Source organism: Pseudarthrobacter sulfonivorans (genome assembly GCF_024391045.1).
Taxonomy (GTDB): domain Bacteria; phylum Actinomycetota; class Actinomycetes; order Actinomycetales; family Micrococcaceae; genus Arthrobacter; species Arthrobacter sulfonivorans_B.
This window is the reverse complement of record NZ_JANFCZ010000030.1, coordinates 1-47,636: the sequence shown is the minus strand read 5'-3', so window position 1 is coordinate 47,636 and position 47,636 is coordinate 1. Positions and strand designations below refer to the sequence as shown.

Sequence of the window (47,636 nt, the reverse complement as noted above, 5' to 3'; positions counted from 1 at the left end):
GGTTTGGCACCCACTGGAGTCGAAGATATATTCACAAGTGCATAAGTCTGTTGAGAACGTATATTCGATAGAACCCGGCATCTACTCTAAAATTGAGACGTGATCAAGGCAGGCTCCGCGGAGGACTTGGACCGGATGATGGCGCGCACCGAAGCCGACCGGGTCCGTCCGATGGATGACACCTCCCCGATCCGGGACTTCCCGAAGTACAACCGGCCCCTGGTACAGGTCGGCAGCATCTTTGGCAAGGCCCTGGGCTGGTCAGGCAGCTACGGACTGATCGAGCGGCTGGATGCTTCCGAGAAATATCACCTGGCCTGGGCACAGCCAGACAGCATCAAGCGCGTGGCGCACGAACTATGGAAGGGTAGCCGTGGACTCTAGTTCGGCATCATACGATTCAGACATGTCGGATCGTGCTGTTAGGCTCCGGTCATGAGTCGATGTACAGCACCCCGCCAGGGGCACAGATCAGCAGCAGCAAGGGCCAACTGCCCCTCGTGCGGAGGCAGGGGCTACGGCTACTCCGCCCCTTCCTACTACACGCCCCAGCCGAGCTACTCACGGAGTAGCAGCGGCGGAGGATCCGGCAGCAGTGCCGGATCGGGCGTCAAAAGGACGCGTCCGCGGTGGTCACCAAGTACCTCGACCGTTTCCTACACTCCGGCCGAAGTTCAGGCCCTCACGCCGGCCAGGCGTGCGGTCGAAGCCCGTGCCGGCCGACCTGAGCTGCGGGACGTTTTCCTTTGCCACGCATGGGATGACCGGCGCCGCGTCGCTGCGGAACTGAATGATCTGATTGAGGCCGCAGGTGCCTCAGTCTGGTTCAGCGAGAAGGACATCGTGCTTGGCCAGCCGTTCCTTCGGGAAATTGACAAGGGGTTGGCGAAGTCCCGGACCGGCATCGTTCTCGTCACCCCGGCCCTGCTCAAGCGCATTGACGGCGGCGGTGTGTCCGATAAGGAACTCTCAGCACTCCTGGCGCGTGACATGCTGATCCCCGTCGTGCACGGCACGACGTACGAAGAACTCCGTGATGTGAGCCCCTTGCTGGGATCCCGGAACGGCCTGGACACAACGGTCGATTCGCTGGAGGTTGTCGCCGCGAAAATCGTAGAGCTGGTCACAGTGGAGGATGAGGTCGTAACGGTGTAGCGGGTGCGGAGCACTCATAGGTGAAATGCGGGGTGCCTCTATGTTTTTCGTCAAGCGGCTGAGGGTGTCCGTGGTGCGTAGAAAGTGCCGTCTCTGAGCATGGCGTAGAGGGTGTCGCGGCGGCGGGCGAGGGCGATGAGGGCCTGGTTGTGTCGTTTGCCCTCGGCCCGTTTCCGGTCGTAGTAGTCCCTCGAGATGTATAGTCTGAGTAGAAATATGTGTGATGAGATGGGTTTTGAACTCCCGCCTATACCACCGTCAGCCCCGGCAATTCAGTAAGGACTGAGATGGAAATCCAGGAACGGCAGCTCCGTAAACGCCTCAAAGAAGACTTCGAACCACACATAGTCATGACAGATGTAAAAAACCATCAGGAAGACGAGCAAGCGAAGTTTCGTACTTCCCGTGCGCTGGCCGCGCTCACTGTAGCTGATAGGGCTAAAACTACCGCCGAAGACTCATGCGCGTCCGTTGTTGACGAGTCCGGCGACGCCGGAATAGATGCGATATATGTATCTCAAATGCGCGGTGAGATTTACCTGGTACAAGCGAAAACATCCGCAGGATCCCCGAGCCCCACCGAAGTTATGAAGTTTGCCAACGGCATCAAACGTTTTCTAGATTGTGATTGGCAGGCTCTAGGTCCGAAAGCCAGAGGGCGTGCTTCCGAGTTTGAGGACGCGCTTGAAAGCAGCAAAGTCATTGCAGTCTTTTCGCATCTCGGTGTTCAGAAGCCGAATGATGACGCCAAGGCTGAAACTGATCGGCTAGTTGCGGAAGTCAACGCCAATGGGGAGATTTTGGAGTTTTCCTATGAAGGACTCCGTGAAAACTTTGAACGCAGGAACACGGCGCTGAATCTCGGTGCCCCCGACCACGAAGTTGAATTTGAACGATGGGTGACGATGGGTGACTATCGATCGGAGATCATGGGGATCGTTGCTGCAGACCAGCTTGCCGAACTGGTGGACACGTTTAGCGAGCGTCTCTTCGACAAAAACATTCGGTCAATTCTAAAAGCGACTGAAACGAACGAGACGCTGCATGAGACATTAAGTTCGGAGCCATCGAAGTTTTGGTACTACAACAACGGAATTACAATCGTCGCGGAATCGATCAGCTGCGGTCGAATTAACCCACGTGCCACCGATGAGCGGTTCAGGTTGAAAGGCTTAAGTATCGTCAACGGCGCGCAGACATCTGGTGCACTTGCTCGTGCGAAAAGAAGCGGCATTGCGCTAGAGGATGTCAGGGTTACCGTTCGCGTAATTTCGACAGCGGGGCACGATGCTGACTTCGGAAAACAAGTGACGCGCAAAACTAATACTCAAAACCAAGTCACAAACCGGGAGTTCGTTGCGCTGGATCCGTACCAGCTAGAACTGAGCGAGATATTGCATGCCGAGGGAATTCTTTATACTTTCCGTAGTGGCCAGTCACTTGAAAGTGAAGAGCATAAATTTGCGTTTGATCTCGAGGAAGCTACGCGCGCGCTGGCTTGCCTCTCAAGCATTGACAACGCAACACGTGCCAAGCGTGAATTGGGTCGAATGTGGCTCGACATAAAAGCGAACCCGTATCTCGAGTTGTTCCCACGAAACCTTGAGCCCGCAAATATGTACAACGCAGTGCGTTTTTGGCGCAGTTTTGGAATGGCACTCGACAATTTCAGCAAAACCCTTGAAAAGCGTGGGGCGAACATAGCGAAGAACTCCTTGTACATGGCCTGTGCGTTGTTTATGCAGACGGCGCGATCAAAAGGCGTAGCTTTCTCGAATTTTGAATGGGATGTCGAGGGATGGATTTCGGACAACACCCCAGATATTGAGCGCCTTGTGGGCCTCATCGTCGATACGCACGAGGTAGAGAACTCAAGTGGACATGCGATGGCGTTCTTCAAGAATCAGCAAAAGATGGCTCTATTTTCCAGACGCGTTGGACTAGAATTCCGCGCAGTTAGCGCGGCCACTTTACCTAGCGCCTGAGGGTTCCGCCCAGACTGTTGGGCAGTGGCATTCGCTGCGGCTGCATAGTCTCGGCGGGCACCCTGAAGACAGCGCTTGCAATGCCCGTCGGGGTTCCGTGGTTTCATAAGCGTCTGCTATGACAGCTTTAAAAAGGTTACCGCTGATGCATGGACAAATACCGCGAATCTCAGCTGCGGCTGGTTGCGTTTGCGGCCAGCGTGAAGATCAGGCAAGCCAAGCTCGACAAGGCAATGCGGGGTAGCCGTACTCGCTGTAGAGCAGAACCAGAAGGCCTTAGATCCAATGGGGGCCAGCTCCCGTGGGCCAATCAGGGTGCCGGCTGGGCCCTGGTGGAAGACTTAGTTGGGGGAGAATTTGAAGGCGATTGCAGGCACTGTTTTGGTTTTGATGGTCCTCGCAGGGGTGTGGGTCGGCACCGCGTGCTGTACCCAGTCCTTCCCCTACTGCCACGTCTGAGGATATTTCCCTTCCGGACGTCGGGGGAAAGACTCTAGCTAACGCTGTGATTACCCTCAGCTCCGCGGACGTGGACGGGAAATACACGTCAGTCGGTTCAGGGGACTTCGACAGCAACTTTGTGGTCTCATCAGAGCCCAGCCCCTGGCAGCACGGTGACCAGAAAAGACTTGGTCTTTCTCCAGTTGAAACCCAACCCGGCTAATCCGCCCAAGCCCTCACCGACGACCACGCCTTCCGCGATACCCAAGCCGACGATCACAGCGTCGCCTCCTCCGCCCCCACCGCCGCCGGCACCGAAACAGGGCCACGTGACGTACGTCGTCGAGGCAGACGGACCGATCGGTACCATCATTTACACGAACTTCGTCGGGAGCAAGAAGGGCCAGGAACAGTCATCGGACGAAGTCTGGGGGCCGGTGGAGAAGTCCCATGACTTCTATGCCCTCGGGTTTGAATCCAGTAACGAGTTCTGGTCGCCCGGCGTCATCGCCCAGGCCGGAGCAGGCACGAGCAGCATCACCTGCCACATTCTGCGGGACGGCCGGGAAATTTCCAAGCAGACATCAACTGGCCAATACTCGGTCTTTACGTGCAACGTTGGCGGCTAAGGGCCTCGCAAAATCGAGCTCACTTATCCGACGCCGCCTCATCAGAAGTTGCAGGCGGCGAGGGGGCACGAGAGCTGTCTGTCAAGGCGCACAGTCGGGCGAGCACACGGCGCACCACACCGGGCGACTGGGCGCTGTGATTACCCCGGGGGCCCGGCATGAATGCGCAGCTACACCGGCCAACTACGTGCAGCCAGTCAGGATCAGGACGAGCGGGTCACCGGGGTTTTATGTACCCACCCAGGACGCGATCCATGGCTCGGGGTCTCGCCCCTCAGGGTGGCGGCACCGCCACTCATCCCAGAGCCTTCCGATGAAGGTTGTGTTTTGAGGCAACGAACGCTGAAGGTTGTGTCTTATATACCTATTCTGGACAATAGTCAAGACTGCTGCTTGGATTCTCGTGGGATCTGTGGTTAGCTCTCCCCATTGACCCTGCACCACAGAGAGGTGGTAAACCGATGGGCACCATGGAAGGACACACACAGCTGGCGGCGGTTCGGCCAGACATGCTGGCCGCGTGGAGTTACCAGTCAGATATCCCGGGGCGATTAAGCCGATACCAACAGGCGGGGGGACTTGCGGCGGCGGCCAAGGCCTCTGCTCGAACCCGCGACGGACATTGTCGGACCTCGTGTGTACGGTGCCCGCATGACCGGTGAATCAGTAGATCCGCGACAGCGCCAGGCAGTGGGCGCGCTGCGCGACGCCGTGAACCGGATGCTACGAGCGGGAGACTCTCACCGGCCGTCTCCGAGTCGCCGAGGAGGAGAGCAGTTCTCTCACGCAGGACCTCACAACCTCAGACGGCCGAGTCGCGGAACTCGAAGCCGAAACTGGAGCGGGTTCAAACCGACGCCGAGCAAGCGGCTGCCCCACGCTGCTGAACTGTCCGCCGAGCGGTCACGCGCTGAGGCAAATAGAAGCAACACGTCCCGCGGCGGGCAGCTGGCGGCGCTGACCTGGGCTTCATCGACGATAGGAGTGCGGCATGGCAACTGACATCGAAGGCGGTGTCGCGCGCATTGAGGCTGCCCTCAACACGCCGACCCTGAAGCTGCTCGACCGTAAATCCGCCGTCATCGCCATGCCACTGCTGTCGGCTGTCTTCCCCGACGATTCCCAGCCCGTTCCGGTCGAACAGCTGCACACCCGGGTCGAAGCCCTGCTGGACGAGCTGCGCGCGGGCGGGTACACAGTGCCGTCAACGGGTGGCAAGGCCCTCGCCATGCAGTGGGTGCGTGAGCGGTGGCTGTACCGGGACCCAGGGCGCGGGCAGGAAACCTACCAGCTCACCGGCGACGCCAGGCAGGCCCTGGACTATGTGATCCGGGCGAGCCGGACCCAGCTCAACGTCTCTGTGTCGCGCATCGAAACCATGCGGCGGGTCATCTCGGACGCCGCCCAGGCAGCCAACCCGGACCGCGAGGAGCGCAAGCGCCGGCTCGCCGAAGAGATCGAGATCCTGCAGGAAGAGTACGACCACCTGGCCGCCGGCGGCGAGCTACGGGAATCCTCGGAGGCGGAGCTGTCCGAGCAGTTCTCCAACGTGCTCCGCGAGCTCGACGGCCTGCCGTCCGACTTCCGCCGGGTCGAGGAGGCCGTGCGGGAGATGCACCGGGGCATCACCAAGCGGTTCCGTGAAGAAGAGCGCCCCGTCGGGGAAGTGGTCGACGATTACCTGGCGCAGGCGACCAGCCTGCTGACCGGCACGGCGGAAGGCAGGGCTTTTGCCGGCGCGCTGGAGCTCCTGCGCAAACCTGACTGGCTGACCAGGCTACGCTCCGACCTGGAAGCCATCCTGGCCCACCCCGGGGCCGGCCGACTCCTTGCCGATGAACAGCGCCAGATGCGCACGGCAGTGGAGATCATCCGCCGCGGCATCGCCGACGTCCTGGACCAGCGCCAGCGCCTCACTGCCACCCTCCGGGAACACATCGAGAACTACGACCACATCCGCAACCGCGAGCTCGACATGGTCCTGCGCGGCATCGACCGGGAAATGCGGGCCTGGATGCAGTCGGCACGCGCCCGCGACCACGTCGGTGTTCAGTTGATCCCGCCGGGCCTGGACATCGCGGCCCTGCGCTTCAAGACGTACGACCCGGACAGCCAGCGCGCTCCTGAACCGCTCGCGGACGTCTCGGATGAGGCGCCGGCGGCGCTGTCCCTGGAGGACATCCGCAGGCAGGGCGGCCCGTCACTGGATCAGCTGCGCCGCCGGATTGAGGAAAAAGCCGCCAACGGGGAGCTTGAGTCCGCAGCGGAACTGTTCAACTCCCTGCCCGGGGACCTCCGCCGGCCGGTCGAGATCCTCGGGCTCCTGCACCTTTTCACCGGGCTCGGGGCCGTTACCGATCCCGACCAGCGCGAGGCTGTGACGGCAGTACGGCCTGACGGCAGCACGCGCACATTCCTGATGCCGTCCGCCACGATCCAACCCGCAGGGGATGCGAAGGACACTGATACCGAAGGAGCACGCCAATGACGGACGTCGCCGAGATCGACGAAGACTCCGTGGACCCCCTGGACTTCCTGTCCGAGGACCCGCCGGCCGGGGACGAGGACGGCGCGGAGAGCTCGCTGTCCATGTTCGAGAGCGATGCTTCGACCCTGTTCCCGGACCAGCGCAGATGCCTCCATGCGCTCCTGAAGCACCGTTACCTCTCGGCGGAGCGTCACCCCGACCACTGGCAGGTTCTCCTGGCCAACGAGGACGTGATCCGGGGCCGCCTCAACGAGCTGTTCTTCGAGCTCTTCATCGACCGGGGCCACCAGATCGTGTTCAAACGGCAGGCGGTGTCGGAGACGGGTGATTCGCTTCCGTCGCTGCTGCGGGACGTGTCCCACACGAAAGAGGAGACCATCATGATGGTCTACCTGCGGCAGAGGCTCTTCTCCCAGCGTCAGGAGGGCGAGGACTTCGTCTTTGTGGACCGTCAGACGCTGCTCGATGAAGTGGCCGACCAGCGCCCCGAGCACACGACCCACCGCGCCATGGACCAGAAACGCACGCTGAAGGCGATTGACGGGCTGGCCACGGCCGGCCTGCTCCTGAAGACCGCCGACCCCGACAGGTTCCGGATCTCTCCCATCATCGAGATCCTCATGCCGGTCGAGAAGCTGCGCACTCTGTGGACGTGGCTCGTGGAGCAGAACGGCACCGCGCCGGAGCGTGACAGCCCCAGCGACGGCACCGACTACGACGGAGTTGAAGAAGACGATGAACCTGACCTGCTGACCGACCTCGGGAAAGACAAGGCATGACCCTCGAACTGGAAATACCCGACCTGCAGGTAGCCGCGGCGGAGCACGCCCAATGGCGGGTCGAGGCCCTCCAGATGGTGAACTGGGGCGGCTTCCACGGCCGCACCGAGGTGCGGTTTTCACCAGGATCCACGCTGTTGTCCGGAGCGAGCGGCACCGGGAAGTCAACGGTCCTGGATGCCTACATCGCCCTGATGATGCCCTCCAACACTCCGTTCAACGGGGCATCCAACGACGCCGGGGGCCGGGCACGGTCGGCGGAGCAGCGGAACCTGCTGACCTACCTCCGCGGCAAGATGGACGCCAACCGGGTCGACGGCTCCGACGAGATGCTCGACCTGGTGCTGCGCGGTGCCGGCATGACGCCGGTCTGGGGTGCCCTGGCCGCGACCTTCGTCAACGATCAGGGCCGGCGCTATACGGCGATGCGAATCTACTTCGTCAAGGCCGGCGCGTCCGTCAACGGCGACGTCATCACGACCTTCGCCGCCTACGAGGGCTATTTCGACACGTCCAAGCTCGCGCCGCTGGCCGCCAGCCGCTTCGACAAGCGGGCACTGAAGGCAGCCGTACCGGGGCTGGCGACGTTCAACACCTTCTGGGAATTTGAAGGAACCCTGCACACCCGCCTCGGCATCGGCGGCGCCGACGGCGGCCGCAAAGCCATGCGGCTTCTCGCACGTCTCCAGGCCGGGATGGAGGTCAAACGGGTGGACGGGCTGTACAAGACGATGGTGCTGGAGGAACCCGTTACGTACCAGGCCGCCGACCAGGCGATTCTGCATTTCGCCAATCTGGAGGCGTCGTACTCGAAGATGGTGGATGAAGCCAACAAGGTCAAGGTCCTGCAGCGCCTTCCCGCCCTCCAGACGGAGCTGGCGGATGCCGAAGCAAGGGAACTGCTGATCCGCCACTTCGGCGCCGACGACGATGGACCCTCATCGTTCCGCCTGTGGAAGCTCCGCGCCGAACGCGGCCTTCTTGACGACGCGGTGCTGGCGAACCGCCGCGACCACGCCGCGGCCAGCCGCGCCTTCGCCCAGGCACAGTCCGACGAATCCGAGTACGGGGCGCGCCTTGTACAGATTGCCCGGGACAAGGACGCCAATGGCGGTAGCGCGATCGAGGAACGCCGCCTCAAGATTGCGGACCTTGAGAGCAGCCGCGACGCGGTCTACCAGGCGAATCTCAAGTTCCAGATGAAGACCGAGGCCATCAACCTCGTTGTGCCCGAGACGGCCGGGCAGTTCGCCGAGGCGCAATCCGCCGCCGCCGACTTCCTGTCCGGTTTCGGTGCCCGCGAAAGTGCATTGGACGAGCAGGAAGGGCGTGCCCGTGAGGTCCTGGCTCCGCTCACGGCCCGTCGCACGGACCTCATGGAGGAGGCGGCATCCCTCACAGGCAGAACCGGGATGGTCCCGCGGGGGCTGCACAACGCCCGGCTGCGGATGGCAGAGGCGGCGGGCCTGGATCCGATGCGTGATCTGCCGTTCGTCGCGGAGCTCATTGATCTCCTGCCGGGGGAGGAGACCTGGCGCAAAGCGATCGAAACGACGCTCGGCGGCCTCGCCCGGACGGTGCTGGTCGACCGTCACACCCGTGACCGGCTGTCTGAAGCCATCGACGGAGTTACGATCAGGCCGCGCATCCAGTACCAGGCAGTGACCCTGGCCGAGCACGAGGATTGGCGCGGAGACCCCACCCGGATCTCGGGCAAGCTCGCGTTCCTGGACTCGCCGTTCTCACGCTGGGTTCAGGACCGGGTAGCGGGCAGCGGCATCGACCACCTGTGCGTGGCCGACGCGGCAGCACTGGCCGGCGCCGGGCCGCGGGTGACTAAGTCCGGGCAGACCCGTTCGGGGGACCGGGGCGCCCATGGAGAATCAGGTGAGGGCAACATCATCGGGTTTTCCAACGAACGCCGACTCAAGGACATCGCGGAGCTGCTGGCCGAGCTGGAGCCGGAGATCGTCGAGACCAACGTCCGAGTCCGGGACGTACTGGAGAGCCGGGCCGACCTGCGGCGGCAGCGGGACGCTCACCTGTTCGTCCAGGACAGCAACTGGGCCGCCATCGACCACCTTGGTATCGACCGGCAGATCGCAGAGCTTGAGGACGCCATCCGCGGGCTGCGGACCACCAACGCGATCCTCGATGCGCTTGAAGCCGAGGGTGAGCGCATCAGGCCCCTTCACAGGCAGGCGAACCGGGACAGGGTGCTGGCAGAACGTGATCTGGAGAAGCTGCAGCCCGACTGGAGCTCCCTTGTGACGCGGCAGGACACCGTGCAGGCCGCGGCGGACGACATTGTCGACCGGCAGACGGCCACGGTTACCGAGGCCCAGCAGGAGTACCTGGACGAGCTGTTCACCAGCAACTGGGAGGCCACGAGCCTGAAGTCATTCGAGCAGAGCATCACAGCCCTGCGCAGGCGGCTCAGGGAGGAATCCGAGGCTGCCCGGCGCAACGCAAAGAGTGCGACCAACGCGATGGTGACCATGTTCGAGGCGTACAAGAGCAACTGGACCGAGAACAATCTGGGCACCACCGCCGACTCGGCCGACGGCTACCGCGAGATCCTCGACCGGATCCAGTCCGAGGGGCTCTATGAACGCCGCAACAAGTGGCGGCGTGAACTAGCTGCGTGGTCCAGCGATGACCTGCTGCGGCTCAACGACGCCTTCGACACCGCCCTGGCAGACATCGAGGACCGTCTCCTGCCGATCAACAGGATTTTGGAAACGCTGCCGTTCGGGAACAAAGGCGGCGTGCTTCAGATCAGCCTCCGCCGGCTTCAGAGCGAAGACCTCGGCAAGTTCCGCCGCGGCCTGCGGGAGTTGTCCTCGGGCCTGGCCCTGGAGCTCACCGAAGACCAGATCGAGGCGAGGTTCAAGAAGCTGAGCGAGTTCATGGCCCGCATCCGCATCCCGGAGGGCCACACCAAATCCTCGACGTCCCAGCGCGACCGCTACCTCGATGTGCGCCAGCACGTCGTCATCACCGCGGCGTGCCTGGACAAGGACACCCGCCGCGAGATCGCCACCTACGACTGGCTGGTTGACAAGTCCGGCGGCGAAACCCAGGAACTGGTGGCCTTCGTCGTCGGGTCGGCCCTGCGCTATCAGCTGGGGGACGAGACCCGCTCCCGGCCCACGTTCGCTCCGGTGTTCCTCGACGAGGGGTTCGTGAAGGCGGACAGCGAGTTCGCGGGCCGGTCCGTCCGGGCCTGGCAGAACCTGGGGTTTCAGCTCATCATCGGCGCCCCGCTGGACAAGGTCACGGCGCTTGAGCCGCACATGGACCTGCTCCTGACCGTCACCAAAAACGCGCGGGGGTACTCGTACATCAGCGATCTCCCCGACGACCCTGGAGCCGGGGGCGGAGCATGAAGACAACGCAGGCCGTAACCGAAGACATCCGCCGTCGGCTGAGCGGGAAGTGGCATAGCCATCTCGTCGGGGACGAGGCTGCGTTTCCGCATGCCTTCGCCCTGGGCCGGCCGGCGGCAGCAGACCTTCGGGCCGACTACTCCGCGGTGCACGCACAGACGGTGCAATTGCAGGACTGGGCAAAGGCACACGAGGTAGTCCTCGACTACGAGAACCGCACAGCAAAAGGCGGGACAACGCAGTTGGTTCCCACCCACGCGCGGGTGGTATCCATCGACCATGCCGCGGCCCTCGCAGCCGGAGACTGGGCCGACAGGCTCGCCCGTGCCCGCCTGCGGCTCGGCGTCCTGCGTGATAAGTATCCGCCCTTGGACGACGTCGGGAAGACGCTCCGTACCCTCGACGCATACGGGGAGGTCGATTTCGGGCTGCTCCTGTCTGTCGCTGACTGGTACCGGGGGGACCCTGGCCGCGCCAACCTCGGTGTGACCCCGCGCCAGGTCCCGATCCCGGGCGTCCATGCGAAGTGGCTGCAGTCCCACCGCCGCGGGGTTCAGGCGCTCACCGGGCTCGAGGACCTCGGCCTGCTGCCGGGCCACCCGCCCCGAATCCACTTCACCTATCTCGACCCCGGCCACCTCGCCGCCGGCGGGCGTGTCCACGACTCGGCGACGGCCGGCGACAGCTTCGCACCGGCCTACCTGCCCGAGGTCGTGGTCATCTCGGAGAACAAGGACACCGCAATCCACTTCCCGGCCCTGGCTGGCGGCATCTCTGTTGAGGGGGTCGGCAAGGGCGGGAAGACGCCCGCATCATTCCCGTGGATCCGTGATGCCCCCGTGCTGGTGTACTGGGGCGACATCGACCGCGACGGCTACGAGATCCTGGACGGCTACCGGGCCGACTTCGGCCGCGACATCGACTCGATCCTCATGGGCCCGGAGGACTACGAGGCCTACGAGATCTTCGGCACCGACCTGGACCAAACAGGCAGGGCGCTCCAGTCCGGCAGCCCGAGGCCGGCGGAGAGGCTCCGCCCAGAAGAAAGGGAGGTGTACCTGCGTCTCCTCGATCCGCAGCACACCGGCCACCCGCGCGTCGAGCAGGAACGGATCCCCCTCGCCAGGGCGCTGGAAAAAGTCGAGGTGGTCTGCAGGAGGATGGCCAGCCGCGACGCTCATTGACCTCTACGGAGTATTTCGGCGCCCGAAGGTGCAGACCGCCGGAACCGTGCCCGACGGGCCATACCGGGTGGCCTTGTCAGGATGGATCCCTGCGAAGGGCAACGCCCCCACCTCCATGCCTTCTACGCCAGTTGCCCTCACAACTAATGTCGGTCCATCCCGTTAGAATCCGGACACCCGCTACAGTCCCGCCGAAAGGACCCAGGTGCCTCGCCGCTTGACCAACGAAACAGCCACCGCACGGCTGCTCAAATGCGGCTATGAGGCCGTAGAGGACTATCCAGGCAAGATCATGGGCCCGTGGCGGGCGGTGCATCTGGAGTGTGGACAGGAAGTCACACTTCGTCTGGATCCTGTGGAACGGGGACATGCGCCACGCGACTCATGCCCGTGTTATACGGCAAAACGAGTGGCGGCAGAGCAACGCACGCAAAGCACCAAAGCGGCTGCCAACGCGGCCAAGGCTGCCGCGGGGATGAGTGCAGCCTGCTGGGAACCGCTGGAACCGTACCCGGGATCCCACAAGGGCTGGCGCAGCCGGTGCATGGACTGCGGCTCCGAGAGCTCGCCCTCATTTCATAACGTGTCTCAGAGCGCAGGCAGGTCAAAGCTGTGTCGGACCTGCTCCGGACGGCCACCACTCACCGAAGATAGTGCCAGTGCAGTCATGTTGGCGGCCGGCTGGCGGCCGCTGGCACCTTTCCCCGGACGGCTTGATCCATGGTTCTGCGCCTGTGTGACCTGCGGACATGAGAGTACGCCCAACTACACGGTCACAAAGCAGGGCAAGTCCCGGTGCACGAAGTGCGCAACACAGGCCAGGGGCTTGAAAGCCATGCAGGAGTTTCAACCTACGGCCCTGAAGACCATGCAGGACATGCAGTTGCAGCCACTCGAACCGTATCCCGGCGCGAACAAGCCTTGGAAGTCGCGGTGCCTCGAGTGCGGCAGCACAGTGAGTCCCTCATGCACAAACGTTGCCCTGGGAATCCGGGGGTGTTGGACATGCTCGCGCCCTGTCCAGGCCGCCGCCATACGGGCAGGCAAAGCCCCCGCAGCAGAGGCCAGGGTGCGCGCAGCGGGTTACACACCCGTTGAGCCTTATCCTGGCATGAAAGTGCCATGGGCATGCCTCTGCCGCTGCGGCCGTGAAACCTCTGTCTGGACTTCAGTAATGGGTGAGGGAAGCCGCGGATGTCGATATTGCTGCGAGGGCGGCTTCAAACCACATCTGCGGGGGACGACCTACCTGATCGTGAACGAAAGGCTAGGCGCCTTGAAGGTTGGCATCACAGGCGTGGGCACCGACCGGCTCCGATCCTTCCAACGGCTTGGGTGGGAGGTGGCGCATCTCGAACATTTTGAGATGGGAAGCGACGCAATGTCCGTGGAGAGGGCGATTCTGGACTGGTGGCGCATCGAACTTGTGCTGCCGGCTTACCTGTCACCGGATGACTTGCCAATCGGCGGGGCTACCGAGACGGCCGAGCTCCAGATGATGCCGGTCTGGCTCGCCATTGAGCGAATCAAGGAAGTAGCCAATCGTGTGCGGGAACTGGTGTCGACGGCCGCCTAAAGGGACCAGTCCCACCTGAACTGGTGCCCTTGGTGGGGGCACCGGGGGCACCGGCGGCCGCCTACCCAAGGCCGCGGTCTTCGCCGTCAACGAGCGGCCGACGTCGGCCGATGGGCATCCTGCCAGTGGGCGCTCATCGACGGTCACGCTTCCGGCACGCCGTGGCCATGCCGACGAAGCCTTGCACGATTCGGTTCTCGTGTAATGACTCGCCCATGCGGCCGCCGGCGAGGGCGGTGAGAGGAGGCCGTCGAGCAGCACGAAGACCTCGGGTGGTGCAGCTGTGAGGAACCGCTTCACCTGCTCTTGACTCGCTGGCTCGGCATTCAGCGATTCGAAGAGGATCCGCTCCAGCACGTCCTTGCGGCGCATGTGACTGTTCAGCAGTTCCTGCACTTCTTCGGTTCGGTCATTGATCGTCATGCTGCAATCTCCTTGGTGTTGGTGTTGGTGTTGATGTTGGTATTGGTGTCGTCGGCGTTATGCCATGTGCAGCGTTCGTCGTCACAGGGAATCCCGACCCCTAGCTTGGTCCGCGCAGACATGCTCGGCCAACTTCGTGTGTCGAATTCCGGCTGAGCCATGTCCCGCCGAAGGGAAGACGGCCGAATCTTCCGGCGTCCGAAAATCTGTGGGACATCCCCTGAACGGGGTGCAAGGTAGGCAAAAAGAGGGTGTGCACAATGTGCACACCCTGGGCTTCGGATCGGGTCGTACTGGTGCCGGACTGGGCCGGATTGCGGATGTTTGCGGGGGAGTGGCGGAAATTCAAGGCCCGGAACCCGGTTCGAGTCCCACCTCGGGCACGCATAACCCCTCCTCAGAGGGGTTTTTGCTTTAATGTGTGGACATTGACCCTCCGCGGGTCCCTCTGACGCTGTCCGCGGTCTGGGCCTGGCGCCGCGGTCGCCTGTTCGGTTGTGTGTGGGGGCGGGGGCAGGGTCCTGGCTTGCGGGCCTTCCGCTTGCTGCGATCTAGGGGTATGTGTCGTCCCTTCTTGCTGTTCCGGTGGCCAGTTGTTGGCCTTCACTTGTTCATGGTGAGGCGTTGTGGTGACGACATGACGGAGCCGTATTTTCTTCGAGGATCTTCCACGGATGGCCGCTTGCTGCGAACCAGGCAGAAAGACGCTCTTCGTGTGTTTGTCCGGCCAAAGGGGGTGTGCACATTGTGCACACCTTTGTGCACGCGCGGTTTTTCGGCCTGCATTTTGGTCCCTTCCGCATGGTTCTGCCATCACTCTTCATGCATTTTTCTGTTTCGGGAGACATGACATTGCTGGTTCGGCGGGAACGTCTTTGGGGTCCCGGCGGCTGGCGGACAAGTCGTCGGCAGCGTGCACGTGTGTGGGTCCGGACTTTCTTCGCGGCAATTCGAGGTGTTAGTGGTCGCGCCGAGTGCGGCGATTTCGATGCGGTCGACTTACATTGGCACAACCTCACATGCGATGGGTCAGGGTTCGAATCTTGTGGGCTCCACAAATTGGCCCGGCGAATTGGGATTCGATGAGACCATGCGTTCTGACTCTGGCGGGCCCCGTCCCCATTCGGGAATGCTGAGGCTTAGAATCTCCCTTACGGGGGACAGGTGATTCCTCGGGATTGCATATTTTGGGGGTGCGAGTTGGGGTTCCGTTACCGCAAGTCAAAGAGCCTCGGGCCTGTGAGGATCACGGCGTCGAAGCGCGGGGTGAGTGCGAGCATCGGGGCAGGCGCGTTCCGGGTTACGAAGTCCACGACGGGCCGCACGACCAGCACAGCGAGGATCCCCGGAACGGGCGTCTCGTATGTGACCTCCAGTTCGAACCGCCGCTCGACACGGAACTCCGCTGTCCGGGCCTCTCAGCCGACTCGCCGGGAGGTCGTGCATCAGATCATCAGCGACGAGGCCTGGCGGGACCTGCTCGCTGCCGATGGGACGGCCGCGGCATCGAAGTTCCAGCGTGACTTCGTTCGCGCGGCCGTCGCACGTGCGACGGGCAAGCGCCCGAGCCTGAGGCACCTGACCCTGGGACAGGCGGCGCGGATCCTGGAGCGGGTCGGTCAGAGCCCGGCTAAGCTGACACGCGGCGGGCGCGGTGTGCCCGCGCTAGAGAAGACCGGGACGATTGCCCAGTGGACCTTGTTCGGGATGTTGGTGCTGATGGTGACAGTATCCTCGCCCGCGGGATTCCTGCTGGGCGCGGGGATTGTCGGGCTGATGTTCCTGTTGCGGAAGCGGCGCCGTGACCGGCAAGCATGGGAGGACGCGAACTGGGCCGGGAGTCCGGTCAGCGCCGCTCAAGGAATCGCAGTTCCTGATGCCAGGATCGAGGCACCGGGGAATCACGCCGTGCCACAGCTGGCTGCCTTTGAAGGGCAGGCACCGATTTTGCCGGTCGCTCGAGCCGCTTCCCCAGGCCGGGGGCGGTACCAGGTCTCGCTCGGCCGTTCGGAATGGCCGAATGTCGAAGTCGTGGGAGAGCACGCGTACGGCAAGGCGATCAAATCCGCACTCCGCGCCAGTAAGGCGCCGGTCGCTGTAGGGCGCGACAGCGAATGTGAAGGCGTTCAGATCGAACTCGTGGCCGAGCCGGACAATCCGTATGACATGAATGCCATCAGCGTTCGTTGGCGGAACCAGGTTCTCGGCTATCTCAGTCGTGAAGACGCGATCCGCTATGCCCAACCGATCAGGAGGATCATTGCCAGTGGGCTCATTGCCGCCACGACAGCCCGCATCTGGGCGTACGACGGCGTTGAGCGGCTCCAAGCCCGAGTTACCGTGGCACTGCCTGAGCCAGAGCTGATTGCGCCGCTCAACGAGGCGCCGACTGGCGTCAACACCCTTGTACCCTGGGGGTCAGCGATTCAAGTCCTCAAGGAAGAGGACCATTTCGACATCCTTTGCAACCACGTTCCACCAGGAGGGGTCGGTCTACTGCTAGTAAGTCTGCACAGGGCGAACCGCATTCTGAAGAACGGCGTTGAGCGGCCGTTTGTCGAGGTGCGGCTCGACGGCGAACGCGTAGGTGAGCTCAGCAACATCACTTCTGCGCATCTATTGCCGCTTCTCGAGCACACCGAGACAATCGGGGAAACCGCCCTCGCCTACGCAAAAATTTCTGGTTCTGCCCTCGCTGCCCAACTCGTGCTGCACGCCGCCAAGGCCACGGAGATCAGCAACGATTGGCTATCCGTCGGGCCGCACTTCCCACCGAAGCTCCTCCCAAGGGCCACGGAGTACGACGTTCCACCCGCTTACGGCATTTAGGCGGTATTCTGCGGGACTGGCTGAACAACGGTAGATCCATCGTTATTCAGCCAGTCCCTACGTATGGATTATTCGTTGGGTTCGGGCTGGGGTTCGAGGGTGGTGGTTGCGTCGAGGGCGTCGTCGACGACGATGAGGTAGTTGTCGCGTCCGGCGGCGAGGGGGATGGAGTGCTCGCCGTACTTGTCGTAGGCGAGGTTGACGGCGTCGGCGGCTTCTGTGATGTTGAGTCGGCGCAGGAGACGGGCGATGTCGAGGGTGTCTTTATCGCGTTCGGCGGCGATTTTCATGGCCAGGAGCGTTTCGGTGTCTGCGGCGTGGATGGTGAGTCCGTCGAGCTGTTCGATGTCGACCCAGGTGGCGTTGTCGGGGACGAAGGCTGAGGCGTTGGTGTTGAGCCAGTCGGGCGCGAGGTCGTAATCCGCGGCCATGTCGGCGACGACTGCATGGATGGCGTGTGGGTCGGCGTAGCTGGCGTCAACGTCGGCGGTGGGGCGGTTGCCGATGCCTTGCAGGATGAGCGCAGCGCCGCCTACGAGTTTGATGTCGCCGTGGACGCCGCGGGCCTTGAGGCGTCGGGCGAGTTCCTGGAGGAGGGCCCGGATTTGTCTGGCGGTGAGTTCTCCGCCGGTCATGCCGTGGCCAAGCTGCGTTCGCGGATAAAGACGTTCAACGCGGCGAGTTCCGGCGGGGTCTCGGTGCGGGTGAGTTCCTTCATGGGTGTTCGGACGGTGCGGTAGGACTCTGCCGGAAGCCATGCCCTGTCGAGTGGCTTGATCCGCCGTGTCCAGGATGGCGCTGGTTGGCCGAGGCGGTGCGCGGTGTAGTTGGTGATTCCCGCGAGGGCTGCTGACCAGTGCGGGTCTTTGAGGCGGGGGCTGCGCTGGAGCAGCGGGGTGCCGGCGGTCAGGGATGCGGTGGCGTAGTCGGCGAGCATCTTGATCGCGAACTCAAAGTCCCGCTCGGCGAGAAGCCGGATGAAGATTGTCGCGTAATCGCGCCGTGCCGGGTCGAAGTCGCTGCCGCGGGGGATGGTGTCAGTGGCGGCCAGGGACAGGCCGAGGGCGGCCATGACGGCCAGGGTTTTGCCGAGTTCGGCGCGGTCGTGGCCCGCTTCCAGATCGATGAGAAACTTCCGAGACACGCCGGCCATGTCGGCAAGACTTTGCTGGGACAGCCCGCGGGCTGTGCGGCGGGCGCGGATGATGGCCCCGGCTGCTGCGGGGGTCTCGATTTTGCTTTCCAGTGTCATGGCAGCCTCCTGTGCTGAATCCAGTATGTCACCGAATGGTGACAATAACATCATTGTTTGGTAGGGCCTCGTGTTCGGTCGGTGCGGTCATGCCCTGTGACGTCCAACGCCCCATGAGCTAAGTAGGAAATCGCCGGCGGATGGAAGGGAACGGGTGAAGTATATGGACCCTCGATTGATGGCCGAATGTCATGACTCGGCCACGTCGGTACTGGCTCCTCGTCGTGGTGGTTCGGGTGGTCGCTGGCGTCTGCCGGTGTGCTGCCGCAAAGCAAAAAAAGGGATGTGCACAACGTGCACACGCTGGGCTTCGGATCGGGTTGTACTGGTGGCGGACTGGGCGGGATTCGGCATGTTTCCGCAGGAGCCCAGTGTTTGCAAGGGCCAGAGTCCGGTTCGATTCCCACCTCGGGCACAGTGTTACCACAGGTCAGTGGTCTTTTGGACGTTTGAGTGTGTACAAATCTTGACTTCACGGTTCTGAAAGACCGTAACCGTGACTTTCGGCGCTCGTTGGCGGCGTTGTGCTCGAGAAATGGCGCGGAGGCAGTCGCGGAGCGAGGGGTTCGTCTAGTCGGTTCGTCTCGTATCACTAGGGTTTTGAGGCGTAGATGTTTCGAGACGTCGGTGGGAACCGGATAGTTCCCGGCCGGCATGATTGGGCGCCGTCCTTCGGCACGAGGACTGACGCCGGCCGACCTGCGGAATTTTATTTCACCGTTGGCCAGGTGCTCTCAGGTTTGCCAGTCTGACCCAGCCGACCGAGACCAACGGTCCCAATAGTAGGCGGCGGCCTGCAGGAATCCTTGGCTGTATGGCGATGACGGCTCGTCGCCGTCAGGACGTACGCTTCTCCACACCTCGCCATCAGAGGTGTGCGCGGCGTATCGATTTCAGGCCGCTCCTCCGGCGACACCCCCTCCTGGGCCTTCTTGCCGGTTCAGCTGTTGACGAATCAGGCGATCGCGCTGTTTCCGGAACTGAGTGGATTCCTTCTCGGTACGTTGCGGGGCGTAATCCAACGAAAACGATTGACTGGGCCTGTGATCTGCCACACACTGTTGCATATTACGAAGCGAATTGTTCAATGCGGAACAGGCCAACCCAGAAGCGTTGTAGGTTTCGCGATTTGACGATCGCTAAGGGCTGCGGCTGTCCGTGCGTCTAGGGACGGCGCTCTTGTGCCGTCCGTGGCTTGTGCTGAAGGCAGAAGGGAACAAATCTCAATGACCCATCCGACCAGGACGACGGCCTCCGTCGACACCCCCACATCAAAAGAGACCAGCTCCAAGTTCAAACGCCGCTTCATGGTGCGGCTCGTCGCGGTCTTCATCGGCGGGATGTTCCTCGACGGTTACATCCTCGGAATCATCGGCCCCGTCACCGGACCCATGCGGTCCGATCTCCAGCTGGACGCACTGTCGCTGGGCATGATTGCTGCAGGGCCGCTGGCGGGCATCTTCGTCGGCTCCCCGCTGGCAGGCTGGGCGACTGACAAGTTCGGCCGCAAGCCCATGTTCCTGGTGGACATGGGCCTGTTCCTGGCCGCCTCAGCGGCCCAGTTCTTCGTGACCTCCGGAGACGGCGCCGTGATCCAGCTGGCTCTCATCCGATTCCTGATGGGCGTCGCCATCGGCGGCGAGTACTCAATCGGCGGCCCACTGCTTTCAGAGTTCTCCCCTCCAAAGCTCCGCGGGCGGTTGCTCGGGCTGACCCTGATCGCCTGGTACGTCGGTTTCATGATGGCATTCATCATTGGCACCCTCCTGCACGACGCCGGCACCCCCTGGCGCCTTGTCATCGGCACGAGCACGATACTGGCGTTCGTCCTGTTCATCGCGCGCATAGGCCTCCCCGAATCGCCGAGCTGGCTCATCACGAAGGGGCGGCGTGAGGAAGCACTCGCGATCGCCCATAAATACGTCGAATCGCCACAGATGCACAACAGCATCACCGAGGAGATCGATCTGAGGATGATCCAGGAGGCCCAAGCCGCGAAGGACAGGACCAAAATCAAGAACGCTTCCTTTGGAATGTTGTTCTCGAAGGAGCACTGGCGCACCACCCTCTTCACCGCGGGTTTCTGGTTCTGCGCGGTCACTCCGTACTTTGCGATCGCGACCTTCGCCGACGACGTGCTCAGCCAATTCGGCTTCGGCGGCGGCTGGGCCGGTGGAGTTGGCCTGTCCGCACTTGCGGCCGCGGGCGTTGTCACCACCGTGCTTCTGATTGACAAGTTGGGGCGCCGAATCCTCACCGTACCCGGACAGTGGCTCTGCGCCGGCATCCTGCTGGTCATCGGCGTCTGGGCGGACGCACCAGCGATCCTCGTGCTCGCCCTGTTCCTCGCGTTCTCTTTCTTCAATGCCGGCTACACCACATTGACCCAGGTCTATCCGGCCGAGGTATTCCCCGCCCCCTTGCGCGGCATCGGCATGGGCTTCGCCGCGGCTTTCAGCCGCATCGGAGCCGCACTTGGCACCTTCGCCCTGCCATGGGCGATCAGCAACATCGGCTTGGGCCCAAGCATGGTGGTAGCCGCCGCCGTCGCATTACTCGGCGCAATCCTCTCCCAATGGCTCGCACCTGAGACGAAGGGGCGCACCCTCGCCGAGATTTCAGCAAATTTCTCCCACTGACACGGGGAATGCGCGGTGACTTCGAGTCAGAGCCAGGCCAAGGCGGTGATTGGAGGATTTGGCTATGCCCGGAGACGGCGGGTGAAAGGTGCCCGGTCCATTCCATGATCGATCCGGAGGTGCCCAGGTTGCGTCTTCCAGAAGTGGACGGGCGGTGAGACGATTCCCTCATGGTCGAGGAACAATTCAAAAAGTCCGGCGCTTCGGACTCCCGCTTCTTTGTGGAGCCCGTCATTCAGCAGATCCACCTGCCTGCGGGCATTGCCGGGCCTTATGAGATGGACCTGGACGTGCGCTGCTTCCTTGTTGGGGCCCCTGACCGGCTGATTTTGATCGACGCCGGTCCAGAGGGCAGCGCGTTCGCCATCGACCAGGCACTGCAGCGAGTCAATGCGCCATGGTCAGATGTCACTGATATCGTCCTGACCCATTCGCACCCGGACCACGTCGGCGGTTTGGACGAGGTGGTCTCAAAGGCTCCGGGAGCAGCGGTCTGGGCCGGCGCACCTGACATTCCCAACATTCCATCCGCTGATCCACTCCGACCACTGCGGGAAGGGGACCACGTTGGTGGCCTGCGCGTACTCCAGACGCCTGGACACACGAGTGGCCACATCAGCCTGCTGGACGAGGATGGAGGCGTGCTGTTCGTCGGCGACGCCCTAGGTACGCTGACCGGTGCTGTCGCCCGTGCGCCATCGCAGTTCACATCGGATGCCGCCCAAGCCGAAGAATCGCTGCGCAGGCTGAGCGAAACGCAACCCACAAGAATGCTCTTCTCCCACGGGCCCGAAGTCCCGGACCCGGTCGCCCAACTGCGCGGACTGCTTGCCGGAACCAGCGGGACTTGAGCTCGGAACGCGCCTCACGTGGTCGGAGCCAGTTGGAGGTATCGACCGCTGACGCACTGACATTCCACGCGCAAGGCCGTTGGCCGGCTGTGGGGCTAGCTACCGCGACGGGCTTGAAACCCGCCCGCTATGTCAAGGATGGACACGCTGATCCAGCACCCGAGCGTCAGATCGGTGAGAGCAGGATACAGAGTGGCCAAGGACTCCGTGCAGCCGTCGAGCCCAATAATTCCAAACCCGGGGCAAATTGCTCTGTTGGACGCCATCGGAGGTGCCTATTCTGGCAGGTAAGGACCGCGCCGACACGCGGCCCGGAGACCGCCGGCACGTCCCGGGATTCCCTTCCCGCTCCGGCGGCCCGTCTCGATGAGGAGGCGTCGATGTCCAGTCCTGATGCACCAACACGTGGGCCCGCGAGATTCGGTCCGTACGTCATCGCGGGAATCCTGCTGGCTATCGCGATTGTGGTGCCGTTGTTCGTGCCCGCGTACTCACTCGATGAGCCGCGCTTGGCCGGAATGCCGTTCTTCTACTGGTATCAGATGATGTGGATTCCCGTTACAGCGGCTCTGGTGGGGACTTCGTACCGGCTGGTTACCAAGGAAGACCGACGTCGCCGCGAAGCTGTGCGGGGCGCGACCGGTGCGGGGGAGGAGCGATGAGCACCGCCATTGTCCCGCTGGCCGTTCCGGACCGGCCCGTAAACCTTGTTGCCCTAATCATTGTGATCGTTCTCTTCGTTGTCGTGGCTGCTTTGGGGTTCGTTGCAGCGCGTTGGCGCCGGCAGGAGGCGACAGGGCTGCACAGTCTGGACGAGTGGGGGCTTGGGGGCCGCGGTTTCGGCACCTGGGTGACATGGTTCCTGCTCGGCGGCGACCTCTATACGGCCTATACCTTTGTGGCAGTCCCGGCGGCCATGTGGGCCACCGGCGCAGTGAGTGGCTTCTTCGCGGTACCGTACACGATCGTCCTCTACCCGATCGTGTTCCTCCTCATGAGCCGGTTGTGGTCCGTCTCCCACCGGCATGGCTTCGTCACACCGGCTGACTTCGTGGGCGGCCGGTACGGCAGCAAAGCCCTCTCCCTGGCCGTCGCCATCACCGGCATCGTCGCTACCATGCCCTACATTGCCCTGCAGCTGGTCGGCATCAAAGCCGTGCTGACAGTCCTTGGCCTGGGCAGCGCGGAGAACCCCTTGCTGACCGACATGCCGCTGATCATCGCGTTTGTGGTGCTGGCTGCCTATACCTACACGTCCGGCCTGCGGGCCCCCGCCCTGATCGCCGTCGTGAAAGATCTCCTTATCTATCTGGCAGTGATCGTTGCCGTCATCTACCTGCCGATCAAATTCGGTGGCTGGGGCGCTATTTTCGACGCCGCCGAGACGAAGCTGGGCGCCACAAATCCGGCCACCGGCAAACCCGCCGGAGTCTTCATCCCGGGTGCCACGAGCTATTCCGCCTACTGGACGCTGGCGTTAGGCTCGGCTCTGGCACTGTTTATGTACCCGCATTCCATCACCGGCGTCCTGGCGACCAAGAGCCGGAACACGATCCGCAAAAATGCCGCGGTGCTGCCGCTGTACTCGCTGATGCTGGGATTCCTGGCACTGCTGGGCTACGCAGCAATTTATGCCGGCACCAAACCCATTGACCTGAACGGCGCGGTCAATCCGCAACTGGTTGTGCCGCAGCTGTTCCTGGACCACTTCCCGAACTGGTTCGCGGGCATCGCCCTGGCCGCCATCGCCATCGGCGCCCTTGTCCCTGCCGCGATCATGTCAATCGCCGCGGCCAACCTGTTCACCCGCAACATTTACCGGGATCTGATTAGACCGGACGCCGAACCCCGGCAGGAAGCCAAAGTCTCCAAAATCGCATCCCTTGTGGTGAAATTCGGCGCCCTGGTCTTCGTCATCGCCATGGACCAGTCTGCCGCAATCAACATGCAGCTCCTCGGCGGCATCTGGATCCTGCAGACCTTCCCGGCCATCGTGGCGGGCCTCTACACCCGGTGGTTCCACCGGTGGGCGCTGTTCATCGGCTGGGCAGTCGGAATCATCTACGGCACTGTCGCGGCCTACAACGTGGTCAACCCCGCCACGAAAGCCCACTTCGGCGGGTCCATCGCGGCCATCCCCGGCACCGACATCCAGGTCTACATCGCTGTGGTGGCATTCGCGATTAACCTGATCGTTGCAGCCGTCCTGTCCGTTGTGTTCCGTGCCATCAAGCTACCGGCGGGCCTGGACATCACTCGAAGCTCGGACTACGGTGCGGACGAGAACGATCCGAAGGTGGCCGAGATCCAGCGCGACTACCCTCTTGACAAGCCCGGCGCCCCGTCGTTCTGACCCACATGTCGTCCTGTTCCGGCGGCTCGTGCCCATCCTTGTTCGCGGTCCGGCTAGTCGCCGTGTAGGTCGAAGTCGAGATCCAGGCATTCGGGGGAGAGCAGCTCGCGCCAGGTGGAAGTCACCCGCGCCGTGGGCAGTTCGGACGCGATGGGCATTCGGTCGACGGCCACGAGCTGGTCGAGTTCCAGCCCGGTGAGGGCTGCGATGTCCCGGACGGGCACTTGATAGGTCCGGAACGGACCGAGCGGTGGAGCCTCATCGGCGACGCCGGGCCGCGGCACGTCAGGGAGGTCCGCCAGCTGCGGTGTCTGGTCCACGACGTAGCCGGTCGCGGCGAGATTCCCGCCCTGGAGGAATACGGCGACTTTGAAGAAGAGCAGCGGAATGTCCACGCCCCGGTACACCGGATCACTGTCCCCGAAGATCGGCCCGGTGAACACGACCAGCCGCCGGCCGTAGTCGGCGGCATGTTCCTGCAGGTAGGACTCCAGGCCCAGCCACAGGTCCAGTCCCTGGTTGAACTTTGCCGCCTGCGGTGCTGCGTTGGTGTAGTGGAACGTATCCTCGTTCGCCCGCGCCGCCTCCGCGGGCGTATCACCCCAGACGGCGGAAGCGCGCCGGACGAGGTGGCCCCGGTCGATGTTGTTCCGGGCGTAGAGCCGTTCACCGGTCTGCTGGTCCTCAGCCAGCCTGGGGTCCAGCCGCCAGGGGATCCCGGACCGTTCCAGGTCCATCAGCTTCCGGCCGTCCATCCCGAGGGCCGTGACCGCTGCCAGCCGCTTATCCAGCCGCATGAGCACCGAGAAGTGCGTGTAAGCCAGAATGACCGTTTCGACGCCCGCCAAAGCCGGGACCGGCACGGGCACACCAAGGAAGTCGTCGTCGAACCCTGCCCGGTCCGACAAATCGTGTGCAGCAGAACCAGGTACCAGCAACAGTTCATCCATGGCGGGACAGTAGCAGCCAAAGATGACAGTCAGTTGAATTTCTCCGGGATGGAAGCTGAATTAATTACCGTCAACCGCGAGGCATGGCCCACGCCGTTGACAGCCCGCCCGGGCGGGAGTAATACAGCCTTGGACGGCCCATCCGGGTCGCGGCAGAGGAAGGTGCACACGCCGTCGGCGATCACGGGTTAGGACGATCACAGCCCAGGACCGGTCCGGAGGAGCAGCACCCTACGCTTCAAAGGAGAAGCACCATGACAGTTGCAACTATTCTTCACCGCGTCGCCGACTACGAAGCCTGGCGCAAAGTCTACGATTCATTCTCCGGCGCGCAGAAAGACGGCGGAGTTACGCAGGAGTCGGTGCACCGGATGGTCGACGACCCTGACAATATCCTCGTCATTCATCATTTCGACAGCGCGGACACCGCCAGGGCGTTTTTCGGCCGGGACGATCTGAAAGAAGCCATGCAGCAAGGCGGCGTTCAGGGCGAACCGCGCGTTGAGCTCTTCGAGTAGCGGCCGTTGCAGGAACGTCAGAACGCGAGGCGGGAAACCGGCGGGTCAAGAACCACGAAGGTGAGGCCGAGTCCTGTTCACCACTGCGTCCGCGGTCCGGTCCACCGCGTACGCGGCGGCGGCACCCGCAGCGTAGGCCAACAAATCCGCGGTGCCGAAGGTGGTTCCGAGGACCAGCCGAACGGGCGGCCAGGCTGCTCCGAGTTGGGCAGGTAGGCCGGTGAGCTGAAAGAGCTCGATCATCACACAGACCGTGAGGGCTGCGGCCGCAATCACTGCCTTGGGCTTCGACGGGATCAGGATGGCTACAAGGATATAGACCAGAACGGCGTACAGGCCGTCACCGGCGGGGCCGGTCCATGCGGCATCGCTGAGCGTGCGAACGCCCAATCCGAGTGCAACGCACGTGACCGCGGCGATGCACAGTAAAGCTCGCCTCATTTTTGAACGCCCGGTGGGGGAGCACAGCTCACAGCCGCCGCACCGCCATTGCGCGCAGCCAGTCCACTAACCCAAGCCTCCCATTGCCGAAGCTGCATTGACCCCGTGCCAAGCAGGGGGAATCTTCGCGTTCAGCCTACCGGCCACCGCCAAAGGCGCAGCGGCCTTCAGCGCTCCGTGAAGTGGGGAATGTCGTACTACGGCGTCGGCGACGGCTGGTGTTTCAGCTGCGGCGGTTTTGCCGGCCATGTCAAGCTCATGTTTATCAACGGCGCGGCACTCGAGCTTGTGCCCCCGGTGACGCCGGTGGGGATGGGCAAGTCGACGCGGGGTGCGGAGCTCGAATCCATGGAGGACCTCGGCGAACGCCAGGTCGCGGCGTGGATGAAGCAGGTCGCGTCTGTGCCGGGTGTCGGCGGCAGGAAGCGTTGAACGCAAGGTTGGCGATGGCTTCCGGGCAGGCACTTCCATAGTCAGAAGCCAGGCCTGAGCAGCGTGCCGGGAGGTAAAATCCGCACATGACCGTTCCAGTCACTGTCCAGACTGTTCGCCCCCGCACCCTGGCCGCTGTCCGGCGCACGGTCGCACCGGGAGAAGTCGGCGCGGCGTGGGAGCCGGCCGTGGGCAAGGTCTGGGACTTCATTCGCAGCCAGCCGGGGTTGTGGACTGACGGCCACAACATCTTCGTCTACCACCACCCGGACCAGCCCGACGAGCTCATCCTGTGCGACTTTGGCGTCGAAGTCACGCGCCCCTTCGAACCAGTGGGCGAGGTGTGCGCGGTGGAAACACCCGGCGGTGAAGCAGCCATGGCAGTCCACTACGGGCCGTACACCCGCCTGAACGAGGCCTACAGCGCCATCGACGCCTGGATGGCGGCGAATCGTCGGGAGTCAGCCGGGCACTCCTGGGAGATCTACGGGGATCCGACACCCGATCCCGCCCGGACTGAAACGACCGTGGTCCACCTGCTGAAACAGGAACCACCGGGAGCGGAGCCGCCGGGAGCTGCTTAAACGACGGCGGACAGCAGCAAGGTGAGCACGAAGCCTACGACCGAGATCAGCGTTTCCATGACGGACCAGGTCTTGATCGTTTGTCCCACGGTCAGCCCGAAGTACTCCTTGACCAGCCAGAATCCTGCATCGTTGACATGGGAAAAGAACAGCGATCCGGCACCGATGGCGAGCACAACCAGCGCTATTTGAGCCGGCGGCAGCCCGGCTGCCACGGGTGCGATGATTCCTGCTGCCGTTACCGTGGCCACCGTCGCCGAGCCTGTGGCCAGCCGGATCAGCACAGCGATGATCCATCCCAGTACCAGGGCTGACAGGCTGGCGGCCACGGCGATCTTGGCGATGGCGGTTCCCGTGCCGCCGTCGACCAGTACCTGCTTGAAGCCGCCGCCTGCGCCGACGATGAGCATAACGCCGACGATCGGCAACAGGCTCTGGCCGATCTTCTTCGTCAGGACCGACGCCGAGAAGCCCACCCTGGTGCCGAAGGTGACCATGGCCAGAAGCACCGCCACGAGCAGCGCAAACACCGGATCGCCGATGAAGTCCAGCAGCGGCCGTACCGGGTTGCCTTTGTCCATCCAAATGTCCGCGCCGGCTTTGATCAGCATAAGCACCAGCGGGGACAGCAGGGTGACCAGGGTCCAGGCGAAGGATGGACTGCTGGTGGCATCGGGATCCTGCGCCTTCCCGAGGGGCGCGTCGCCGTCAGGAGCGTCGCCGTCAGGAGCGTCGCCATCCCGCCGGTCGCCGCGGCGCGGACTCGCGGCGGGCGAAGCTGAAACCTGGGGCTCCGAGGCTTGCGGGGTGCCGCCGGATCCGACTGTCACGGCAAGTCCCGCCCCGGCGGCACCAATGGGGACCATCCGTGCGGCTAAACGGCCAAACAAGGGACCGGCGATAATCACGGTTGGAATCGCAATTAGCAGGCCGAAAGCAAGAGTCACGCCGACGTTGGCATGCAGGATGCCGATCGCCGCCAATGGACCCGGGTGCGGCGGTATGAAGCCGTGGAGCACCGACAGACCCGCCAGGGCCGGAATGCCAAGCAGCATTGCAGGACCCTTGGACCGGTGCACGGCCAGCATCACAACCGGTATGAGCAGCACAAGGCCGATCTCGAAAAACATGGGGATGCCAATGATGCCGGCGATAAGTGCCATCTTCCACGGCAGCGTTGCCGGCCTGCCATGCAGAAGAGTGTCCACGATCTTGTCCGCACCGCCGGAATCCGCCAGGAGCTTGCCCAGCATCGCCCCCAGCGCGATCAGGACGCCGACGTAACCCAGCACACCGCCGACCCCGTTTTCGTAGGAGGTGGTCACCTTGTCCAGCGCAATACCCGAAGCGATACCGACAAAGAGTGCACCGATACTAAGGGCCAGAAAGGCGTGCATCTTCGCCCAGACGATCAGGAGGACGACAATCGCAATGCCGATGGCTGCCACGACAAGAACCTGCGTGTCATGGCCGTTCCATGGCTGATTCATGAGGTCCGTGGTGCTGTCTGCGGCGACCCGGGCAGTGGGCCCGTAGAGGCTGGGAATTCCGTTCATGGCACTCCTCCGATCAGCTTGGCTGCAGGCCGAGCTGATCCATGATTCGTTGGGCAATCACTCCGGGATTCGGCCCGACGTCCACTCGGATTCCGGGCTCATCCTGGGATAGCTCCTCGAGGTCGGCGAACTGACTCGCCAACAGGCTCGCGGGCATAAAATGCCCGTGCCGCTCGGCCAGGCGCGCGCCGATCGTCGTCTCGGAGCCGGACAGGAAAACGAAGACGACGCCGGATCGCCGTCGGTTGATGATCTTCCGGTACGAGCGCTTGAGCGCCGAACAGGTGATGACCCCGTTCTCCCCGTGATCCAGCACCCGGTCGACCCACCCGGCAACCCTTTCCAGCCACGGATATCTGTCTTCATCCGTCAGGGGATGTCCCGCGGCCATCTTGTCGATATTCGCCTGGGGGTGCAGGGCATCGCCTTCCTCGAAGGCCCAGCCCAGGCGGCCGGCCAGGAGTGCGCCAACGGTGGATTTGCCGGACCCGGAGACGCCCATGACAACCAGTACCACCGGTGCAGTCAAAGCAGCCGTCTCCAGGTCCTGCGGGTCCATGCTGCCATCTTGGCAGTACCGGGGCGCGGGCGCCATAGCAAGGCGCCGCCGGACCACGGGACAGGCTGCGCGGCCCTCTTCCGTGCTGCGGCCGCAGTCGCCATACTAGGGCTGTTTGATACCGGTGGGAGCCCGTCCGACGTTGTGCGGGGCATTCACCTGGAAAGCGGCGCATGCCGTATTCCCCCTGCAAGATCCCGCAATGATGGTGAGGCAATGATGCTTTCGATCAAAGATATTCAGTGGGCACAGATCCTGAAACAAAACCATTACCATCCGTCGCCCCTCGACTGGTCCGACCAGGTCATCTACTTCCTGCTGACCGACCGGTTCTCCAACGGCCAGGAGGACGGCTACAAAGATGCCGCCGGCACCGTCGTCCAGGGAACCGCGCAGATGTTCTCTCCGGCCGACGCCGGCAACGCCGTCCGGACCCAGACCGACGTCCAGGCGTGGGAATCGGCCGGCACCCAATGGCTTGGTGGCACCCTGAAGGGGATCACTTCGAAGCTTGGCTACCTGAAGCGGCTTGGCATCACCACACTGTGGATCAGCCCGGTGCTGCGGCAGCGGCCCGGGGTGGACGATTATCACGGCTACGGGGTACAGAACTTCCTTCACATCGACCCGCATTTCGGCACCGACCAGGACTTTAAGGATCTCGTCACCGAAGCCCACCAGGCCGGGCTCTTCGTCATCCTGGATGTGATCCTGAACCACTCCGCCGACGTTTTCCAATACGACACGGTGGATCAGTCCGGCGGGTTTTTCGAGCCGCCGTGGACCGGTGCCGCCTATCCGGTGCGGGGATGGCGGGATCCCACCGGCGCCGCCACCCTGCCCTTTCCCGGCAGGGTCAACCCGCCCGAGGCGGAGAGCGCCGTCTGGCCGCAGGAGCTTCAGGATGAGGGTGTCTTCACCTGCAAGGGGAAGATCAACAATTGGGACGCCGTGCCGGAGACCACCGAAGGTGACTTCGAAGGCCTGAAAGACATCCACCAGGGTACCGGGGACGTGTCCGGCTACAGCCCGTCCGAGGCGATGCGCATCCTCACGGAAGCCTACGAGTACTGGATTGCGTACGCCGACCTGGACGGATTCCGCGTCGATACTGTCAAACATATGGACCACGGGGCTACGCGGTTTTTCACGTCGGAGATCCACGAATTCGCCCAGACCATCGGCAAGGACTCCTTCTTCCTGGTGGGAGAAATCACCGGCGACCGCGGCTACGCCATCAAAACGAGGGACGAAACGGGGCTGGATGCAGCCTTGGGCCTCGCCGATGTCCAGGGACTTCTGGCAGATACCGCAAAAGGCTGGGCCAACCCGCGCGATTACTTCGACCTCTTCCGGAACTCGGCCCAGGTGGACAAAGCAACCCACACCTGGTTCCGCAGCCATGTGGTGACCAACGTCGACGATCACGACCTGGTCCGCATGGGCAGGGACCACAAGGCGCGCTACGCCGCCGATGACATCGGACGTGCCCTGGAACTTTCCGTCCTGGCCATGAACGCAACGACGCTGGGGATTCCCTGTATCTATTACGGCAGCGAGCAGCGTTTCAACGGAAGCTTCCCGACGCCGGTCAACACCAGCCCGAATGACAGCTATAAAGCCGACCGCTATATCCGGGAGACGATGTTCGCCAGCGGGTTCGGCTCTTTCCAGAGCCGGGACAGGCACTTTTTCGATGAATCGGCCGAGACCTACCGGCAGCTTGCCGCGGTGCTGGATGTCCGGAAGAACGAACTCGCCCTGCGGCGTGGCCGGCAGTTCCTGCGTCCCATCTCCGAGGACGGGGCAGCGTTCTGGTATCCGGACCGGATCGGCCAGGGCCGGATGACGTCCATCGTCGCGTGGAGCCGGATCCTCTCGAACCGCGAAGTGGTCTGTGCCCTCAACACAGACCTGGCAACGCCGCGGACGGCGTGGGTCACCGTTGACTCGCGCCTTCACAGTGCCGGCAGCAAGTTTCTGTACGCCTACTCGACCGATGCCGGCCAGCAGGGGATGGAGGTGGCCGCCGAGGCACGGAACGGGCTGGCAATCAGTGTCACCGTCCCGCCGTCGGGCTTTGTCATCCTGACGCCCTAAGACGACGTTGGGCCGCAGGCGGCATGCTTCCTGCGGCCGTTGACACTGTTCTGGGCCGCGAGGAGACTTTGATTTGGGGGTGCCTCTTCGAAAGGAGCCCCACATGTCGTGGCATGTCGAGGGTACGTATTTTGAGAATTGCAACTGCGACATGGCCTGCCCTTGCACCATGTCAGGGCTGACCGCTCCGGCGGATAACGAACGCTGCAACGTGGCCTTGGCGTTCCATGTGGAAACCGGCGAAGTGGACGGTGTCGACGTCGGCGGTCTGACGGTCTGCGTCGTAGCCGATGCCCCTGCCTTGATGAGTGCGGGAGGCTGGAAGCTTGGGGTGCTGATGGATGCCAGCGCCTCCGCCGAGCAGGCCAGCGCCCTTGGTGCAGTGTTCGGCGGACAGGTCGGCGGACCGATGGAGGGACTCGCCCCGCTGATCGGTGAAATGGCGGGAATCGAGTCCATGGAAATGGCCTACGCCGACGACGGACGCGTCCACCAGGTCCGCGTCGGCAGCGCAGTGGACATGGTGGTCGAAGACTTCGTATCTCCATTGGACGCCACAGGACAAGGAGTCAAAGTCAGCGGCGTCGGGTTCCCGGCCGACACCCTGGCCGCCGGCACTTCCAGCACTGCCCGCGTCGACGTGTTCGGCATGACCTGGGACAACGTCGGGAAGAACTCCTACTCCGCCCCCTTCGCCTGGTCCGCTTAAGTGCCCGGCGGGACCGGCCTGGCAGCCAGCCACCGTGCCGCAGAATTGGCGTTGATAGCCTGCGCCGCACTGGCGTGGTACTTCACCTTCGCAGGTTTCGCGGACATGCCCGCAGGTCCGGGGACGATGGGCCTGGGACTCTCTGGCTTCCTGGGTGTGTGGACGCTGATGATGGCCGCCATGATGCTGCCGGCGCTTGCGCCGCTCACGTCGACCTACCTCAGATCAATCCGGGCCGTCCGCAGCCGCCGGCTCCGGGCCCTCCGGAGTACCGGGCTGGTGGGCGGTTACCTTCTGACGTGGCTCGGATTCGGAGCCGCCGCGTATGCGGCGGCCGCCCTCGCCGCGATGCTGGCTGAGGGCGCCCCGGAAACCGCGCACTGGGTGGGGGCCGGTGTGCTCGCCGTGGCCGGCGCCTACCAGTTGACGCCGTTGAAGGATTTCTGCCTCAGGCACTGCCGGTCGCCCGTAGCGTTCCTGCTGCACGTATCCGGGTACAAAGGGCGCCTGCGGGATGTCCGCGTCGGCATGTACCACGGTGCGTATTGCGTGGGCTGCTGCTGGGGGCTCATGGTGGTGCTGATCGCTGTCGGGGTGATGAACCTGGCATGGATGGCAGCGCTCACAGTAGTCATCTTCCTGGAGAAGACGTGGAAACACGGTCGCGCGCTTAGCCGGATCACCGGCGCCGCGCTAATCGTGTTCGCGCTCTTTGTGCCGGCCCACCCGGAGCTCCTGCCAGGCCTCTACATGACGGCATCCATGTAAGCGAAGCTCCCGTCAGCGTCCGGCAGGAGCCAGCTCACCACCCTGCCGTGCCCGGGCCGCCCTTGAACGGTCCAACAATCTGTTTGGTGATCCAGCCGCCATAGAAGTCACCTTCCTGGAACGTCACCTGCTCACCGTCGACTTCACAGGAGTCCATACGGCCCGGGTATAAGGCCACCCTGGTACTGAGCGCCTCAAAACCCGGGGCGGGTGCCGGGTAGGTCCACCCGGCACGGGGGACAGTGATTCCACCGGCAACGACGTCGAAGTAGTGCGCTTCTCCTTTGAACTCACAGAATGTGGTTCCGTCGACCGGGACCAGCACACCGGCCGGAAACGAGTCCAGCGGCAGGTAATAGACAGGCGGGTGACTCGTCTCCAGGACGCGCAGTACATCCGCGGTGTCGGCAATCACCTGCCCGCCAAGCCGCACGATGACCCGTTCAGATCGGGGCTCGACCCTTGGCGGCCGCGGGTAGTCCCACACCGACTCCTGGCCGGCCTTGGGCTTGATGGGCCGGGGACGCCGGAAGTGACTGGAAAATCCGTGAGCAGGAGTCATGCCTTAATGCTGCCATCCATTCCCGGGATGCAGCTGGAATCATCGGAAGATCCGGGTCCGCACCCGCGAGACCGGCTCCCGGGCCGGGGCATTTTTCCCTGTTGGTCACGGGAATATCGGATGTATCGTTGACTATCGTTCGCGACTCGCAGAGGAGAGCATGATGCATAATTCGTACCCGGCGGGCGGATTTGGCGGCGCGCACATTGACGGCATGTGGCAGGCCGTCGAGGAATTGCGATCAAGGTTTGAGAAGCGCTCGGGCACCCGGGCGGGCCGTGGCGAAGTGAGGTCGGCCATTTTGGCACTCCTTGCGGAGCGGCCGATGCACGGATACCAGATGATCAGTGAGATCGAGGATCGCAGCGGCGGCAGCTGGAAGCCGAGCGCCGGCTCCGTGTACCCAACGCTGCAGTTGCTGGTGGACGAAGGGTTAATCAGTGCCGAGGAATCCAATGGCCGCAAGACATACTCGCTGACCGAAACCGGCCGGGAAGAAGTGGCGGGCGCCGATGCGTCAGCGCTCTGGGAATCAGCTGAACCGGCAGCAGGGTTTGCGGCGCTGCCCAAGGCCGGCATCGAGCTCGCTCAGGCGGCGGCCCAGGTGGGTCGCAGCGGCTCGCCCAAGCAGGTGCAGGAGGCCGTCAGGGTGCTCGATGAGGCACGTCGCCGGCTGTACTCGATCCTCGCCCGGGACTGAAGCGGGTGCCGTCGGTTCGGCGGGACCGGGCCGACCCGGTATCCGGCGCCGGGGACAACCGCGCCGGGGACAACCGCGCCCGGGGCAATCGCTCCGGGGATAAGCGCGCCGGGGACCACCGCGCCCGGTATCGCCGCATCCTGCGCTTCGCCGCGTGGCACCTCGCGGTGACCTGGTGGTTTGAGCTGTTCCTCCCGCGGATCGGGCTGGCCAGGGTTGCCGAGCGCACCAGGACCAGGAGGATGCGGAGCTTCGCGCAGCGTTTCCACGCGCTCGCAGTGAACCTTGGTGGTCTGATGATCAAGGTCGGTCAGTTCCTGTCGTCCAGGCTCGACGTTCTTCCACCGGAGATCACCCGTGAGCTGGAAGGACTGCAGGACGAGGTTCCTGCCGTCCCGTTCGCCGCCATCCGGGCCCTTGCCGAGGCGGAGCTGGGGGCGCCGCTGGGCCAGGTCTTCGCCTCGGTGGAGGAAACGCCGATCGCTGCAGCCTCCCTCGGACAGGCGCACCGGGCAAAACTCCTGCCCGCTACCGCTGCTGATGCGGGACTTCACAGCGTGGTGCTGAAGGTGCAGCGGCCGGGCATCGAGGCGATCGTCGACGTCGACCTGGCGGCACTTCGCAGAGTGGGCCGCTGGCTCAGCCACGTGCGGCTGGTGTCCGCCCGTGCGGACCTGCCCGCACTGGTGGAGGAGTTTGCGCAAACCAGTTTTGAAGAGATCGATTACCTGCACGAGGCAGTGAATGCCGAGCGCTTCGCGGCCGATTTTTCCGACGACGACAGGGTGACAGTGCCCCACGTCGTCTGGGAGCGGACCACCCGCCGTGTGCTCACCTTGGAAGACGTCACGGCGATCAAGATCACCGACCTGGCAGGGCTCGTAGCGGCCGGAATCGATCCAGCGGAGGTCGCCCCGGTGTTCGCCTCTGTCATGTTTGATCAGATGTTCACGGAGGGCTTTTTCCACGCAGATCCGCACCCCGGCAATATCTTCGTGACGCCGAATACCGCAGGCGCTGCTGGCGCTGCTGGACGCCCATGGAAGCTGACGTTCATCGACTTCGGCATGATGGGCGAGGTTCCGCCACGTACGCGGCAGGGCCTGCGGAAGCTGCTCATCGCGGCCGCGTCCCGTGACGGCAAGGGCCTGGTAGCCGCGATCAGCGATGTGGGTGTCCTGGTGCCCTCGGCCAACACGGCCGAGCTGGAGCGCGCGATGATGCACCTCTTCGCCAGGTTCGGCGGAATGGGGTTCGCAGAGCTCCGTGAGGTGGACCCGAGGGAGTTCGTTGATTTTGCGGTGGAGTTCGGCGACCTCGTCCGCTCTCTGCCGTTCCAGCTGCCGGAGAACTTCCTGCTCATCATCCGCGCCATGTCACTGACTTCGGGGGTGTGCAGTTCGTTGGATGCACGGTTCAATCTATGGGACTCGGTGGAACCCTACGCAGCCCGGCTGCTGCGCGACGAGCGTGGCAACATCGTGCAGGACGTGGCCCAGCAGGCGCTCGACATCGCGGGGGTTGCCCTGCAGCTGCCGAAACGATTGGACGGGCTTATCACCCGGATCGAGGACGGGTCCGTATCAGTGGGCAATCCGCGCCTCGAACGGCACGTGGCACGGCTAAACCGCACGATGCAGCGGACCACGTCGGCAGTGATATTCGGCGCGCTGCTCATTGCAGGCTCCGTGGTCCGGGCAGACGATCAGGCACTGGGCAACGTGCTCATGGTGGCCTCCGTGCTTCCGCTGCTGCACGGGCTGTGGGCGGGCCGCCGCGGCCATTAGGCAAGCCGGCGACAGCGGTGTTGGGGCGTCCGAATCGCCCGGATAGAGGATGGACGAGGTTCGGCCTGACATGACGCGGCTAGCCCGGTTAGTGTCCTGGGTTCAGTGTTCCCCGGGCGATGCTGTCGTCGGAGTGAGCCGGGTCCCCGTTGTACGGCTGGTTGGAAATGTCGACGACTGGGTATTGGTCCAGGCTGACGCCGTCGGGGATAGTGAAAGAGCCTGAGTCAGCGTCGAGGACACCTAGGCTGACCATTCTGGTGAGGTCGGCGGAGCCGACCCATACTCCCCGGAATCCATTGATGCGGTCATTGGACAGCCGGATCATCAGTTGGCGGGTTCCATCGGGGAGTTCTCTGACTTGCGCTTCTCCGCTGCCGGTGTGCGCGGCCAGCGGAGTCAGGGCCGTTTGGGCGAGCACGACGTCGGAGGAAGCCGTTTGCGTCGATGAGGGTGAAGGAGCGCTGGTGGGTCCGAGCACTCCGGCTGCGGTCCAGCCGAGAGCGGTACCGAGAACCAAACCGGCCGCAGCGACAGCAATCCAAGGCCAGGGATGGGCCCAACGACGGATGCCGGGGCCGGCCTGCAGGGGCGTCTTCGAGGCTGCTGTTTGCTTACCGTGTTTCAGGGGTGATTCATCCTCGCCTGGGCTGACGTGAGGCGTCACCAGCGGGGCGGCGTGATAGCCGGGCCCCAGGCTGAGAGGGTCTGACGCGAGAGGATCTGCCGCCAGCGCCGAGGGGAGTCCGAGGGCGTTGTGGATGGCGGTCCAGTTCTGGCTACCGGGTTGTTCAAGTTTGATGCCTGCGAGGTCGAGGGTAGCTGCGCGCACGGTGTGTTGAAAACCTCTGAGGGTTTCGCTGCATGTCACGCAGCCGGCCACGTGGCCCGCTTCAGTTGCCGTAGCCACAGGCTCTCCGAGTGCCAACAGGCTGAGAAGATCGGGATCAAGGTGTTCCATGTTCCACCTCCAGGCGGGTGCGCAACCGGGTGAGGCTGCGCCGGATGTGGCTTTTGACGGTGCCCAGCGGGAGGTTCAGCCGGGATGAAATCTGGTCATGTGTCAGGTCCTCGTAGAACGCGAGCCTCATTATTGCCTGCTGTGGATCCCCTAAATGCTGCAATTCCTCGTCCAGGGCCAGGCGATCAGCTACTTCCTCGACGAGCCCGCTTTCCCCTCCGCCGGTGGGGTCAGCTGCCATATGGATGACCGCATGCTCAAGATGAAGCTGGCGGGACCGCGCGGACAACGCGTCAGAAATGGCGTTGCGCGTGATCCCAATTAGCCAGGCCGGCACCCGCGCAGCCTCGGGACGATAGCTGGTTCTGGATTTCCAAGCCCGAATGAAGACTTCCTGCGTCACGTCGTCGGCTGCGGTACGCTCTCCCAACGATCTCAGTGCCAGCGTGTATACCAATGGGCTCAACCGCCGGTACGCTTCCGCGAGGACACGCTCATCGCCACTGGCAAACGCGTGATCGAGGACAGGATCCCAATCATTCGCCGTGCCAGCTTCCATAGGTTCTCCTTTGGGCCCAACGGCCGCTGATGAACCACATTATGCCGCTGTCCGGCGGGCTGCGCCATGGCCCGGCGCCCCTGCTTTCCGATTGCACCCGCGCGTGCCGTTGGGGCCGCGGTCTACACGGCCCCAACGGGTGATGGATGGCTGGGGAACTGGAGGAGGCTAGTCCTCCTGGCCGCACGATGAGGAATTCACTACCTGGACGGCCAGATCAAGATTGTTCTTGGCGAGGCTGCCCCAGGCGTAGACGATGGTGTTCTTGCCCGCGGCGACGTTGACGTCCGCGGGGCCGATTACCGGTGCAGTGGTACCCGCGGCTGCGACCGAGGCAGAAACAGTTCCGGCCTTGAGGATGAGGGTCTCTTGGTCCGGGTTGGTGAGTCCTTCGATGACGGCGGTCCCGCCAGCCAGCACGTCGACGGCCGGAGCCAAAGCGACGTGCCGGACTGTCAGCTTGCCCTTTCCCTCCGGGCTGGGCGCGGTGTCATTGGTGAAGAGAGTGGCAGTGGGGGTGCCGTCAGCGGCCAGGTGCGCAACCGCTGTATAGTCCTGGCCTTCTTCCAGATTCACCGTGACGGGGCCGATCACCGCGTTCTCGGCGCTCGTAGCGTCGGCTCCGGTAATGGCGATCCGGTGGTCCCCGTCAGGGACGTTCAACGGGCCGGCTAAAGTACCCGGCTTGAAGTTATCCAAGGTGAGCTTGCCATCGACCCAGACATCCACGGTCAGTCCGGGCACGCCGTGGAGGACGGACAATTTGGCTGTGCCCTCGTCGTCGCGATGATGCCCATTGCCGGCCTGGGCCGGGGCTGCGAGGGCGAGTGCTGCCAGCAGCGAAATGGTCCCGGCGGCGGCAAAGATTTTCTTGCGCATTTCCAACTCCTCTGAGAGCCCCACTGTGGGGCAGTGGTTGTGCTTACACCCCTTACTACCGGCCCGAGGCTGTCCTTGGATGCACCCCTGGAGAAAATTCCGGCGGGCACCGCACGGGCGGTGGTGCGGCCAGGCGTGGCTCGGCCCTGCTCAGACATGAAATTCGGCTGTTCCTTCGGGACCACCTCACCACGTAACGGTTCCCGCGGCCCCGTCCACCGTGACGCTCTGGCCGTCGCGCAGCCGCGTGGTGGCATCAGCGACACCCACCACCGCCGGGATGCCGTACTCGCGGGCCACCACGGCCCCGTGCGAGATGACGCCGCCCATCTCCATGACCAGGGCGCCCGCTGTCATGAAGAGCGGCGTCCAGCCAGGGTCCGTGGAGGGTGCCACCAGAATGTCACCGGGTTCCAGGTGGGCGCCCACCGGATCCATAATCACCCTGACGTTCCCGGTGGCACTGCCCGCAGAGGCAGGTGTCCCCGTCAGATGGTCGCCGGCATCCGGTTGAAGCATCGCGGCAGCTTCGACGTCGGTGCCGTCCGAGAGCAGAAGGCGAGGAACGCGCCGCCGCCGGAGTTCGACGTCGTACAGCTGACGGCGGCGGGAGACGATTCCCTTGAGGTCCGCACCCCGGAGTCCCACGCGCAGTTCGTCGAAGTCCAGGAAGAACACATCACCGGCGGCGTCGATGGTTCCGTTCCCCGCAAGGTCCGCGCCGATTTCGGTGAGCTGGCGGTGCATCTCGGCGAGCACCATCACAATATAGAACTTGGGCAGTTCCCGCAGGCCGGCCAGCTGCCGCGTACGGCGCAGACAGAACGACACCAGCCGCCCGCGCAGCGGGTTCCTGGTCCCTGCACGCTCCGCCAACTCCCTGATCCGGGCCTCCGCGTGGTCCGCGGCCCTGGCGAATTGGCGGTCCGGCGCCTGGCCGGGGTCTTCGACGCGCAGGTAGTTCGAGATCATTCCCAGGAGGTGGTCCGGCTCCTCGGACCACCGCGGCATCCCCAGATCGATCTCCGCCACGGCCCGGTGGCCGTACTTGGACAGGAACTCCCGCAGCCCGGTCTGGGCGGCGGCCAGCATCAGGTACCCCACGGACGGCGCCGGCAGCGTGGCCTGCATCAACCCGTCGATCGAGGTGACCAAAATGTCCTCAGTGTGCTGGAGCCGCCGGGCCGCAGTAGCAGGCAACGGGAGGACCAGTTTCTGGGCGAGGCGGTCCTGGTAGCGCCGGGCCCTCCGCAGTTCCCGGCCCGGCGTCAGCAGGGCCCGGACCATGGCGGGAATGAGCCCGACGAGCTGGCCCAGGCTCCGGGTGGCCTCAGCACCCCTGGCTTGCGTCCCGGTGGGGGACCGGTGGCCCTTGCGGCCGGATGTCTTGCGGGACCGAGCGACAATGCTGAACCGCGGATCGTCCAGGAGCGCAGGGAAGACGGCGGCGGACCTGCCGTCTGCGAGCGGCAGCACCTTCATCAGTGTCTTGCGGCCGGATTTGTTGCGGATGAGCGGCGTCAATTCGACGTACATCCGCAAACCCGGGTTGGCGTAATGCCACGCGCTGTTGCTGCCCCTCATCCGGCCCAGGACAGAGAGTCCCATCGGCGTGATGGGGCGGGTGAGGCCCTGCAGGAGCGTGCCGCACAAGTAAACGCGCGTATCCGCACCGGAGCCTGCCACCGTTGCGCCGTCCCGGCCGGTCTGAGCGCCGAGCGGATCGTCGTCCGGGAGCGGGTAGAGCGTGGTGATGGGCCTCGACTGGGTCAGCCAGGCCTTGCCGACAGGGCCGATCACCCATTCCACGTCCTGCGGGGCGCCGAGAAGCTGCTGTGCGGCGTCACCGAGGGACGCCAGTCCCCGGACCTGCGGCCCGGACAGGCTTGCCGCCCGTCCCTCGGGCTGCTGGAGCATCCGGCCGGATGCCGTCTCCAGCACAAAATGATCCGGGTTCACCGCGCCGGAAACCACCGCCTGGCCCGGCCCCGGGCTGGCATCAATGATGGTCTCGGTCCGTGTTCCGGTCACCGGATTGGCAGTGAACAGCACGCCTGCGGCGGCAGCGCGGACCATGTGCTGAACGACGACGGCGAGACTCACCTCGCGGTGCGCGATCCCGTTCGTTGTCCGGTAGGCCACCGCCCGGTCAGTCCAGAGGGAGGCCCAGCAGCGCCGGACGGCCTCCACCACAGCGTCGCCCCCCGCGACGTCCATGAAGGAATCCTGCTGCCCGGCGAAACTGGCGAAAGGCAGGTCCTCGGCAGTGGCGGACGAACGCACCGCCACGGACCCGCCGCCCATCGCAGCGTACGCAGCGCGGATGGCGGTCCCGACGTCGGGCGGTATCGGCGCTGCTGCCATCATCTCGCGGCCACGCCTCGCGAGCGCGTTGCGGTCCTCGTCCGGCAGGCCGGCGGCGACCCCTAAGGCAGCCTCGTCCAGTTGTGCCGCGATGGCAGCCATTTCTGCCGGTGCGGCCTTGCGGTAGCCGGCCGTGGTCAGGCAGAAACCTCCCGGCATCGGGAAGTCCGCGGCGGCGAGGCGGCCGAGGCTGAGGGCTTTGCCGCCCACGGTGGCCAGCGACGCCGACGCCAACTGCGTGAGATCAACAACCAGGCCGGTATTGGCGTCGTCCCGCTCCGGAACATGGCTCACAGCATCCATGACCTGCTCCCGGCCGGCATATCGGCTGCTTACGGAAAGATCCGGAGCGCGGTGTCCCAATTGAAGTGTTGGTGCTCGGGGCTGACCTGCAGACCCATGACAACCAGCATGATGGCCTCCAGTTCGCGCGAACGCCGCAGGGGGCCGACGTCTATGGGGCGTAATCCTGCGGAAGCCGCCACAGCGCTGACCTTCTCTTTGGCCTGCTCCGAGTCGCCGGCAATGAAGACGTCCAGATGCTGCCCGTCGACCTGTCCGTTCTCCAACGTGGAGGCGAACGTCGTATTGAAAGCCTTCACCACATCCGCGCGCCCCTCCAGCAGGCGGGCTGTCTCTTCGCCCGCGGACGTGCCGGGTTCCGTGGTGAGCCGGTCGAAAGTGGAGACGTCCACCGGGTTGCTGATATCCACCACAACCTTGCCGTCCAGCGAGTCACCGATTTCCAGGATCGCGTTATGCACATCCTTGTGCGGAACTGCCAGGAAGACGATGGCTCCTGTGATGGCGGCACCGGTCACGCCCCCTGTGGCGCCCGGTCCGAGGCTCTCGACCAGGTCCCTGGTTTTCGCGCCGTCCCGCCCCAGGATCTGTACCGGGTGGTTCCCCCTCAGCATCGCCTTGGCCAGTGCCCGGGCCATGTGTCCGCTGCCGAGAATGCTGATGTTGGTCATGATCATCCCTTGCCGAAATGCGGTGGTCTCTGTGCCTCCAAGTAGACCTTCACGGGATGCCCCGGCAACAGGGGCGAAAGCCCCGGATCCCGCTGGCCGGCGGCTTAGCTCCCGTGCCGCAACACGTCCGGAAGCTCGTCCACGTAGACCGTTTGGGGCGGTTCGAAATAAATCACCAGGACCTCGTCACCCACTGCGAAGCCGCTGGTCTTATCAAACGGGTGGGCGTGGAAGGCCATGATGCCGCCGAGATACGGCAGCATGACTTCGCCGATGGTGCCGGGCCCGATCCGCCCGGTCACGCGCCCGACCTTGCCTGTCAGGCTCCGGTCAACGTCCTTGTGCATCCGCTGCCCTACGCGCCGGGAGTCTTGGGCGGGCGCTTGGCTTCCTGGCCTTTCTTGAGCGCCGACGCCAACGCGGGGAGGTAGTCGCCCGCCTGCGCGAGGATCCCGCCCAGCATCTTGTTCACGCCTTCGCCGCCGTTCAGGACGGTCATCTGGCCCACATGCGAGAAGGGCTCGGCCGCTGCCGCGATGATGGCGGGCATGTTCTCTGCGAGCTGCTGCGAAATCACCGCGTCCTGGTTGGTCCCCAGGGCTTCGGCCCGCGCCTTGATTCCGTCCGCTTCAGCGAGCGCCTTGGCCTTGATCGCCGAGGCTGCCGCATCACCCTTGGCCCTGGTGGCCGCGGCTTCGGCCTCGCCGGTGACCTTGGTGGCTCCCGCCGCGGCTGCCGCGGCGGTGGCATTTGCCTGGGCCTGCAGTTCCGTCCGCCGGGCGTTGGCCTGGGCCTCCAGTTCGGTGCGGCGTGCCAGTGCCTCGGCGGCGCTGATGTCCGCCGCTTTCTGGCCTTCGGCGTCCGTTCGCTTGGCATAGGCCTTCGCGTCTGCGGGTTTCCGGACGGTGGTCTGGAGCTTCTGCTCTTCCCGGTCCGCCTCCAGCTTGGCCACCTCGGTTTCCTGGACCACCACCTGCTGCCGGGCCGTGGCGTCGGCCAGCGGTCCGGCCTGGGCGGCGTTGGCCCTGGCGCGCTCGGCGTTGGCCTGCGCGACCGACTGCCGAATGGCTGAGACGCTCTGCGCGTCCGCGATCAACGCCGCCGCCTCCGCTTCCTTCTCGGCCGCCTCGCGGTTGCGGGTGGCTTCGGCGATCCGGGCCTCCATTTTCACCTGGGCGATGTGCGGCTTGGCGATGTTCTGGATGTAGCCGGTGGGGTCCTGCAGGTCCTTGATCTGCAGGGAATCGACCACGAGCCCCAGTTTTTCCATCTCCACCCCGCTCGCACTGCGGACCTGCGAACCGAGCTTGTCCCGCTCGCGGATGATTTCCTCCATGGTCATGCTGCCGATGATGGAGCGCAGGTGGCCCTCAAAAACGTTGTACACCTGGCTCTGCATCTTGGGCTGCTGCCCCAGGAAGCGCCGGGCCGCGTTGGCAATAAAGGGCGGGGCGTCGCCGATCTTGTAGATGACCACGCCCTCCACCACCACCTGGATGCCCTGGGAGGTGACGCAGGAGACCTTAAGCTCAGTTTCATTCAGGGTCAGCGACAGGGTCCGCACGGTCTGGAGGCCGGGCAGGACCAGCGCGCCCTTGCCGGTGACGATTTTGAAATCCATTCCGGCACGGGTTTCAAGGGTTCCGCGGGTCAGCCCGGAGATGATGAGGGCTTCGTTGGGTTCAGCCACTTTCCACATCAGCTTGGTTGCCACCCAAATAAACCCAACGGCGATCAGCACCCCCACAATGGTGGCAATAAGCGGAAAGTATGCTGCGAAGTCCGGCATAACCAGGTCCTTTCGAAGGGGATGGAACAGGCGTCGCGGTAAAGCCCCGGAACGCAGCTACCCCTTCCTGACCGGGCAAGATACAGGATATTCCGGCCAGCCGGGCCAGCTGTTGTAGCCAGTCTGATTGGGCGCCGCCCAAAGGTCCAGAGGCTGGCGGATATTTGCCTGCGGCAACGGAACAGGCGCACGACGACGGCACCCGAGTCCCGCCGTCGGGCGCGGTTCCTGCCCCGCAGCCGAGTTTCACCGACGCACGACAAGCCGCTCGCTGAATCAGGACGTGGTGCCGTCCCCGCGGCGCATCACGTTCACCGGTCCGATACCGGCCAGGTCATAGCCATCCGGATAGATCGGCGGGGCAGCGCCGCCGGGAACGAAGCTGGCAACGGTCTTCAACGGAGTGCGGCGCCGGATGGCGTTCCGCACGCCCAGCCCGGCGTTGAGCGCGAGGCGTGACCACCACGTGCTGCGGGGGAGCCCGAGGGCCGCGGCCAGGGGCGCGTCGTCAAGCATGGTGGCGATCATGCGGGTGGTGACGGGATGGAGGACCCTTGGCTGCATGCTTTGAAATACCTGGACGGTGGCGCCCATCAGCGTCCTGCCGGCACTGCTGGGCGCTATCCTGCGGCGCTCGTAATCGTCGAAAAACCTTCCGGCCGCTTCGAACGTGCCAGGAATGTCGGCGATATGGATTCTCGTGCCCAGTTCGCGGAAGAAGCGCGTCGCGGCGTCCCGTTCCGTCTGCGTCGGTTTGCGCCAGCCGTGGCGCTCGGTCCAGCGGATCGGAACCACCAGGAGGGTCATGAGCACATACAGGAAATCCTCCTGACTGCCCGGAACGTGCCGGTGGACGCGGTTCAGCAGTTCCACCATTTTGCGGCCGCGTTCGGAGTCCAGCCCGGAGGCGATGAGTTCGTAGATCACCAGGCCGGTGTCGATGGAGCGCTTCATGGGCCGGGCGGGTATTTCGCCGTTCCCCACAAGCGTGGCCGCGCCGGATGGAATGGCGAAGTTCCGGTAATAGGCAAGGAAGAAGCCGAACTGGATGTCCTCTGCCAGGTCAAAGAGGGCCATCTGGCGGAATGTCTGTTCCCAGTCGTCCGGGCCGCGGGCCAGCTGCCTGTCCAGGCTGTGCACCAGCGATGGATGAAGCCGCAGCATAAGGGGACCTCCAACGTGAACGGGTTCGCCTGCGGACGACAGCTCAGTTTTCGCTGGTTGCGGCGCCGGCGTCCGGTGTGGCTGTGTCGGCGGCCAGGGCCTGGTGCCGCCGATAGATTTGGACGGCGGCGACCGCCGGTATGGTGGCCAGGGCGAACGCCCGCATCCAGGGCCGGTCAAGGATGTGGCCGCTGAGCTCGTCCAGGGAGAAGGCGCCCGGGCCCCCGAGGGTGAACGCCGCTGCCGCCACGGCCAGCACCGCCGGGTACTCAAGGCCGCCTTCGGTGGCGAAGAATCCGCCGGGAGCATGGACGCTGGCCGCGACGGCCATGGTGGTGGCAGCGGCGGCTCCCGCCGCCGGAGTCGCCAGCCCTAGGGCAAGGGCACAGCCTGCTCCCGCTTCTCCAACGCCCGCGAGCACGGCACTGGATTTTGCGGGCCGGAAGCCCATGGCGTGCATGCCCTTGCTGGTGCCTTCGAGCCCTCCGCCGCCGAACCACCCGAACAGCTTCTGGGATCCGTGGGCCATAAGCACGCTGCCGAGGGCAACCCGGAAGATGGCCTGCGCGGCGGTGGCAGCAGGGGAGCTGGATGTTTCACGGCTCATGGAGTACTCCTCAGGTCATGGTTGCCGCTGCGACGGCGGCGCCTTCTGATGCGAAAATTCTACGTCCGGGACCGGAAAGGATCACGGGTGAATGTGACCTCCCGGGCCGGCGCGAAATGAGTCGTCACGAGGCCGGCCGCCCCGGCCATACCTTGCCTGCCCACGGATCGTAGTCAGCAATGAGCGCCTCCTGCGGCGGACGCTGCGCCTCGGGAATGTGCTGCAGGTTGACCCGCACCCGGTACCAGAGCGAACTCGATCCGCGCATGCCGTCCACCAGCACATCGGCGGGATGCAGGGCCGGAACAAGCCCCGGGTGCATGGCCTTCCACTCGTCGAGCGCCGCGAGGGCCTCGGGCTTGGTCCGGGTGCGGGCCACCTCCACCAGCGGCATCACCGACTGCCGCCGACCGGAACCGTCGCCGGCACGCGGCGCCTTTTCGGCGGGGCCCAGCTCCTTCGCGAGGGTGAGGAGCCCCTCCAGCGAGCCCACGGCGTCGTCGATCCCCGCGTGCGGGTCGCCCAGATCGGCGAAGCGCCCCGGAACCGTCAGGACGGTGAACTGTTCCGGACGGGCCGAACGGACCTCGTCCCAGGTCAGCGGCGTGGAGACCCGGGCATCGGGCAGGGGACGCACGGAGTACGCGGACGCCACGGTGCGGTCCTTTGCGTTCTGGTTGAAGTCGACAAACACACTCTCGCCGCGTTCCTCCTTCCACCAGCGCGCGGTGGCGAGCCCGGGAGCCCGGTTCTCCACCTCACGCGCAAGGGTCTCGGCGGCGAGGCGTACGTCGCGGTAGGACCACTGCGGCGCCATCCGCACCAGGATATGGAGGCCCCGTGACCCGCTCGTCTTCGGCCACCCAACGAGCCCGACGTCGTCGAGCACCTCGCGTGCCACGTAGGCGACGTCCACGATCTGGCTCCAGTCCACCCCCGGCATCGGATCGAGGTCCACCCGGAGTTCGTCGGGGTGCTCGAGGTCCTCGGCGCGCACCGGGTGCGGGTTGAGGTCCAGGCAGCCGAGATTCACCACCCAGGCGAGCCCGGCAGCATCCCGGATGACGGCTTCCTCGGCTGAAGTGCCGGAGGCGTAGTGCAGTGTTGCCGTGCCGATATAGTCGGGGTGGTTTTCCGGCACACGCTTTTGGAAGAACGGCTCACTGTCGATGCCTTTCGGGAAGCGTTTGAGAACCATGGGGCGGCCTCCCGCGCCGCGCAGTGCACCATCCGCGACGGACAGATAGTAGCGAACCAGATCAAGCTTCGTCAGCCCGGGCCCGGGGAACACCACCTTGTCCGGACTCGAGATGCGGACCTCGGCACCGGCAACGGTGAGGATTTCGGCCGGGGTCTTTGAGGGGTTCATGACGCCACGCTAGCAACGATCCGGTGTCCCAACCAGAGCAGGTTCGGCCCGGTCAGCCGGCGAGCAGCCGGCCGCTTGATCCGCGCACAATCAGGCTGGTGGGCAGGGCCGCGCGTCCCGGCGGCGCCGGCAGCGGGTCGGACCCGTCGCTGGGCAGGGCCGCCAGAATCAACGACAGCGCCGTAGTTCCGGCCTCGCTGAAGGGCGAGGCAATGGTGGTCAGGGCCGGTGTGGTGAAGTCGGAGCCAAAAATGTTGTCAAAGCCGATGACGCTGAATTCGTCGGGTATCTTCACTTGTGCTGCCTGGAGTTCCCTCATCAGTCCGATGGCCAGGACATCGTTGTAGCACAGCGCGGCGGTGGCGCCGGAGGCGACCACTTCCCTCGCCGCACGCCGGCCACCTTCGGCTGTGGGCGCTGTGGTGGGGATGAGCAGGGCCTCGCGACCGGTCCATTCGCAGGCGGCCCGCAGGCTGTCCCAGCGGCGGCCCGAGATCCAGGAGGCGTCAGGTCCGCTCAGGAAGGCGATCTTACGGTGGCCGCCGGAGGCAAGATGGCGGACCGCTTCTGCGATGCCCGGTTCGACGTCGGGGACTACCGAATCAACGCTCTCAACGCTGCGGTTGATGACGGCGACGGGCTTGGTATTGTTGAGTGCCCGGATCTCCGGATCGGACATGCGGGGGCTGGCCAGAATGATGCCGTCCGTGGAGGGCTGGATCCGCTGGGCGACCATCAGTTCCGTTGATGCCGACTCGGCCGACTCTGCCAGCACCAAGGTCAACCCGTTTGCGGCCGCGGCGGACTGGGCGCCCCGGATCATGTCGAAATAACTGGGGTTGGTGATGTCCGCGACGATGAGCCCGATGGTGCCGGTACGGCCATTCAGCAGGGCACGGGCCAACGGGTTGGCCCGGAAGTTGAGCTCCGCGGCGGCCTCCTCCACGAGTTTCCGGGTTTTGGCGCTGACCCGTTCCGGTTTCCCCAGTGCCCGGGACACTGTGGAGGGATTGACGCCGGCAACTTTTGCGATGTCGTAAATCGTGACTTTGGTGCCGGCCGCGCTTGAGCTCTTCGCCATGGCTTCATTCTCCCAAACACAACCCCGTAACGACTCATGTCAAGATGCTCGCGAAAGTGTTGTGCTTGCCTCAGCTATTTGTGCTCGCGTGGATGAGTCTTCCAGGGCCCGGGTTTTGGCTGCTGCGAGGGCGATCAGCTTGGTCTGAATGGTGGTGAGGTCGGCCGGGTTGGTGGCCTCCATCAGTGCCGCGAGTTCAGCGGCTTTGGCTTGGGTGAGGATTCCGGAGTCGATGACGCGTTGGTACGGT

The 47,636-nt window shown here is 64.2% G+C and carries 41 protein-coding genes and 2 pseudogenes; 22 read left to right on the top strand and 21 right to left on the bottom strand.

Annotated elements, in window-relative coordinates; translation table 11 throughout:
• The first annotated feature begins 99 nt into the window (after positions 1-99).
• Both NQJ30_RS16675 and NQJ30_RS16670 read left to right on the top strand, forming a co-directional pair.
• Entirely contained in the window at positions 100-384 is a 285-nt protein-coding gene (locus tag NQJ30_RS16675) for a hypothetical protein (RefSeq protein ID WP_255771232.1), read from the top strand.
• Positions 385-435: 51 nt separating this feature from the next.
• Positions 436-1,155: a toll/interleukin-1 receptor domain-containing protein gene (locus NQJ30_RS16670; RefSeq protein WP_255771231.1), complete on the top strand. Its 720-nt coding sequence runs from the start codon at positions 436-438 to the stop codon at positions 1,153-1,155.
• A gap of 50 nt (positions 1,156-1,205) precedes the next feature.
• Here NQJ30_RS16670 and NQJ30_RS16665 read toward each other — a convergent pair.
• Positions 1,206-1,349, bottom strand: a pseudogene (locus NQJ30_RS16665) (IS110 family transposase); the annotation flags it as partial.
• A gap of 93 nt (positions 1,350-1,442) precedes the next feature.
• On the opposite strand from NQJ30_RS16665, the gene NQJ30_RS16660 reads away from it, so the two are divergent.
• From NQJ30_RS16660 to NQJ30_RS16635, 6 genes are all read left to right on the top strand, one after another.
• Positions 1,443-3,140 (top strand): AIPR family protein, encoded by a 1,698-nt coding sequence (locus NQJ30_RS16660; protein ID WP_255771230.1) that lies wholly within the window; start codon positions 1,443-1,445, stop codon positions 3,138-3,140.
• A gap of 770 nt (positions 3,141-3,910) precedes the next feature.
• The gene (locus tag NQJ30_RS16655) at positions 3,911-4,210 is read left to right on the top strand and encodes a hypothetical protein (protein WP_255771229.1); all 300 of its coding nucleotides are present in this window, start codon (positions 3,911-3,913) and stop codon (positions 4,208-4,210) included.
• A gap of 991 nt (positions 4,211-5,201) precedes the next feature.
• The gene (locus tag NQJ30_RS16650) at positions 5,202-6,698 is read left to right on the top strand and encodes a DUF3375 family protein (RefSeq protein WP_255771228.1); all 1,497 of its coding nucleotides are present in this window, start codon (positions 5,202-5,204) and stop codon (positions 6,696-6,698) included.
• Positions 6,695-7,477, top strand: coding sequence for a DUF4194 domain-containing protein (locus NQJ30_RS16645; RefSeq protein WP_255771227.1), 783 nt, complete (start codon positions 6,695-6,697; stop codon positions 7,475-7,477). Before NQJ30_RS16650 ends, NQJ30_RS16645 begins: the two co-directional genes overlap by 4 nt.
• Positions 7,474-10,866 (top strand): ATP-binding protein, encoded by a 3,393-nt coding sequence (locus NQJ30_RS16640; RefSeq protein ID WP_255771226.1) that lies wholly within the window; start codon positions 7,474-7,476, stop codon positions 10,864-10,866. Before NQJ30_RS16645 ends, NQJ30_RS16640 begins: the two co-directional genes overlap by 4 nt.
• Complete coding sequence (locus NQJ30_RS16635) at positions 10,863-12,050, top strand: Wadjet anti-phage system protein JetD domain-containing protein (RefSeq protein ID WP_255771225.1); 1,188 nt, start codon at positions 10,863-10,865, stop codon at positions 12,048-12,050. Before NQJ30_RS16640 ends, NQJ30_RS16635 begins: the two co-directional genes overlap by 4 nt.
• Positions 12,051-13,494: 1,444 nt before the next feature.
• On the opposite strand, the gene NQJ30_RS16630 is transcribed toward NQJ30_RS16635, so the two are convergent.
• The gene (locus NQJ30_RS16630) at positions 13,495-14,049 is read right to left on the bottom strand and encodes a hypothetical protein (protein ID WP_255771224.1); all 555 of its coding nucleotides are present in this window, start codon (positions 14,047-14,049) and stop codon (positions 13,495-13,497) included.
• Positions 14,050-15,213: 1,164 nt separating this feature from the next.
• On the opposite strand from NQJ30_RS16630, the pseudogene NQJ30_RS19150 reads away from it, so the two are divergent.
• Both NQJ30_RS19150 and NQJ30_RS16625 read left to right on the top strand, forming a co-directional pair.
• A pseudogene (locus tag NQJ30_RS19150) lies at positions 15,214-15,402 on the top strand (DUF4236 domain-containing protein); the annotation flags it as partial.
• A gap of 87 nt (positions 15,403-15,489) precedes the next feature.
• Positions 15,490-16,878: an HIRAN domain-containing protein gene (locus NQJ30_RS16625; protein ID WP_255771223.1), complete on the top strand. Its 1,389-nt coding sequence runs from the start codon at positions 15,490-15,492 to the stop codon at positions 16,876-16,878.
• 68 nt (positions 16,879-16,946) lie between these two features.
• Here the strand turns inward: NQJ30_RS16625 and NQJ30_RS16620 are convergent, their stop codons facing one another.
• Together NQJ30_RS16620 and NQJ30_RS16615 are read right to left on the bottom strand one after the other, a co-directional pair.
• Positions 16,947-17,513, bottom strand: a complete 567-nt coding sequence (locus NQJ30_RS16620; protein ID WP_255771222.1) for a DUF6036 family nucleotidyltransferase — start codon at positions 17,511-17,513, stop codon at positions 16,947-16,949.
• A complete protein-coding gene (locus NQJ30_RS16615; RefSeq protein ID WP_255771221.1) occupies positions 17,510-18,130 on the bottom strand; it encodes a helix-turn-helix domain-containing protein in 621 nt (206 codons plus the stop codon). The genes NQJ30_RS16620 and NQJ30_RS16615 overlap by 4 nt, the downstream gene beginning before the upstream one ends.
• 1,226 nt (positions 18,131-19,356) lie before the next feature.
• On the opposite strand from NQJ30_RS16615, the gene NQJ30_RS16610 reads away from it, so the two are divergent.
• The 4 genes from NQJ30_RS16610 to mctP all read left to right on the top strand — a co-directional run bounded on the left by NQJ30_RS16610 (position 19,357) and on the right by mctP (position 23,973).
• On the top strand, positions 19,357-20,769 hold the full coding sequence (locus tag NQJ30_RS16610; protein ID WP_255771220.1) for an MFS transporter: 1,413 nt from the start codon (positions 19,357-19,359) through the stop codon (positions 20,767-20,769).
• A gap of 170 nt (positions 20,770-20,939) precedes the next feature.
• Positions 20,940-21,620, top strand: a complete 681-nt coding sequence (locus NQJ30_RS16605) for an MBL fold metallo-hydrolase (protein ID WP_255771219.1) — start codon at positions 20,940-20,942, stop codon at positions 21,618-21,620.
• 380 nt (positions 21,621-22,000) lie between these two features.
• Positions 22,001-22,282 carry a DUF3311 domain-containing protein gene (locus NQJ30_RS16600; protein WP_255771218.1) on the top strand — a complete coding sequence of 94 codons (282 nt, stop codon included), beginning with the start codon at positions 22,001-22,003 and terminating at the stop codon, positions 22,280-22,282.
• Complete coding sequence (mctP, locus tag NQJ30_RS16595) at positions 22,279-23,973, top strand: monocarboxylate uptake permease MctP (RefSeq protein WP_255771217.1); 1,695 nt, start codon at positions 22,279-22,281, stop codon at positions 23,971-23,973. The genes NQJ30_RS16600 and mctP overlap by 4 nt, the downstream gene beginning before the upstream one ends.
• A 53-nt stretch (positions 23,974-24,026) precedes the next feature.
• On the opposite strand, the gene NQJ30_RS16590 is transcribed toward mctP, so the two are convergent.
• Positions 24,027-24,923 (bottom strand): DNA/RNA non-specific endonuclease, encoded by an 897-nt coding sequence (locus NQJ30_RS16590; RefSeq protein WP_255771216.1) that lies wholly within the window; start codon positions 24,921-24,923, stop codon positions 24,027-24,029.
• Between the two features lie 254 nt (positions 24,924-25,177).
• Here NQJ30_RS16590 and NQJ30_RS16585 point away from each other — a divergent pair, with 254 nt between their 5' ends.
• Positions 25,178-25,441: a hypothetical protein gene (locus NQJ30_RS16585; RefSeq protein WP_255771215.1), complete on the top strand. Its 264-nt coding sequence runs from the start codon at positions 25,178-25,180 to the stop codon at positions 25,439-25,441.
• Between the two features lie 45 nt (positions 25,442-25,486).
• Here NQJ30_RS16585 and NQJ30_RS16580 read toward each other — a convergent pair whose 3' ends face one another.
• Positions 25,487-25,882 carry a ribosomal maturation YjgA family protein gene (locus NQJ30_RS16580; RefSeq protein WP_255771214.1) on the bottom strand — a complete coding sequence of 132 codons (396 nt, stop codon included), beginning with the start codon at positions 25,880-25,882 and terminating at the stop codon, positions 25,487-25,489.
• Between the two features lie 105 nt (positions 25,883-25,987).
• Here NQJ30_RS16580 and NQJ30_RS16575 point away from each other — a divergent pair, with 105 nt between their 5' ends.
• On the top strand, positions 25,988-26,314 hold the full coding sequence (locus NQJ30_RS16575; protein ID WP_255771213.1) for a DUF1801 domain-containing protein: 327 nt from the start codon (positions 25,988-25,990) through the stop codon (positions 26,312-26,314).
• Positions 26,315-26,400: 86 nt separating this feature from the next.
• Positions 26,401-26,898 (top strand): GyrI-like domain-containing protein, encoded by a 498-nt coding sequence (locus NQJ30_RS16570; protein ID WP_255771212.1) that lies wholly within the window; start codon positions 26,401-26,403, stop codon positions 26,896-26,898.
• On the opposite strand, the gene NQJ30_RS16565 is transcribed toward NQJ30_RS16570, so the two are convergent.
• Together NQJ30_RS16565 and NQJ30_RS16560 are read right to left on the bottom strand one after the other, a co-directional pair.
• Entirely contained in the window at positions 26,895-28,388 is a 1,494-nt protein-coding gene (locus NQJ30_RS16565) for a GntT/GntP/DsdX family permease (protein WP_255771234.1), read from the bottom strand. The genes NQJ30_RS16570 and NQJ30_RS16565 overlap by 4 nt on opposite strands.
• 79 nt (positions 28,389-28,467) lie before the next feature.
• Positions 28,468-29,013, bottom strand: coding sequence for a gluconokinase (locus NQJ30_RS16560; protein ID WP_255771211.1), 546 nt, complete (start codon positions 29,011-29,013; stop codon positions 28,468-28,470).
• A gap of 216 nt (positions 29,014-29,229) precedes the next feature.
• On the opposite strand from NQJ30_RS16560, the gene NQJ30_RS16555 reads away from it, so the two are divergent.
• The 3 genes from NQJ30_RS16555 (at position 29,230) to NQJ30_RS16545 (ending at position 32,590) form a co-directional block, all read left to right on the top strand.
• Positions 29,230-31,113 (top strand): alpha-amylase family glycosyl hydrolase, encoded by a 1,884-nt coding sequence (locus NQJ30_RS16555; RefSeq protein WP_255771210.1) that lies wholly within the window; start codon positions 29,230-29,232, stop codon positions 31,111-31,113.
• Between the two features lie 103 nt (positions 31,114-31,216).
• Positions 31,217-31,822, top strand: coding sequence for a DUF1326 domain-containing protein (locus NQJ30_RS16550; RefSeq protein WP_255771209.1), 606 nt, complete (start codon positions 31,217-31,219; stop codon positions 31,820-31,822).
• Positions 31,823-32,590 carry a DUF2182 domain-containing protein gene (locus NQJ30_RS16545; protein ID WP_255771208.1) on the top strand — a complete coding sequence of 256 codons (768 nt, stop codon included), beginning with the start codon at positions 31,823-31,825 and terminating at the stop codon, positions 32,588-32,590.
• 34 nt (positions 32,591-32,624) lie between these two features.
• Here NQJ30_RS16545 and NQJ30_RS16540 read toward each other — a convergent pair whose 3' ends face one another.
• The gene (locus NQJ30_RS16540) at positions 32,625-33,152 is read right to left on the bottom strand and encodes a DUF427 domain-containing protein (RefSeq protein WP_255771207.1); all 528 of its coding nucleotides are present in this window, start codon (positions 33,150-33,152) and stop codon (positions 32,625-32,627) included.
• 163 nt (positions 33,153-33,315) lie between these two features.
• Here NQJ30_RS16540 and NQJ30_RS16535 point away from each other — a divergent pair, with 163 nt between their 5' ends.
• Positions 33,316-33,852, top strand: a complete 537-nt coding sequence (locus tag NQJ30_RS16535) for a PadR family transcriptional regulator (protein WP_255771233.1) — start codon at positions 33,316-33,318, stop codon at positions 33,850-33,852.
• 5 nt (positions 33,853-33,857) lie between these two features.
• Positions 33,858-35,639, top strand: a complete 1,782-nt coding sequence (locus NQJ30_RS16530; RefSeq protein ID WP_255771206.1) for an ABC1 kinase family protein — start codon at positions 33,858-33,860, stop codon at positions 35,637-35,639.
• Between the two features lie 88 nt (positions 35,640-35,727).
• On the opposite strand, the gene NQJ30_RS16525 is transcribed toward NQJ30_RS16530, so the two are convergent.
• The 12 genes from NQJ30_RS16525 to NQJ30_RS16470 form a co-directional block, all read right to left on the bottom strand.
• A complete protein-coding gene (locus NQJ30_RS16525; RefSeq protein WP_255771205.1) occupies positions 35,728-36,471 on the bottom strand; it encodes an anti-sigma factor in 744 nt (247 codons plus the stop codon).
• 115 nt (positions 36,472-36,586) lie between these two features.
• Complete coding sequence (locus tag NQJ30_RS16520) at positions 36,587-37,159, bottom strand: RNA polymerase sigma factor (protein ID WP_255771204.1); 573 nt, start codon at positions 37,157-37,159, stop codon at positions 36,587-36,589.
• Between the two features lie 168 nt (positions 37,160-37,327).
• Positions 37,328-38,038 carry a DUF4397 domain-containing protein gene (locus NQJ30_RS16515; protein ID WP_255771203.1) on the bottom strand — a complete coding sequence of 237 codons (711 nt, stop codon included), beginning with the start codon at positions 38,036-38,038 and terminating at the stop codon, positions 37,328-37,330.
• 186 nt (positions 38,039-38,224) lie between these two features.
• Positions 38,225-40,705, bottom strand: coding sequence for a PEP/pyruvate-binding domain-containing protein (locus NQJ30_RS16510; RefSeq protein WP_255771202.1), 2,481 nt, complete (start codon positions 40,703-40,705; stop codon positions 38,225-38,227).
• Positions 40,706-40,734: 29 nt separating this feature from the next.
• Entirely contained in the window at positions 40,735-41,376 is a 642-nt protein-coding gene (locus tag NQJ30_RS16505) for an NADPH-dependent F420 reductase (RefSeq protein ID WP_255771201.1), read from the bottom strand.
• A 104-nt stretch (positions 41,377-41,480) separates the two neighbouring features.
• Positions 41,481-41,723 carry a hypothetical protein gene (locus tag NQJ30_RS16500; protein ID WP_255771200.1) on the bottom strand — a complete coding sequence of 81 codons (243 nt, stop codon included), beginning with the start codon at positions 41,721-41,723 and terminating at the stop codon, positions 41,481-41,483.
• Between the two features lie 8 nt (positions 41,724-41,731).
• Positions 41,732-43,165: a flotillin family protein gene (locus NQJ30_RS16495; RefSeq protein ID WP_255771199.1), complete on the bottom strand. Its 1,434-nt coding sequence runs from the start codon at positions 43,163-43,165 to the stop codon at positions 41,732-41,734.
• 276 nt (positions 43,166-43,441) lie between these two features.
• A complete protein-coding gene (locus tag NQJ30_RS16490) occupies positions 43,442-44,329 on the bottom strand; it encodes an oxygenase MpaB family protein (protein WP_255771198.1) in 888 nt (295 codons plus the stop codon).
• Between the two features lie 43 nt (positions 44,330-44,372).
• The gene (locus NQJ30_RS16485) at positions 44,373-44,936 is read right to left on the bottom strand and encodes a DoxX family protein (protein ID WP_255771197.1); all 564 of its coding nucleotides are present in this window, start codon (positions 44,934-44,936) and stop codon (positions 44,373-44,375) included.
• A gap of 124 nt (positions 44,937-45,060) precedes the next feature.
• Entirely contained in the window at positions 45,061-46,305 is a 1,245-nt protein-coding gene (gene ligD, locus NQJ30_RS16480) for a non-homologous end-joining DNA ligase (protein ID WP_255771196.1), read from the bottom strand.
• Positions 46,306-46,357: 52 nt separating this feature from the next.
• On the bottom strand, positions 46,358-47,386 hold the full coding sequence (locus NQJ30_RS16475; RefSeq protein WP_255771195.1) for a LacI family DNA-binding transcriptional regulator: 1,029 nt from the start codon (positions 47,384-47,386) through the stop codon (positions 46,358-46,360).
• Between the two features lie 39 nt (positions 47,387-47,425).
• A partial coding sequence (locus NQJ30_RS16470) for a hypothetical protein (RefSeq protein WP_255771194.1) occupies positions 47,426-47,636 on the bottom strand: 211 nt, incomplete at its 5' end.

Coding starts and splice junctions, on each gene's coding strand:
- NQJ30_RS16670 (WP_255771231.1), top strand. CDS start 436: ATGAGTCGATGTACAGCACCCCGCCAGGGGCACAGATCAGCAGCAGCA.
- NQJ30_RS16660 (WP_255771230.1), top strand. CDS start 1,443: ATGGAAATCCAGGAACGGCAGCTCCGTAAACGCCTCAAAGAAGACTTC.
- NQJ30_RS16650 (WP_255771228.1), top strand. CDS start 5,202: ATGGCAACTGACATCGAAGGCGGTGTCGCGCGCATTGAGGCTGCCCTC.
- NQJ30_RS16645 (WP_255771227.1), top strand. CDS start 6,695: ATGACGGACGTCGCCGAGATCGACGAAGACTCCGTGGACCCCCTGGAC.
- NQJ30_RS16640 (WP_255771226.1), top strand. CDS start 7,474: ATGACCCTCGAACTGGAAATACCCGACCTGCAGGTAGCCGCGGCGGAG.
- NQJ30_RS16635 (WP_255771225.1), top strand. CDS start 10,863: ATGAAGACAACGCAGGCCGTAACCGAAGACATCCGCCGTCGGCTGAGC.
- NQJ30_RS16630 (WP_255771224.1), bottom strand. CDS start 14,049: ATGACGATCAATGACCGAACCGAAGAAGTGCAGGAACTGCTGAACAGT.
- NQJ30_RS16620 (WP_255771222.1), bottom strand. CDS start 17,513: ATGACCGGCGGAGAACTCACCGCCAGACAAATCCGGGCCCTCCTCCAG.
- NQJ30_RS16615 (WP_255771221.1), bottom strand. CDS start 18,130: ATGACACTGGAAAGCAAAATCGAGACCCCCGCAGCAGCCGGGGCCATC.
- NQJ30_RS16610 (WP_255771220.1), top strand. CDS start 19,357: ATGACCCATCCGACCAGGACGACGGCCTCCGTCGACACCCCCACATCA.
- NQJ30_RS16605 (WP_255771219.1), top strand. CDS start 20,940: ATGGTCGAGGAACAATTCAAAAAGTCCGGCGCTTCGGACTCCCGCTTC.
- NQJ30_RS16600 (WP_255771218.1), top strand. CDS start 22,001: ATGTCCAGTCCTGATGCACCAACACGTGGGCCCGCGAGATTCGGTCCG.
- mctP (WP_255771217.1), top strand. CDS start 22,279: ATGAGCACCGCCATTGTCCCGCTGGCCGTTCCGGACCGGCCCGTAAAC.
- NQJ30_RS16590 (WP_255771216.1), bottom strand. CDS start 24,923: ATGGATGAACTGTTGCTGGTACCTGGTTCTGCTGCACACGATTTGTCG.
- NQJ30_RS16585 (WP_255771215.1), top strand. CDS start 25,178: ATGACAGTTGCAACTATTCTTCACCGCGTCGCCGACTACGAAGCCTGG.
- NQJ30_RS16580 (WP_255771214.1), bottom strand. CDS start 25,882: ATGAGGCGAGCTTTACTGTGCATCGCCGCGGTCACGTGCGTTGCACTC.
- NQJ30_RS16570 (WP_255771212.1), top strand. CDS start 26,401: ATGACCGTTCCAGTCACTGTCCAGACTGTTCGCCCCCGCACCCTGGCC.
- NQJ30_RS16565 (WP_255771234.1), bottom strand. CDS start 28,388: ATGAATCAGCCATGGAACGGCCATGACACGCAGGTTCTTGTCGTGGCA.
- NQJ30_RS16560 (WP_255771211.1), bottom strand. CDS start 29,013: ATGGACCCGCAGGACCTGGAGACGGCTGCTTTGACTGCACCGGTGGTA.
- NQJ30_RS16555 (WP_255771210.1), top strand. CDS start 29,230: ATGATGCTTTCGATCAAAGATATTCAGTGGGCACAGATCCTGAAACAA.
- NQJ30_RS16550 (WP_255771209.1), top strand. CDS start 31,217: ATGTCGTGGCATGTCGAGGGTACGTATTTTGAGAATTGCAACTGCGAC.
- NQJ30_RS16540 (WP_255771207.1), bottom strand. CDS start 33,152: ATGACTCCTGCTCACGGATTTTCCAGTCACTTCCGGCGTCCCCGGCCC.
- NQJ30_RS16535 (WP_255771233.1), top strand. CDS start 33,316: ATGCATAATTCGTACCCGGCGGGCGGATTTGGCGGCGCGCACATTGAC.
- NQJ30_RS16520 (WP_255771204.1), bottom strand. CDS start 37,159: ATGGAAGCTGGCACGGCGAATGATTGGGATCCTGTCCTCGATCACGCG.
- NQJ30_RS16515 (WP_255771203.1), bottom strand. CDS start 38,038: ATGCGCAAGAAAATCTTTGCCGCCGCCGGGACCATTTCGCTGCTGGCA.
- NQJ30_RS16510 (WP_255771202.1), bottom strand. CDS start 40,705: ATGGATGCTGTGAGCCATGTTCCGGAGCGGGACGACGCCAATACCGGC.
- NQJ30_RS16505 (WP_255771201.1), bottom strand. CDS start 41,376: ATGACCAACATCAGCATTCTCGGCAGCGGACACATGGCCCGGGCACTG.
- NQJ30_RS16500 (WP_255771200.1), bottom strand. CDS start 41,723: ATGCACAAGGACGTTGACCGGAGCCTGACAGGCAAGGTCGGGCGCGTG.
- NQJ30_RS16495 (WP_255771199.1), bottom strand. CDS start 43,165: ATGCCGGACTTCGCAGCATACTTTCCGCTTATTGCCACCATTGTGGGG.
- NQJ30_RS16490 (WP_255771198.1), bottom strand. CDS start 44,329: ATGCTGCGGCTTCATCCATCGCTGGTGCACAGCCTGGACAGGCAGCTG.
- NQJ30_RS16485 (WP_255771197.1), bottom strand. CDS start 44,936: ATGAGCCGTGAAACATCCAGCTCCCCTGCTGCCACCGCCGCGCAGGCC.
- ligD (WP_255771196.1), bottom strand. CDS start 46,305: ATGAACCCCTCAAAGACCCCGGCCGAAATCCTCACCGTTGCCGGTGCC.
- NQJ30_RS16475 (WP_255771195.1), bottom strand. CDS start 47,386: ATGGCGAAGAGCTCAAGCGCGGCCGGCACCAAAGTCACGATTTACGAC.